This is a genomic window from Limnobaculum xujianqingii, assembly GCF_013394855.1.
GTDB lineage: Bacteria > Pseudomonadota > Gammaproteobacteria > Enterobacterales > Enterobacteriaceae > Limnobaculum > Limnobaculum xujianqingii.
The window spans coordinates 1,614,040-1,671,710 of sequence record NZ_JABMLK010000002.1; the positions used below are offsets into that span (position 1 = coordinate 1,614,040).

The following is a 57,671-nucleotide window of genomic DNA, read 5'->3' on the forward strand; positions in this document are numbered from 1 at the left end:
TACAAGCGGATAAAGGGGGAGCCAAAGGGGCGGCCTCATTGTCCAGTAAAAACGATCTGAATATCACCGCCGATGAGCAAACGAACTCGCTGGTGATTACCGCACAGCCTGATGTGATGCAGTCATTGTCACAAGTGATTGCTAAGCTGGATATTCGCCGGGCGCAGGTACTGGTTGAAGCCATCATTGTTGAAGTTCAGGATGGCGCAGGTCTGAATCTGGGGGTGCAGTGGGCGACATCTCATGGTATTTCGCAATTTACCAATACGGGTATTCCTATTTTCACCGCGAAACGCGGTGAAGAACAATACGATATTGATGGTCGATTTACTGCCACCAATCCATTAACCGGGGTATTGGGAGGCTATAACGGATTAGCAACCGGCTTCTTTAATGGTGATTTCGGCGCTTTGTTAACTGCATTAGCTTCCGATAATAAGAGCGATATCTTATCAACGCCAAGCGTGGTTACGCTGGATAACCGTGAAGCTTCATTTAACGTAGGTCAGGATGTTCCGGTTCTGTCTGGTTCTCAATCTAATACCTCCGGGGATAACGTATTCAGTACGGTCGAACGTAAAACTGTAGGTACCAAACTGAAAGTGACTCCGCTGATCAACGATGACAACTCAGTTCAAATGAAAATTGAACAAGAGGTTTCCAGTGTTGATCCAACATCGGCTCAAAGTACTTTAGGGCCAACTTTTAACACCAGAACTATCAATAACGAAGTTTTGGTTCGCAGCGGCCAAACCGTTGTACTGGGTGGATTGGTTGAAGATTTTACTACCCAAACTGTATCTAAGGTTCCGCTATTGGGTGATATCCCTTTAATCGGCCAACTGTTCCGCAGTACTTCTAATACCAAAGCCAAAAGAAACCTGATGGTCTTTATTCGTCCTACGGTTATTCGTAGCGATGCTGACTATAACTACAGCTCAAAAGTGAAATACAACAAGAGCCGTGAAGATCAGCAGTATCGGATTGAAGAGAACAAGATAGGTATCATTCCGCCGATCGATCCGAAAGTCCTGCCTGAATATCCGGACCACTTGTCTCCAGGAACGTTAGGCGGCACGGGAACTGACGAAACAACTCAACCGATGGTGCCAGCAGCGACAACGCCAGCACCACGTGGACGTAATCCATTTCGCGACTAAATAGTAGAAGGCGGATGATATGGAAACTTCGAGCAAAGACTTCAGTTCCTATAGCTATGCCAAAGAGAATGGAATTCTGTTGGATCAAGGCGAAGTTTACCTGCGTGAAGATACGCCTTTACAGGCGTTACTGGAGATGCGGCGTATACAGGAACAGGCATTTACCCCCATTACGCTAACGGTTGAAGCGTTTGATGAACGTTTGTCGCGAGTCTGGCAGCAGGGGAGCGGCATGTCTCAGCAGATGGTCGATGATATGGATGGTGATATCGACTTAATGGCACTGACGGAAGAGATCCCGGATAGTGAAGATTTGCTGGATAGTGACGAAAATTCACCGGTTATTCGTCTGATCAACGCCATATTAAGTGAAGCGGTTAAAGAAGGTGCTTCGGATATTCATATCGAAACCTTTGAGCGTACTTTAAGTATTCGTTTTCGGGTGGATGGTTTGTTACATCCGGTTTTACAGCCAGCCAGAAAGTTAGCTCCGCTGTTGGTTTCCCGTATTAAAGTTATGGCCAAGCTGGATATTGCTGAAAAACGGCTGCCGCAGGATGGTCGTATCTCTCTGCGTATTGGTCGTAAAGCCATTGATGTTCGGGTATCGACCATTCCTTCACAATATGGTGAGCGTGTGGTTATGCGTTTATTGGATAAAAACAATATGCGTATGGACCTGGGACAACTGGGGCTGGCGGATGACGATCGGGAACACCTGGAAGGATTGATCGCTAAACCTCATGGTATTTTGTTAGTTACCGGGCCGACAGGTTCAGGCAAGAGTACCTCTCTGTATGCGGTGCTCTCTTCTCTCAACAGTTTTGAGCGCAATATCCTCACCGTAGAAGATCCTATCGAATATGAACTGGAAGGCGTTGGACAAACTCAGGTGAACCCCCGGGTTGAGATGACGTTTGCCCGTGGCCTGCGCGCTATTCTGCGTCAGGACCCTGATGTTGTCATGATCGGGGAAATTCGTGATAGCGAAACGGCGCAAATTGCGGTGCAGGCATCGTTAACCGGTCACCTGGTTATGTCCACACTTCACACCAACAGTGCATGCGGTGCCGTTACGCGTTTACGGGACATGGGACTGGAATCGTTTCTGATCGGATCTTCATTATTAGGGGTTATTGCACAACGTCTGGTGCGTCGGCTTTGTAAACATTGCCGCACTACTTCTGAACTCTCCGCAAGAGAAAAAGCGATGTATAGCTTTTTAGCTCAACCGCCGGAGGTGATTTACCGTGCCGTTGGCTGTGAGCATTGTCGTGACAGTGGCTATCAGGGGCGTGCCGGTATCCATGAGTTTCTGGTGATGAATACCGAATTACGTCGCGCCATTAACGATAATCTGGATGAAATGACACTGGACGATATATTACGCAAACATACCCGAAGCCTGCGGCAGAACGGATTATTAAAAGTTATCAGCGGTGAAACTTCAATTGAAGAAGTAATACGCGTCACTGCTGAACAAAACGAATCCGGAGAAGCATAATGGCACATTACGCATGGCGGGCAACATTGCCAAACGGCAAAACCCAAAAAGGCACTTTGCAGGCAGATACGCCAAAGCAGGCTCGCCAGCAACTGCGTGAGCAGGGAATGACGCCAATCAGCATCGAAGAGACTAAAGCTGAGTCGGGCGGTAAAAAGTCGTTTTTTTCGCGCAAGATTTCCAGTAATTCACTGGCGCTATTCACCCGTCAGTTATCAACGTTGACCAACGCTGCATTGCCATTAGAAAGCGCACTGAAAGTTATCGCTCGTCAGACAGAAGATGAGGTGATGGCAAGAGCCATTGACGATATTCATGACAAAGTGGTGGAGGGCTACTCCCTTTCTGATGCTTTAGGCAATTACCCTCAGGCATTCGACAATTTGTATCGCACGTTGGTGACAGCTGGGGAAAAAACCGGTCATCTGGGGGAAGTGCTCGACAAACTGGCTGATTACAACGATCAGCGCCAACAGATGAAAAGTAAACTGACTCAGGCGATGGTGTATCCCATCACGCTAACAGTGGTGGCGACGACGGTTATTTGTATTCTGCTGGTGGCGGTTGTACCGCAGGTTATTGAACAGTTTACCCATATGAAGCAGGAGCTACCGGTGACGACGCGGACGCTGATTGCCGTGAGTGACTTCTTACAGAACTACGGACTTTATATTTTAATCGCCATTATTGGCGCAGTGTTTGGATTCCGTACCTGGGTATCCAAAGGAAAAAACCGCCTGCGTTACCATAAATGGCTGGTGCGATCGGCGCCAATCAGCAAGCTGGTAAGGGCGATTAACAGCGCCCGCTATATTCGTACCCTCAGTATTTTACAAGCCAGTAGCGTTCCATTATTAGAAGCCATGAATATCTCGGTGGACGGGATAGAGAATCTTTATGCCAGAGAGGTACTCTCCGAAGCGGCCGACAAGGTTCGTCAGGGGGCAACGCTGAACTCTTCTCTGGAGCAAACGCAACTATTTCCTCCGATGATGCTGTATATGGTGGCATCGGGAGAACAGAGTGGTGAGCTGGGGCCGCTGATGGAGCGCGCTGCAGATACTCAGGATAAGGCCCTTCAGCATCGCATTACATTAACGTTAGCCGTTTTTGAACCCGCGTTGGTGATTACCATGGCGACTATTGTGCTGTTTATCGTCATGTCGATTTTACAACCGATTCTGCAACTTAATAACATGGTGAGTTGAACATATCATGAAAAATCAAATTGTTAATCAAGAGAGCGCACGGAGCCAGTCGGGTTTTACTCTGATGGAAATCATGGTGGTTATCGTTATTTTGGGCGTTTTAGCCAGTTTAGTCATCCCTAACCTGATGGGAAACAAAGAGCGTGCGGACCGACAAAAAGCGGTGAGTGATATCGTCGCGTTGGAAAATACCCTTGATATGTACAAGCTGGATAACGGACGTTATCCAACCTCTGAACAGGGCCTTAAAGCGCTGGTCACCAAGCCTGAGCTGCAGCCGGTGCCTAAAAATTATCGTTCAGATGGCTATATTCGTCGTCTGCCGACCGACCCGTGGAACAATGACTATTTAATTGTGAGCCCGGGAGAACATGGTCCAATTGATGTGTTCTCTGTTGGTCCGGATGGTGAGGCAAATACCGCCGATGATGTCACCAACTGGGATATGGATAAGAAAACTGAAGCTGAACCGGGACAAAAATAATGTCCAGCCATCGCTCCCGCGGTTTTACGCTACTTGAAGTCATGCTAACGCTGGTGATTTTTGCCATCAGCGCCACCATTGTGGTGATGACATTACCTTCAAAAAGCGGGCCGGGAGTGTTTGGCGAACAGTTTAAGACACTGGTGGATTACGGTTCAAGTAAGGCTGTTATGGAGGGAAGCATCGTGGGCCTGACGCTAACCTATCAGGAATATCAGTTGATGATTCTGAAAGGAAACGGCGAGGGGGCACAGGATAGCCTGCAATGGCAGCCCCTGGTGGCGGGGCGTATCACCACCAAAGGTGAGTTTCCGGAGGGTCTGCGCGTCACTATCGAGCCGCAGAAAATGGCACTGAGTTTAAACGATCCTCCACAAATTATTTTTTTACCGGACGGTGAGATTAGTTTATTCAGACTGACATTCGAGGGAGAGGACAGAAAAGATGTCTATTCTGTGGTCTCTCAAGGGGCATCGCCGGTTGAGGTGGTGAACGGCTACGGTAACGAAGCTAAAGAGGCAAAAGATGAGAAAGAAGCGCAATGAGCTAGGCATGACTCTGCTGGAAGTCATGGTGGCCATGGCTATTTTCTCTTGTGCAGCGTTAGCTCTGATGAATACCGTCACCGTCAGCAGTCACTACACACTACAGTTGGGCGAAACGTTACGCGCCAGTTGGGTGGCGGAAAACCAGATGGCGGAGGCGCGACTAACCCGCCGTACCTTTACCGATCAACCCAGCGGTAATGAAGAGATTGGGGGGCAAACCTGGTACTGGCAGGCGCGATTAGCGCAGATGCCGTCCGGTGTAAAAGTGAATGAAGTGATCGTCTTCCGTGAAGGTGAAGAAGAACATCCGCTGGTTACACTGCGTGATGCTTCACTGGCCGGAGATATAAAATGAACGCTTTAAAGCGCGTGCGCCAGCAAGGATTCACCATGATGGAGGTGATTATTGCGCTGGTGATCTTTGCCATGATCAGCATGATGGCCTGGCAAATATTAAACGGTTCCATGAGTAATTCAGCCGTATCGGACGCGCAATCGGCCCGGTTTAACCAGTTACAAATGACTTATAGCCGATTGGAACGTGATTTTTCGCAGGCGATGCCTCGCGCCCCGGTTGGCAGTAGTGCGGCGTTTCAATTACGAGACGGCATCTTGGTTCTGACCACTCAGGACAGCGTAGCCAGTCTGGGAAATCCGCAAAGTGCGGATCTGATACGGGTTTCATGGTGGCTGAAAGATAATCAGGTTTATCGTGGCATTGCCTCGGTACTGGATGGTGCCAGCCCTGCTGACTGGACCAGGATCCCAATGATCGATCGGGTAAAAAAGATGGATTGGCGCTTTTTTAATACCGACTGGCAACCCCAGTGGGAAGAAGCGGAAATGATACCCAAAGGTATCGAGCTGACGTTAACACTGGAAGACGATACGAAATGGCGTTGGGTGTTTATGACTCCTGGCAACTGGCCTAAGGGCGGCACTTCAAGCATTCAGGGGACTGATGAAAACGCTCCTAATGCGGGTGAGCAAAAACCGGATGCGGATAAGCCAGGAGAAACAGCAACGCCAGTGCAAGGCGACAGTTCACCGAATGCAGGAAGTGCTAAATGAATAGCGCATCCAAACGGCGTCAGCGAGGTGTTGCTCTGCTAGTGGTACTGATTCTGTTGGTATTAATGTCGGTGCTGGCTGCCCGTATTAGCCAACAGTTTACGAGAAACCTGCAGAAGATTCAGTTTCAACTGGGCCAGCAAACTTTACGTTGGAATTCTGATGCTGCAGTACAGCTGGCGATTAGCCGGTTGGGCGATGACTTAGCCGATGGAAAAAAGCCCAGCTCACTGGATCAGTCCTGGGCTCAGCCAATAAACGTAAAAACGGAAGATTACCAGTTAGACAGTCAGGTGTTTGATGCGCAAACCTGTTTTAACGTCAATAGCCTGCTGGCACCGGATAACAGTACGGTTTCCCCTCTGCCAGGAGAAAAGGCGATGACGCAAAAAGTGGTGGAATATCTGATGACCAGCGCGGGGATTAACCCGGCAACGGCTGAAACGCTATTTAACGAACTGACGGTGTATTTAGGCATCGATAGCGGCAGTGATAACAGTAAAGCCAGTTCGGCGGCGGAAGCTTTCAAAGCTCTGCAACCGCCAAGAGTACCGGCTAAGCAGATGATGTACTCCATCAGTGAACTGAAGCTATTGCCAGGGTTTCCGGTGGAGTCCTATACCAGATTGAGCAAATTGCTTTGTGCATTACCCAATACCAAAACCAAAGTGAATATTAATTCACTAACGGAGCAGCAGGCCCCACTGCTTTCAGGATTATTTTTAGGCGAGCTGACGGTTGATGATGCCAGCCAATTGATTAGCAAGCGACCTGATAGCGGATGGGAAACTATTGAAGCATTCAGAGATCAGTTGGAGAAGCAGTTCCCGGTGGAAGGTAAAGAAGCCTCTGCTGATAGTTATATGACGGTGAACAGTAATTTTTTCATCGTTTATACCACCGGGCGTACGGACAATCTGACTCTGCGATTTGTTGATAATTTGTACCTAGATGAAGAGACCAGAGAGGCCAGCCGCTGGTTACATCGATATCGAACTATTGAGTAGTAGGGATATTCATAATGAAACAGGCACTTTTTATCAGATTAGGTTCAACGCCGGATTCGCCCGTTTGGTGGTGCGCTCTGCAGGCTGGAGTGGCATCCACGCCCGAGCGTTTGGACGGCTGGGATCAATTATCTCAACTGCGGTCGCACCCGTTATCACATTATGTTTGCCTGTTACTTCCTACCAGCGATTTGATTTTCCGTCGTTTTAAGTTACCTAAAAAATGGGCTTTGCATCAAACCCCGCAGTTTACCTGGATAGCTGAAGACTCACTGATGGGTGAAATTGATGATTTGCACTGGACCGTTATGCGCCGTGCAGGGGGAGAACTGGATACCGTCGCGGTACGCAGCGTTAAATTACAGCAATGGTTAGATGCATGTAGCAATGCCGGGCTTAAAGTGATTCAGGCCCTACCTGATGCACTGCTGTTACCCGAAAATCCACAGGGGCATACTCTGGTTTCTCTGGAAGATCAGTGGTGGGTGCGTTATGACACCGGTGCCAGTGTGGTGGAAACCCCGTTGTTACCTGAATTGCTGGTTCGTTTACCTCAGGGAACAAGGCGCAGCTACGGTGATTTACCGGAAGGTATTACGACAGATGAAGCCAATCCGTGGCAGCATCCGTTACTGTTAATTCAGGAGCGCTGGCGGGCGGAACGGCTAAATGTACTACATGGCGTGTTTAGTCAGACTGATAACCGAGCTGAGATTTTAAAACGCTGGAAAAAACCTCTGATCTTTTCTGTAATTCTGGCTTTTTGCCTGAGTCTGTTTCCTCAGTTTGCCGTGTTGTGGAACGTTAAAGGTCGACAGAATGCTCTGGCTGAGGAAACCCGGCAGGTGTATCAACGTTATCTTCCCGGAGAGGTGCCGCCCAGCAACCTCAAATATCACTTTGAAAAGGGCATTAACAAAGCAAAAAGCGGATTTTTTACTCAATTAGAACAGCTGGATATGATGAAGCAAGCTTATCCGGATATTGAGGTTCGCTCAGTAAAATATGATGTCAAGACCGGGGCATTGACGCTGGATGTCAGCTCAATGGAAAAAGACCGGATCTCCGCGTTTGTTACACAAACTCAGCCGATTTTTGGCTTCACTTTACAGCCGGGCTCGACAAATCCGCCATACACCGGCGTTCTGATTGGGGGGAGATGTTGCAAAATGAAAGAGAAGCTAATCGCCTATTTTAACGCCAGAGCGCCGCGGGAACGGGTGTTAATGGTTTTGGGGCTGATAACCCTGCTGTGGGGACTGTTGTTTTACGGTTTGTGGATCCCTTTACAGAATGCAGTTCAGGATGGCTGGCAGGCAATTTCCCGCTCTCAGGACACCATTACCTGGATGCAGGAACAGGCAGAAGATCGGGATTTGCCTACCTATCAACTGATTGCTACCGATCCTAAACAGGCAATAGAGCAGAGTGCGGCTCAGGCAAAAGTCACGTTGCCACAGATGCAAATGGCAGCTAACAGTGCCGATATTATCATTGATAGTTTGCCTTTTTCGTCGCTAAAAAGCTGGCTGACAACGTTAAACAATACATCAGGGATTCGAATTGAAAACATCACTATGGCTCCGGCAGGCAATGCGGGAGAGGTGAAAGTTCAGTTGAAACTGGCCTGGGGACCAGGAGGATGAGTTCAACAGAACAGCTATTTTTTCTGCTGCGAGAGGAGCATTTATGGCTGTTTTGTCTGCTAAGTGCGGTGTTGGGCGCCATTGTTGGTAGCTTTTTAGGCGTGGTGATAGAGCGTTTACCCTTGATGATTAATCACCGACAAGGGGAACCGGAACTGAGTCTGGCGTTTCCTCGCTCTCACTGTTCACAATGCCAGCACGTATTGTACTGGTGGGAGAATGTTCCCATCGTTAGCTGGCTGGTATTACGTGGGCGTTGTAGTCAGTGCCAGACTGCTATACCTGTCCGATTATTATGGATAGAGGTGACAACAGCATTGCTGTTTTGCCTGATGGCAATATTAATGCCATCACCGGAGAGGCTACTATCAGCATGGATACTGATCGGTTTTTTACTGGCGCTTAGTCTGATTGACTGGTGGCATATGTTACTGCCGGATGCATTAACACAACCGCTGCTTTGGTTGGGATTGTTAATTAATGCCTGTAGTGGTGTGATTAAATTATCTGATGCCGTTTATGGTGCCGTTGCAGGTTATCTGTGCTTATGGTTGCTCTATTGGTTGTTTCGGGGGCTGACGGGAAAAGAGGGGCTGGGCTATGGTGATTTTAAGCTACTGGCTGCATTAGGGGCATGGTTAGGATGGCAAGTGCTACCTTCTTTATGCCTTATTGCCGGATTGTCAGGCATCGTCATCGGTGGCTGGCAAGCCTGGCGCGCAGGTAAGCAAACGCCATTACCTTTTGGCCCGTATTTAAGTATTTCCGGAGCAATAATATTTATATTTTATAATTCACATATATATCTTTAGTTTAATGAAAGTGATGATTTTATTTTTTTATTTTCAGGAATAATTAATTATTCGTTGCTATGGTTTTAAGACTGGTAAAATTATTTCATTATTAATGAATAAGTATTAGGAAAGTATTATTTTAAATAATTAATAGAGTTATATCTGATAGTTGAGTTTCACTATTCTTGCATGAGGATCTGTGCTTATGTCTAATTAGGTGCTTTGCTAGAATATGGCATTGTTTTTTCTTCAGATTATTTCTGAGATGAATTTGTGTTTTTCATGTAGCTGAAAGATAAATGTTTTAATAGTTCTCGCATCTCATAAAGATAATGAGGGGAATATATCTGACTATTTATTATGAGAAAATCAATGTTGAATTAATTTTAGAGGAGTTAAATCAGGTTTTCTTAATTAATTAAAATGGCTTTTAAATGAGTTTCTTCGAGATTTAATGAGTGCTTTTGTGTTTTTATTTCAGCATAAGGCAAGGTATTTATCTTATTGATAAAGGTATTCATAAATGAAATTAATGAAGCCCAATATTCTGGCATTGATTATTGCCACCCTGGCGGTTCCTGCGTGGGCTGCTGTTCCGGGTAAACCGTCATTAGGTAGCGGTAATGACAAGTTTGCTATTGTTGAAGTCGATCAGAGTGCTGTTGCTTATAAGGATTTAGTGAAGGTCCATGATGGTGCTACCGTTACTGTAGAGTGGAATATCTGGAGTGGTGATACCGGAAAAACAGCCAAAGTGTTGTTTGATGGTAAACAAGTCTGGAGTGGCTCTGCCGGGAGTAGTACAGGGAAAGCCACTTTTACCGTGAAAAAAGGTGGGCGTTATCAGGAACAGGTTGAGGTCTGTAATGATAGCGGTTGTACCAAAAGTGACAGTAAGCTTGTGATTGTTGCCGATACTGACGGTAGCCACCTACTTCCATTAACGCCAACGCTGAAAGAGAATAATAAATCTTTCAGTAAACATACGGATAAAGTTGTTGGTACCTACTTTGTAGAGTGGGGTGTTTATGACCGCAACTTCCCGGTTGATAGAATACCGGCAGCCAATATAAACCATATTCTGTATGGCTTTATTCCGATTTGTGGTGGTAATGGCATCAACGATAGTCTGAAAACCATCGAAGGTGGTAACAGCTTTGCCGCATTAGAGCGTGCCTGTGCAGGTACACCGGACTATCAAGTTGCCGTTCATGATGCCTGGGCTGCGGTTCAGAAGCCACAAACGGGTGTTACCGCCTGGGATGACCCCTACAAAGGTAACTTCGGTCAACTGATGGCGCTGAAAAAAGCCTATCCGGACCTGAAAGTACTTCCTTCGATTGGTGGATGGACACTGTCCGATCCATTCTATCAACTGAATGATAAAACCAAACGTGACCGCTTTGTCGCATCAGTAAAAGATCTCCTGAAAACCTGGAAATTCTTTGATGGTGTGGATATCGACTGGGAATTCCCGGGCGGTGGCGGTGAAAATCCAAACCTAGGCAACCCGGAAGTTGATAAAGTCACCTATACCGCGCTAATGCGCGAGTTACGTGAAATGATGAATAGCTTAAGTGCTGAAACCGGCCGCACCTATGAGTTAACCTCAGCGATTGGTGTGGGTAGAGACAAAATTCAAGACGTAGATTATGCCTCTGCTCAGCAGTACATGGACCACATCTTTATGATGAGCTATGACTTCTATGGTGCATTTAGCTTAACTACGTTGGGGCACCAGACTGCACTGTATGCACCAGCATTCAGACCGGATACTGACTATACCGCCGATAACGGATTAAAAGCCTTGTTAGCTCAAGGGGCCGATCCGAAGAAACTGGTATTGGGTGTGGCAATGTACGGTCGTGGCTGGAGTGGGGTACATGGATATACCGCAGGAAATCCATTTAGTGGTACCGCAACAGGCGCAATAACCGGTACATGGGAAAGTGGTAATGTGGACTATCGTCAAATTGCCAGTAAGTACAAAAATGGTTCCGGCTGGACCTACTCATACGATACTGTGGCGGAAGCTCCTTACGTATTCAACTCTTCAACCGGTGAGTTAATCACTTATGATGATGCTCGCTCCGTAGCAGCAAAAGGTCAGTACGTTTTGGATAAAGGTCTGGGCGGTATGTTTGCCTGGGAGATTGATGCTGATAACGGCGATCTTCTGAATGCCATGAACGAAAGCCTATTGGGCACCAGCTCTGGCGGTGGCGGCGGTGGTGAAGTTACACCTCCGGCTCCGGTTAACCAGCCTCCGGTAGCAACGGCTGCTGATCAGAACGTAACGGGTCCGGTACAAGTTACCCTTGATGGTTCAGCCTCTATGGATCCTGAAGGTGGCAAGTTAACTTATCAATGGACTCGTGTTTCCGGGCCAACCGTAACATTAACCAATGCTGCAACTTCAAAAGCGAAGTTCAGTGCACCGGCGGTTACCACCGATCAAACCTATGTATTCCAGTTGAAAGTGACTGATGACAAAGGCCTGAGTAATGCGGTTGAAGTGAAAGTCGTTAACAAAGCGCCTAAGCCAAATCAGGCTCCAATAGTGAATCTGCTTGATAGCATCACCGTCGCGTCTGGTGAATCGGTCACGTTACATGCGCAAGCGGGTGACCCAGATGGTGATACCCTGACCTATCAGTGGACAGCTCCGGGAGAGTTATCAGCAGGGGCGACTAATACTGGTGATTTAACTATCACCGGGCCGGTTGTTACTTCAGAAACCAGCTATAACGTATCGGTAATGGTCAGCGATGGTAAAACCAGTACTCAAGCCAGTACTCGCGTTACCGTAACGCCTCCTCCTGTACCGGAACCAACGCCTGAACCAGAGCCAGAACCAACGCCAACACCGAACCCGGATGATGGTACCAGTGGTGGTGGCAGTGGCGGCGGAAGTGATGGTGGAGCAACCGGTAGCTGTAGTAACCCAGTTGACCCGGCCGCTGCCAGTAAACCAGCATGGTCAGCCTCTAAGGTTTACAACGGCGGTGAGATAGTTAGCTATAACAACCTGCAATGGAAAGCGAAGTACTGGACGCAAAACAACCAACCTGGCTTTGGTGCCGATCAGTGGGAGCTGGTCAGTAAAGTCAAATTGTCCTGGCGTGCAGATATTGTTTATAACGGTGGTGAAACCACTTCCTTTAATGGCTCCGAGTGGAAAGCCAAATGGTGGACCAAGGGCGACGAGCCTGGCAAAGGTGATGTTTGGGTTAAACAAGGCGCTTCTGATTGTAAATAATCGTTGAGTCATCAGGTGTGCGGTACCAAAAGTACTGCACACCATTTCCCGACAGGTCATTTTGCCAGTGGCTAAAGAATCATTCTTAATCGGAGCTTTTATTATGAAGATGAAGTTACTATCGAAAGCGTTCATGGTGCTGGGCTTTTGTAGCATGGCCTCATCGGCCATGGCGCTGGAAGCCTGGAGTGGACAAGAGGGAAGCGATACTTTCCAGGTAATATATTCTGGTAATGTTTACTCTAATGCCTGGTGGGTTGGGGCTGCTGATTGTCCTGCCAGCTCAATTCAAAATCCAGACAGTAATGCATGGCGTTTAGTGCGAACGGCTACTGCTCAGGAAATGACCCAGTACGGTAATCCAACGACTTGTGATGTTTCTAATGGTGCAGCGGCTACGGTATCCCCTGAGTTTGATGCAACGCAAGCTTATACTAAAGGTACCGTAGTCGGTATTGGCGGAGCTAACTACAAGGCAACGGCAGATATTGCTGCGAATACTTTTACGCCATCAAAACCAAATCCCTGGAAAGCTTATGCTGCTGCCCCTGGATGGGAAGCGGGTAAAATTTATGATACCGGCGAAATAGTTATTGTTAATGGTCAAGGTTATGAGGCCTGGTTCTATACCGTAGGGGATGACCCGGCCAACACCGCTAACCAAAGTCCTGATGGCGATAATGGTCGTCCGTGGAAGCCACTTGGTTCGCTCAAAAATTATACTGAGCAGGAGTTGTCTAAAGCTCCTGTGTTGAATCTACAAACTCTGTATCCGGCAGGGACATTAGTTAAATATCAAAATATTCCTTATGTTTCTCAGGCTCAGGTTCATTTGGTGAAACCGGATGATAAAACCCTGTGGGAAATTTTTATTGACTGGACCGGTACTAAAGAGCGTGTTGGTAAGCCAAATGCCACATGGCCAAAACATGTGTATGCCCCTTATGTTGACTTTACGTTGAACAGTATTCCGGATTTGGCTTCATTGTCAAAGAGCCAGAATATCACCCACTATACGTTGGCTTTTATTGTGGCTAAAGATAACAACACCTGTCTGCCAACCTGGGGTACAGCCTATAACATTAACGACTATACCCAATACAGAAAGATTAAAGAGTTACGTGAAGCAGGTGGTGATGTAATGGTATCTATCGGTGGAGCAAACAACACTCCGCTGGCAGCCGCTTGTAAGAACGTAGATGATTTGCAGAAGCAATACTACGATATCGTTGATAACCTGAATCTTAACGTTCTGGATTTTGATATCGAAGGTAACTGGGTTGCTGATAATGAGTCGATTCAACGACGTAATGAAGCAGTGAAAAAAGTACAGGATCGTTGGCGTCAGGAAGGTCGTAAAGTGGGTATCTGGTATACCTTACCAATTCTGCCAACCGGATTAACTCAGGAAGGGATCTATGTACTGAATGATGCTAAAGCTAAGGGCGTGGATCTGGCGGGTATTAACGTTATGACCATGGACTACGGTAACAGCATTTGCCAGTCAGCTGGTACTGAAGGACAAAATATCCACGGTAAATGTGCGACATCAGCAATTGATAACTTGTTTACTCAGGTAAAAGCTATTTGGCCTGAGAAAGATGATGCTACCGTGAATGGAATGTTAGGTACTACACCAATGATCGGCTATAACGACGTTCAGGGTGAAGTATTCTTTATGTCTGATGCCAGAATGGTTTTCCAACAGGCGAAAGATCGTAATATCGGCATGATCGGTATTTGGTCAATGTTCCGCGATCAACCGGGTACTGCTGGATATGTAGGGCCAGAGAATAGCGGGATGACCGAGCAGCAGGCACCAATATATGCCTACAGTAAAGTCTTTGCACCATTCACTACCACCAGTGGTGGGCAGCCGGTTCCTCCGGTTACCGGAAATGTACCTCCGGTTGCTAATGCGGGAGTTAGCCAGACCGTTGATGGAGCACAAGCCATCACTTTGGACGGTACGGGTTCTACCGATCAGGATGGTGATGCATTGACCTATCAATGGGAGCAAACCAGCGGCCCGGCAGTTACGTTAAATGGTGCCGATATGGCAACAGCCACCTTTAATGTTGAACAACCGGTACAGCATGCGACCTATAAGTTCCGTTTAACGGTTAAAGATCAGGAGCACAGCGCTTATGCGGAGACGACTGTTTCTGTTATTAATGCGGCACAGCCAATTGCACCAACGTTAGTCTTGTCACCAAGCTGGCAGGTACAAAGCGGCAGTCAGGTAGTCATTACTGCAACGGCTTCCGACCCTGATAGTACCAGTGCGCAGCTAAACTGGAACTGGACTATTCCAGGCGAACTGACTCAGGTTACCGGACAAGGTACCAATACGTTGACTATCACTGCACCATCAGTGACTGCGGCTAAGGGGTATCAACTGGCGGTACGGGTTGTGGATCAAAATAATCTGAGCGCAACGGCAAATACCACGTTACAGATTAATCCAAAAGCTGAACCTACACCTACACCTACACCATCGGGGGATTATCAATATGCCTATCCGAAAGATATCAGCAAATATAAAGCTGGAACCCGTGTATTAGGGAAAGATGGCGGCATTTATGAGTGTAAGCCATATCCTTACTCTGGCTGGTGTAGTCAGGCAGCATGGGCTTATGAACCGGGTAAAGGCGTTAACTGGAAAGACGCCTGGGATAAACGTTAACGATTGACTAAGACCAGTTATCGCCAGGGTTGGCGATAACTGGCAAATAGTAAGCCCTGTACCGGAGAGCCCATAATGAAAATCGCAGCTTTCTTTGCATTCATGGCAATCAGCACTACAAGCTATGCAACCTGCTGGGATGAAGCCGCGGGTTACTTCAATATCGATCCCCGGTTGTTAAATGCCATTGCACAAGTTGAGTCGGGTATGAAGGCCGATGCCTATAATTCCAATAACAATGGAAGTTATGATGTTGGCTTGATGCAAATTAACAGTTCTCATTTTTCGCGTCTGAAGAAACTGGGTGTTGATGAGCATGTGCTGGTGAACGATCCCTGTATTTCTGTATTGGTCGGTGCTTCCATTTTGTCAGAAATGATTGGTCAGTATGGTTACACCTGGGAAGCGGTAGGCGCTTACAATGCCGGAATGGGTGAAAAACGTCACGATCTAAGAATGAAATATGCTTATCGGGTGTGGCAACGTTACCAGAAGCTAAAAGAAAGGTAATGGATAAGTCCGATAGTGTTTAAAAACGTTCTGGCAGCTTGCCTACGTACTGTAATTTCCCATTTTCAATTTTGATATATCCGCCTTGTTTTAGGGCAGACAAGATATTCATAATACGGCTGCGGGAAAAGTTGGTGCGTTCCTGAATGTAGGTGTAGGCACTGGTATTTTGACGTATCTCTTCAGACTCTTGCATTAGTTTTAGCAGGTGCAGGCATATTGATTCGTAAATAGTTATTCCCGATAGATGAGCCTCTCTCTCCCCCAAACTTTGAATAAAGAAAGCCTGTAAATAAATTAAATGTATCAGTAAGTCCTGTTGTTGAATAATTTCCAGTGCCAGCGTTATGGGTATTAATCCTAATTTAGCGTCTGTTTCTGTACGTAAAAAAAACTCACTTTGACTAATGCCCAAAGAGCCGAGACCTATTATTGCCGGAGCGTAAGTATTGGTTACTACCAGGCCATCCTTATTCCGACATACTGTAGCGCTACCTTCCGTTAACAACATACACAGTGGTTCACTCTGATTAATCAGTTGGATATTTCGATACTGTTTATAGGATTTAAAGGTAGCGAGTGGCATTAAAACTTCCATTAACTTATTAATATGTTCAGTCGGTTTACCTTCAAATGTTTGAAGATCGGCCATTCTGCTATTATCCGAACTCATTTTATGCCCTGTTTGCTTATGCTTATGATTAATTTAAGCATAAGCAACAAATAGCAAATTTCACAGGAAACCGACCTGAAAAGTCACCATTTTTAGCCAGCATAGGAATTCTTTATTGTTGTGCGGAGTGATGATTGTTAAGTTTCAGCTTTTTATCAGTGAGTTAACGGCGGTGTATCATTGAAAAAAGCATCATAACGGATATTGATGTCCGTTATGATGCTTTTATAAGTATTGAATTAAATGATGCCAATACCAGGTTGGGAATTATTTAACGTATTGAAATACAGTAATAACCTGTTTTACGCCGCTGACTTCGCTGGCAACTTTCGCCGCTTCTTTACCCTGGGCTTCAGTCACCAGGCCTAACAGGAAGACCTCACCATTTTCAGTAACCACTTTCACATTGCTGGATTTTACTTTATCACTGGTCAGAAGCTGTGAGCGGATTTTAGTGGTGATCCAGCTATCGCTTGAAGCGGTACCAATTTCAACCGGTTTACCTTCACGAACTGCGTTATGAACTTCCTGGGCCCCGTCCACACCTACAGCAATATTTTTTGCGCGTTCAGCCAGCTCTGCTTTTGGGGTCTGGCCGGTTAACAAAACGCTACCGTGGTAGGCGGTAGTGACAATACGGGCTTCTTGTTTAATTTCTTGATCTTTCGCAATAGCGTTACTGACACGGGCTTCTAGTGTTACATCATCTACCTGTGTGCCGACTGTACGTGGATCGGTAGCGGTTTTAGTGGCTACTGCTGCGCTACCGGCAACCACAGCCACACAGCCGCTTAGCATGGTAGTACTCAGTAACATAGCCAACACAGTAAGGTTACGGATTTTCATTCAAAAAGCTCCTTCAGTCATCCTGGTGAGGGAATAGGGTGTAATCAATAAGATCGCAAAGACAATTGATAATTAGCATATGCATTTCTTGTATTCGGGCTGCCCGATGAGAGGGAATACGTATTTCAACATCCTGCAGGCCCAGTAAACCAGCCAGTTCACCGCCGTCAGAGCCCGTCAGAGCGATAATAGTCATATCCCGGGTTACTGCGGCTTCAACTGCTTTGATGATATCCCGGCTGTTACCACGGCTTGAAATCGCCACTAAAATATCACCGGCTTGTCCCAGCGCTCGTACCTGTTTAGCATAACCTTCATCTTTCATGCCACCATTATTAATAGCGGTAAGGGTGATGGTGTCTGCGCTCAGGGCCAAAGCAGGTAAGCTGGGACGTTCAGCCTCAAAACGATGGATTAGTGTGGCAGCAAAATGTTGAGCATTAGCGGCGGAAGCACCATTGCCACAGGTCAGCACTTTGTTTCCATTTAGTAACGACTGAACGATACTCATCGCCGCGCGGGATATGGAGTCTGGCAGGGCTTCTGCCGCTGCTATTTGTGTTTGGATGCTTTCGGTAAAACAGCCTTTAATTCTTTCTAACATAGTATGAGTTCTGCTTTTGTTTTGCTTGTTAGGCCGAAGAGGTCGCTAAGTGTCACCATCGGCATTGAACGCGTTCGGCAACCATTGTAACTGATTACCGGTAATGGCTAAAACATCGAACCGACAGTTTGTTGTTTCCAGACATAATTGATGTTGTGCTAACCAGCGGGAAGCAGCATAAAGCAAACGTTGCCGTTTATGCCAGGTAATAGAGTCGGTGGCGTGACCAAAGTGTGAATTCTGCCGATAACGTACTTCTACAAATACCAGAATATCACCGTCCTGCATAATCAAGTCCAGCTCACCACCGCGAAACTTAACGTTAGCAGTGACAAAGTGCAAACCTGAACGCTCAAGATGGCGACGCGCTATGGCTTCATAGCGCGTACCAACCTGATAGTGGGTTATTTTACCGGGACCAGCTGTCCCTGACGGTATTGTATCCATGGTAATTGACGGTGAACCACGCAGTTATTGTCTGCACTGAGTATGCCTGTGGAACCCGAAAGTTTGAAGTCAGGTAACTGACTAATTTCTGAGAAGTGGTTCGCAAGTTCCCAAGCATCTGCTCCCATACCGTAAAGGCGAGCCAGGGTATAGTCGCTACTATATTTACTTGCACCTTGGGAAATTGCCGGAGAAAGCCCAACCAGCATTGGAATTTCACTGAACTGAAGACCTTCCATCTCAAAGCGGAAATCCGGGCCGGCACTTGCCTGATAGCTACGAGAGCTGGCGTATAAACCGGCGGATTTAGAGGCTTTAGACATATCCAGCATTGGTTTAATCAACGCCAGTTCTGGTTGTGTTGCCACGATATAGATAGCATCCACCGGGCCACTGATCGTGCCGGTTACACCTGATGAAAGGGTAATTGGCTGACCTTCAGCACTCATACCGCGACCACCACTCAGAGCGTCTCTCAGACCTGTCTGGTTAGAGAAATATTGAACGCGAGCAGAATTACCACCAAACTGACTCCACTGATCGGCAAAGGCACGGGCTACGCGATCGCCGAGATTTCCACGTGGTGCGATAATCAATGGAGAAGTTTTACCCTGAGCATTGATATGGCGAGCGGCATCAGCGGCTTCATCTTCTGGTGACAGAGCGAAATAGCAAATATTTGGACGATCTGACAGCTTCTCTGGTTGATTCAGCGCCAGCATATTTAGCGTTGACGGTGACTGAGCCAGCTTTTCTACCTCAGTTTTGATTAATGGCCCAACGATAACTGATGCGCCGTCTTGTTCGGCTTGAGCCAGAAGCTCTTCTACAGGTTTACTGCCGGTATCGTAAACTTTGACCTGTGTACCAGCACCTGTAGTACTCAGTGATTTCGCCGTGTTAAAACCTTCCTGAATTGCCGGGCTGAACTTGCTGCCTGAGCCGGTCAGCGGTAGCAATAGCGCGATATTAGTAGCTGAAGTGTCAGCTTTTTGGAAACCTAATGCGCGAGCCAGTGGCGCAGGTAACATTTTAGATGCCGGGTGGCGACTGTAACGACTCTGCCAATCCTTAACCGCAGACTGAAGCATGCTGTTGTCTGCTTTATTGTTCTGGTAGGTTTGCAGCAATTCAAGCCACTCGCTGAGCGTATTTTCATTCGCATCAACATTCAGCGCGGTGAGCATTGGCATGGTAAACCGATTTAACAGGTTCCAGGTTTGATCGATAACCTTTTGTTTTTCACCTTCGGTGACCAGAGGCTCCAGATTAATATAGGCGCGTAATTGAGCTACCGGGTCACGGCCCTGATTTGCCTGTATTTCTACCCGATAGTAACGGGCTTTCTGTACGTCAGATAAGCCGTTGAGGTTAATGTTTTTTAGCCACTGGAACATACCTTTGCTATCCTGTTGCTTCGCAGCCAGCTCGGCACGTAACAGGAGTCGCTCTTGATCCTGAGCAACAGTCAGCATCTCGGGGAGTTCTTGTAGTATATTCAGCGCCTGTTTGGTGTCATTTTCCATAATCAGCGCGCGAATGGCTAACAGCTTCCAGTTTATCTGAGCATCGCCGTTGCTTTCGGCGGCGAGTTGCAAGTAGTGCGCTGATGGTTGAGTCAGTTCACCCTGAATACTGTTCTGTGAGTTATTTAAACTTTGGCATCCTACCAAAAACAGCGTAGCCAGTACTACTGGCAGAGCCTGGCTTGCCTTAGTACGAAGGTATGTAGTTAAACGCATGCTGTATCCAATTTATTTATAATCTTGAGATCGTTAATATTAAACGGCCACCCGGATGAAACCATGAGTCAACACAATCAAGTCGCTATTCTATCCTCGACCCTTTATGTGGTGCCCACTCCCATCGGTAACCTTGGCGATATTACTCAAAGAGCGCTGGACGTACTGGGTAGTGTCTCCCTTATTGCGGCAGAGGATACCCGACACACTGGTCTGCTATTACAGCATTTTGCCATTAATGCACAACTTTTTGCACTGCACGATCACAATGAGCAATCTAAGGCAGACATTTTAATCACAAAATTGAAAGATGGACACAGTATAGCGCTTGTTTCTGATGCTGGTACGCCATTAATTAACGATCCGGGCTACCATTTAGTACGTCGTTGTAGGGAAGAAAATATCCGGGTTATCCCGCTGCCCGGGGCTTGCGCGGCGATTACAGCCATGTCGGCGGCGGGCCTTCCTTCCGATCGTTTTTGTTATGAAGGTTTTTTACCGGCTAAAACTAAAGCGCGTTGTGATGTGTTGCGTGATTTGGAAAATGAACCCAGAACACTGATCTTCTACGAGTCGACACATCGCTTGCTGGATAGCCTGCAGGACATGATCACCGTTTGGGGGCCACAGCGCTATGTGGTATTAGCTCGGGAATTAACCAAAACCTGGGAAAATATTTATGGCGCACCGGTGGGTGAATTGCTGGCTTGGGTGAAAGAAGATGAAGTGCGCCGTAAAGGTGAGATGGTATTAATTGTTGAAGGTTATAAAGCAGAAAACGAAAGTGAGCTTTCTGCTGAATCACTGCGTACGCTGGCACTGTTGCAGAAAGAATTACCGTTGAAAAAGGCCGCGGCTTTGGCGGCTGAAATTCATGGTGTAAAGAAAAATGCGTTATATCGCTACGCGCTGGATCAACAGCAGGGCAAAGAGGAAGACGAGTAGTTTTTGCTAGTTACCAGCAGGAATTGATCAAACCGTGTTGGTTTGCGTTCTGGCTTATTGTGGCTATCACGGGTATACTCCGCGCCGGAGTCGGCCAGACAGTCGCCGTTTCACCGTAGTCCCTTTGGGGAGACGGGTGGAAGGGAGGAAAGTCCGGGCTCCATAGGGCAGGGTGCCAGGTAACGCCTGGGAGGCGCAAGCCTACGACCAGTGCAACAGAGAGCAAACCGCCGATGGCCCACGCAAGTGGGATCAGGTAAGGGTGAAAGGGTGCGGTAAGAGCGCACCGCGCGGCTGGCAACAGACCGTGGCACGGTAAACTCCACCCGGAGCAAGGCCAAATAGGGGTTCACATGGTACGGCCCGTACTGAACCCGGGTAGGCTGCTTGAGCCAGTGAGCGATTGCTGGCCTAGATGAATGACTGTCCACGACAGAACCCGGCTTAACGGCCGACTCCAATATCTTATATAAAGGCGCTTTATTTTAAATAAAGCGCCTTTTTCTTTTGCTTAATTAGGGATTATTCGAAATTACCAAAATCGATACCAGGGTTTTTGGTGAGGTTTCTTGAGAGGTAAAACACGATGTATCTCGTTGCTTTGAGCATCTGCCACAATGATATTGAGTGCAAGTGCCGTTTCAATGATAAAGGGGAGCACTTCCTCAACGCGTGAGAACGAAATAGCCAGCATCCCCATTTCATGACCGAAATTATTGATCATTGGCCCATCAGCCCACGGGCAATCATCGACTTCATCATCGCTACAGTCACATAAGCAGGAATAGCGAGCGGTTAATTTTTTATGCAGTTCCAGAAGAGCAGAGGATTTTTCTCTTTCATCATCATAATATTCCTCTCTGAGCTGGAAGATTTTCACCCAAGCCTGTTTGTCAGAATCGGGTAGCGGAACGCAGATCAGTTCGACGGTATAACTCATTTAAATAACCTCCATTGTCTTGAGTCGATAGCATGGCTCAGAATTAGTGAGTTGCTCCGATAAGTACATATCCAACATCTTCTATTAGCTTTTGCCCTTGTGAGCTGAGGAACCAGTCCATTAGTTTTTGAGTATTTGCCGTGGGTTGACGGGCAGTAACCATATAAACGCTAACGCTAAACGGATAACTGCCATTGCGAATATTTTCCGCCGTTGGCGCAATACCGTTAACCGATAATAGTTGTAGCCGATCGTTATGATTCATCTGGCTGGCGTAATAACGAAATGAATAACCGAGAGCATTGGTCGTGTTTTGATAATTCGCTACCCGACGAATAATGCCGCCCATCCCTTGTGCCATCTCCGACTCCAGCGGTTTGCGCATGACGGTATCTTGCATCACTTTGGCCAGCATGGTGGTTTGACTACCGGAACCCTCCGGTCGTTGGTAAGGGATAATATTGATATTTTGACCACCGACCGCCTGCCAGTTAGTTATCTGACCAGAATAGATAGCGCGTATTTGCTCAACGGATAAATTCTTCACGGGGTTATCTTTATGAGCGATAAATACGAAAGCCTCCCGCGCAAAAGGAATCATAGTTAGCGTCAGGCCATTTTCTGCGGCCAGTTTCTTTTGCTGTTCTGATGGCTGGGCAACAAAAATTAAGTCAGTTTCACCGGCAATCAGAGCTTTGTATGCTTCCGGAGTACGACGGCTGCTGATATAAGGGGCCACTGAACTCTCATCCAATCCTTTATACAGCGCCTGAACTGCTGATGCGTAAACCGGATAGGCGGCAGTAGCACCATCAATTCGCGGCCAGTCTTTGTCGATAGCTATTGTGGCTGGTAAAGAAAGAGGTGTAAGCCGATTATCTTTGGTTTTAAACGGTGCATAGTCCCACAGGCTAATGGTTTCGTTAATGGTAATTTCACGGTTTTCTGTGACTAAATGGGTTTCACGCTGATAGCCCTGAAAGGCGATAATAACCAGCAATACACCACATAAACTCAAAACAGGTAATCGGCCCCGGACGATTGTCGTCACTCTGCCCGATTTTTTTGCGCCAATGGCAAGACCTGAAGCAAAGCTGATATAGCAAACTACAGGCGTCAGAAACAGTATCCACAGGCTTCCGCTGAAAAAAGCAATAATGTTTGTTGCCATAAAGGGGATGAATAGAATCATCAAATCGCCAAATAGCAGATGAGTAAAATCGCCTTTGCTGATAGCCATGACAATAGCCCAGGTTAATAGACAGTATATTAACGGAGCTAATACGGGCAGATAACGAGGCAGAAAGCTGGTTGGTAAATTCTTTTTCCGCGCCCACCAAAATCCTGGCAGAAAAATAACCAGTGACGCGAGAGCAATAACAATCAGAAAATTCGGAATCAACATGCTGATTGCAATGCTCGCTGCCTGAATCAGAACTGGTAGCCCAATCAGGGTAAGTAATAAGGTTTCTATGATATAGCGTTTATTACTGACAGGTTTTTCCTGGTTGCTCATGAGGGACTTCCGTGTGGTGGTTTTGGGGATATTAACATTTAACCATATTGAATCACCTGGCGATGAAGTGCAAATTCCTCCCCATTCTCAAACTTCTGCGAACCATCCCCATAATCCAACATATTGAGCAGTAAGCATGTTGACCGGTTTGCGGTACAACTATACCGTGTGTTTGTTAACCGCTTTTTATGGGTTGGCTTAAAAAGCGAAACCCCGCAGTGCTAGGAACACATACGGGGTCTCTGACCACAACGTTATACAAGGTAACTATCATGGCTATTAAGAAGCATACCCAAACTCACTCTGAATTTATACCTCACCCTCGATCCAGTTTCAGATCCGGATCGGAAAAACGATCCTCTGTTTCAGTAGATTATGCAGAAGCAGGAGGGCGCTATCATGCTTAATCTGATCGATTCTGCCCCCAACGATCCTCTGGAACTGGCGGAACAGTGTCTGGCGCTTGCCAGCGCGGTGCTCAAGGTTAATGAAGCATCAGTAAAGGAATCTTTGCAGTTTATTTTGCATGAAAAGATGGAGGCATTATTCCGAATGCTTTATAGCGCGGAAGGGGAGATAAATCAGCAGATTGAACCCTGAGTAATCACGTTATGCAAATGGCCAGAGGTTATCTGGCCATCATTGATTATCAATCTATAGATTGATATTTTCTGTATCACATCTTTTTGTTTTATATTATGTTTCTCTTTATGGGAAATGATTTCAGGGAAGGGACAGGATTTCATGTTAGCCAGACAAATAGCGACAGGCATGATTAAATTTTACCAACAGCGAATTTCACCCCATAAGGGCTTCTGTTGTGCCTATCGTTATATGACCGGCAAAGATTCTTGTTCAGGCTATGCACTAAAAGTGGTGCAACGTTGTGGCGTATTGGCTTTATTCAGTGCCATGCCGCGCCAGTTTATGCGCTGTCGTCAGGCTAACCTGCAATACATTTCAGGCATGGGAAATTGCACCGAAGAGCAAAATAAGCCAAATAAACCGAAGAAGCAGAGTCAATGCGGCCAGGGCTGTGGTGGGGTTAGTGAATGCATGGAGTCAGTGGGAAACATTGGCAAGTGTGATTGTGGTGGAGATGTAAGTTTGAGAAGGATTTTAGCCGCATTATTCAGGCGTTAGTTAGCGATATATCATCTCAGAGAGTGGATATATCGCTCTGCGTTGAGATAAAAAAACACCGGGATTTCCCCGGTGTTTTTGCATACAAATTGAGTAAATCTGTATCCGACTATGCCCCCATCGGCACATCATGCGCGGTGTTTTTAAGAACCGGCCCGGTATATTTCTCAATTTCCAGTTGAGCCATTTGGCCGCAGTTACCCTGAGCCAGACTGGATGAGCCAATATCAAAGGTCAGGCAGTTAACGTTACCGTTTTTACATAAAGATTTATCTTCACCAGGATCGGCTGGATCGAACCAGGCACCTTCACTGATGCGTACTACGCCGATACGAATATCGTCGCTGACAATCGCACCCACCAGAATTTGCCCACGATCGTTAAATGCCCGAACCAGATCGCCATTTTTAATGCCGCGTTTCTCCGCATCCTGCGGGTTAATCAGAATAGCTTCCCGGTCGGCTACCGCATGCTTCTCACGCAGTGGGGTGTTATCCAACTGGGAATGCAGCCGGTTGGTGGCGTGAGCAGTATTGAGGGATAGCGGATACTTTTCTGCTATCTCGGCTTTATACCACTCGTGCGGAGGCATCCAGCTTGGGTGGCCTTTACAGTCGGCATAATTCATTTTGGCGATAGTATCGGAGAAGATCTCGATCTTACCGGATGGTGTACCCAGAGGATTCAACAGTGGGTTTTCCCGGAAATCGGCAAAACGCACCCATTGGGTATTGGCTTCCGGCACCGGGAAACGTACATAGTTATTGGATGCCCAAAACATATCAAACGGCGGCAAAGCCACTTTGGCATTACGGGCTTGCAGTTTCATGTCGTCATACATACCTTTCAGCCATTGGGTTTCGTCTTTCCCTTCGGTAAAGGCATCGTGTACTCCCAGACGATCGGCTAAACCGGCAAAAATATCGAAGTCATTACGTGATTCGAACTGTGGCGGTACGCATTGGTGCATTGGGAACACGTACAGTTGAGAGTAATCGCCTCCCATCTCCAGATCGTTACGCTCATAGCTGGTGGTTACCGGAAATACGATATCTGCATGTTTTGCGGTAGCCGTCCAGTAAGGTTCATTTACTACGACGGTTTCTGCATGGCTGTATGCCTTGCGCAGATTATTGGTGTCCTGATGCTGATGGAATGGGTTACCGCCGGAAACGTAGATCATTTTTACGTCCGGGTAGGTCACTTTATTACCATTAAAATCAACGGTTTTACCAGGACTGGTTAAGCACTCGGCAATACGCGCCACCGGAATAGGTGTTGGTGCGTTTTTCGGTGCATTACCCGCAGAGATACCCGCAACAATACCGCCTTTAGCCGTTGGGCTACCGCCGGAAGAGTAGTGATAACTAAAGCCAAAGCCGCCGCCCGGTAGGCCAATTTGCCCCAGCATGGAGGCTACGGTAACCAGCATCCAGTGTGGTTGTTCCCCATGATGCTGGCGCTGTATGCCCCAACCACCCATAATCATGGTGCGATTTTTAGCCATATCACGGGCCAGCTGACGTAAGGTATCCGCTTTAATACCGCAAATAGCTTCAGCCCATTCAGCCGTTTTTTCCTCACCATCGGTTTTGCCCATCAAGTACTGTTCAAACTTATCGAAGCCAACAGTATAAGTTTTAATAAAGTCCGGATTGTGTAATTTCTCTGTCAGGAGCGTATGGGCGATACCTAATAGCATGGCGCTGTCGGTATAAGGGTGAGGCGCAATCCACTCGGCGTTAACAAATTTAGCGCTGTCGTTATGCACTGGATCGATGCTGATAATGCGGGTGCCTTTCTTTTTCAGCGCTTCAAATCCGGTTTGACCGTAGTGATCCGGCACGTTCCAGCTGTTTTTCAGAGTCACCATTGGATTACAACCCCACATCACAACCAGCTGGGTGTTTTCAATGACATTTGGCCATGCGGTTTGCTGTTCATACACTTCCATTGAACCAACCACGTGGGTCATGATCACCTGTGCTGCGCCGGTTGAGTAGTCACCGGCATAGCCAAGAAAACCGCCGCTCAGGTTCATCAGGCGCTGTAGTAAGGTGCGGGAGTTGTGGAGCATGCCGACGCTTTTCCAGCCGTAAGAACCGGCATAGATTGACTGTGGACCGAACTCTTTTTGCAGGCGAGCGATTTGTCCACTGACTAAATCCAGCGCTTTGTCCCAGCTAACCCGTACCCATTCATCATTGCCACGCAGTTCAGGATGACTCCCCGGACCATGTTCCAGCCAGCTTTTACGCACCATTGGATATTTGATGCGGTTTTTGGCATGAACCTGATAAGGCGCCATAGTAACCAGTTCATTAGGATAAGGATCATCACTCACCGGTTGAACACCTACCATTTTGCCGTTTTCTACAATGGCTTCAAATGCGCCCCAATGGGCTGCGGTGAGAATACCTTTTTGTGCCTGACGCAGAGCCACAAACTGCGGTAATGCCTGACTGATGGCTTCTGCCAGCGCTGATTTCGGCCACAGGCCGCTCAGCAACGGTACTGCCGCCATAGCACTGGTACCCAGTAAAAAACGGCGGCGGCTTAGTTTCAGCGGCTGTTGTTCAAACACGGACAGCTCATCAATGCTGCGATCTTCAGAATCATATTTTTTCATTTCTGTTATTCCTTAAGATTTAGCAGGTTGAGCGCTTTGCATATCGCTGGCGTGTTTCTGAACGTATTGAGTCAACAGGCGTAGCTGCTCCTCGGTCAGAGAAGTTCTCGGTGCCATGCCTTTGACCACCCCAATCCACTGGTTAGCATTAAAGCGATCGAGAGCGGTTAAACCGTGGCAGCCGGTACAGTTAGTGGACATCATGGTAGAAGCGTACTGCCAGATTTTTTCCTGATCGTCGATCAGCTGGTTTTTCGCCACCCATACCTGAATGCCTGCCTGATGCCATACCAGACCGGTCTCCGGATCGGTTACAGTGCTTTGTGTTTTTAGTGTGGTGCGGGCTTCATCACCCAACAGTACGCTAAGGATGCGTTTACCCTCTGCGGCATACAGCACTTCGTTCACCCCGTCTTGCTGCCAGCCGGTGACGTTAACCAGCACGCGATCCCCATCGCGTTTGACCACAGTCACTTCGGTGGAAGGCATCAGGTTACCGGCATTATGCTGTTCACCCGGTTGTAAGTAGAAAGGTTGGGTACCAATGGTATAAAGCTTAGTGGCGCTTTCCGGTGTTTTAGCGGCAGCGTCAGACAGTTCGGATGCACCCGCGGCAGCAAGAGAACTCATATCCGGCAGGATATGGGCAACCCCTTTATGGCAACTGATACAGGTTTGTCCTTCTTTAATAGCGACCGGGTGCTGCATGCGGGCTTCCGGCGTTTGGGCAATGATATCCATGGCCTCAAAACTATGGCAGGAGCGGCAGGTGGCTGAGTTATTAGCTTCAAACTCTTTCCAGACCTTTTGGGCCATCTCCAGTTTATGGGCATTATATTTTTCTGGCGTATCGATCTTTCCGGTCATTTCACCGTAAACATCTTTTAAGGCTGCGACTTTGGTCAGAAGGTAATCGACCGGTTGATGAGGAACGTGACAGTCAGAACATTCAGCCCGAATACCTTTGGTATTCTGAAAGTGTACGCTGCCCTGATATTCTGCCAGTGGCTGCTGCATGGTATGACAGGATACGCAAAATGCGGTATCGCTGGTTTTATGCATCACGTACGCTGAGCCGCCCAATAAAACCGCACCCAGAATAATGCCTATGATTAATATCCATAGCACACTCCATTTGCGGCGCTTAGCCGATGGATCGTTTGTATTTTTCATTGCTCGCCTGCTTTTTTGATTATGTCTTAATAAAAGAGAAATTATCCGGGTCTCACCACCTCAGAAATTACGGAAAGGGAAACGAAATAGCTCTCCGATAAGCTAAAGTGTAGACCATAATTTTCGAAGGGAATTGGCGTGACAGCCCCATTGTGTGGGGGATGGAGAGAAAACAGGCAATTTCAATATTAAGCGGATAAAAAAACAGCAAAAACTTGAAAAAAACAGCGAGAATCGATGAGAAAATAAATAGCCGCCATGCCATTACGTATGGCGGCTATAAACGAGGAGTCAGGATTGCTTAACCACTTTATTAATACTGCCTTTGTAACCGGTCTTATCAACAGATTTCAGCAATTCATCAGTATTAAATCCTTCCGGTACAAGCACTTCAGCCTGCTGAGTTTTCAGTGAGGCTTTAGCCTTAATCACCCCATCAGTTTTACGCAGCGCCTGATTAACTGAAGAGACGCAAAGCGGGCAGGTCATGCCTTTTACATCAATGGTCACCTGAATATTTTCGGCCCAAATCAAAGGGGAAAACAAAAACAGGGCCAGAAACATTAAGCGTTTCATTCCAATACCTCCAGTAACCACGGTAAAACAAAGGGATAAAGCTGAAAGGCCAGTACGATGGGTACGGCAATCCAGTACATACATAACATCTGAAAACGGCTAATAGAGCCACTACAAAACGGCTTGCGGGAAAAATAGAGCCGCCAGAACCCCATAACGATTAGCACGGTTGAAACCGCAATCATCGGGAACTGTAACCAGCCCAACTTTTCAATACCCGATAGTCCGGCAGCGGAAACGCCAAACACCAGATAAATTAATGGCCCAATACAACACAGGCTTGAGGCCACCGCGGCAGCAATCGCCGCCGCCAGCGTGGCCAGAAAACCCTTAGCGTTGCTCTTTTGACTGGTAGTCATAAGCAAAGACTTTTGGCTCATAGTAGTTTAACGGGTCACCATCGACTTCCGCATACGGATAGCCAAAGTTATTAATCGGAGCTTGTTCTGCTTCCGGAGATAAATCGAAGTCGCGGCCATAGTTAAAGCCAACCCAGTTCATTTCCCAGTTGCCAAACAGGTAATCATTGACGGCCTGAACAGCAGGATCACTATGTTCTTTTTTCTCTGTCAGGCGCATTTTGGTAACGTCTGCCGGGTCGGCCGGTAACCAACCATAGCCCGCCAGATAGAACATTGCCCGGCAGTGCTGACCACCGCTGATTTTAGCTACGCCGCTTTCGTCAGCGCTGCCGAATGCCGTTTTGGAATATTTATCCAGTTTGATGGATTTGCCTAAACGAATACCAAACATTTCACGGGCAGGAATGCCTGCAGCACGAGCCAGAGCAACAAATACGGAGTTGATATCGGTACATTTACCACCTAACTTACCGCTTTCCAGAATAGTTGCCACATCACCAGTACCACAACCAATAACGCTGTTATCGCGGAACATATTGGCGCTAACCCACAGATAGATCAGATGGGCCTTTTTCAGTGGATCGGTTTCAGAACCGACAATTTTATCGGAAGTTTGCTTAACAATGCCGGTAGTTGGCATGTGTTTGGTAGATTTCAGATAGTGCCCGACATCCACCGGATAACGGATCTCTTTTGGTGCACGATAGGTTTTCAGATCGCCAGTTTTCATCGGTTCCCAGTCAAGGGTTTCGATATCCATCTCGACGGTCATTTCCATTTTACTTTTGGCATCAGGCCAGGTCGCAAACAGGGTTTTAGCTCCGTAGCTGTTGTCCGCAGTGATCCAGGCGTCTTTGTAGTTGCCTTTAAAGGTTATTTTACGCAACTGTTGAAAGTGGGTATCTTCCGGCACCGGGATCCAGACTTTTACTACGCCTTCAGACCCTTCCGGAGCAATCACGTTATAGGTCTGAGTCATAGTAAAACGACGGCGACCTTCACTGGCGCACTGTTCTGTTGAGGGCGTTGCGGTGGTAGTAGAGGCCATAACCGGAGTAATCAGTCCCGCAGTGGATAAGATAGCTGCACTTTTAAGAAAATTGCGTCTTTCCATTATTCGATAACCTTATATGTATGTGATGTAGTGCCTGAAAGAGAACATGTCGTCAGACCTGACGCGGTGTTGCATTATGAATTGTAGCAAATCAGTCTACAAGGTTTGTTCTGTAGCAAATTATGAGAAGGTCTGGTTAATATTTCATCGTCTATTGGTAAAGACAATGATTCATTTCCCCATTTTGTTGTCATAATTAACAAAGACGTTTTAGTCATCTATCTGTCGGGAGCCTGTCTATGAACTGGAAAATGGTCTTCACCCTGTTGTTGGTTGGCGTGCTTTCCGGCTGCGCCCATACGGAATATGTTCAGGTCAGTGCAATTAAGGCGAAAGATGTGACAACCCAGTACAAGAAATTTGCCATTGTCTCTGACCACTATCAGTCAGTTAATGACGATCTGAATTTTGCAGAATATGCCCGTCAGGTAGCGGTGGTACTCAATCAGCAAGGTTATATACAGGTGAAAAACCAGCAGGATGCTGAAGCGCTGATTTCCCTGAGCTATCGGGTTAGTGAACCACAGGTTCATACTGAGATTGTGAATACTCCTGTGTATCCACGAGTCGGACCGTTTTATGGTTCCCGTTTTGGTTATTACCCTTATCCAATGCTGGGATATCCGGCTTATGAACCCATGGTTTATCAATCCATTGTGTACAGAAAGCTAATCCGTTTACAGTCCATTGATGCGGGCATTTATCGTAAAGATAAAACGGTAAAACCACTGTGGGACGTATTAATTGTCAGTAATAACGATAACGGTGATTTACGCTATATGTTCCCGTATATGCTGGTGGCAGCGGAACCCTATATTGGTCAGGATTCCCAACATAGCGTAACCGTATCAGTGGATGAACAGGATCCGGCAGTGCTTAATTTGAAGGCGATTAAGTAGATTAAATATCATATGGAGAGTCCCCAAAACGCTGAATAGCCTATTTGGGGAACTCTTCGCACCGACTGGTATTACGGTTTTTTGTGCGAGCGGTGTCTCATGTGGGTAATAAAGCGTCGCAGGTGACCATCTCTTAGCGCACCCACCAGCCAGCCCAACGTGGCATAACTGGCACCCAGCACTAATAGCATCACTACGTCTCCCCCCACTTCGGTAATGGAAAGTCCCATCTGATTCACACTGGCTATGGCATTGGTTGCCCAGGTCGATGGCAGAAGATGGGTAATAAACCATACCCATTTGGGCATCAACTGCAATGGCCAGATAGTGCCGGAAATATAGAATACCGGCGTAGTGACCATGGCTAACGTCAGGTAAATCAGCTCAACGCTACGTAAGCATTCGGTAATCAGCTTGGCAAAACCTAAAGTCGCCAGAATAAACGGGAAGGTAAGCAACAGGATCTCGGGTATGCTGGCGGTCTGTCGATACCCCAACAGCATTGGCCAGACCACAAACAGAATCACCGATAAAAATAGCCAGATAGGGATTAACGCCGACAGGCAGCCCAAATAGACCGGCAGCGGTGGTTTTCCCTGCGGCAGGGTATGCAACACAATACTGGTGCGTGTACCGGCAATCAACAGCGTGTGCTGTAACAGCATCACCATCAGGCCGGGGAAGGTAATAGCCGCAAAACTGATACCGGGGTTAAATAAATCGATACTCTGGGCGTTGATCGGCGAGAGAATGCGCTGAATCTGAACCGGGGTAAACCCATTGTTCATCAGGATCTCACTGTTATAAGAGAGGGTCATGGCGCGATAGGCGCTGATGACATCCTGCTCTATCTGGCCGTTAGCCAGCCGGTTGGTGGCATCGCCATAAGCAGGAATAGTAACGTTCTCTCCATGCAGGATGCGTTTTTCCATATTGTGCGGCAGCACCACCACGGCAAATAGCTTACGGGCGGCTAAATCTTGTTGTGCCTCTTCTGTGTTGCTGTAACTTCGCACTGCAATTTTAGAGCTGGCATCCAGACTGCGGGTAACCATGCGGCTGGCGGAACTGTGGTCCAGATCGACCACCGCTACCGGTAGATCCCAAACCGAATGGTTAACATAGACCAGGCTCATAACGCACAGTGAAAACAGCAACAGCATCCACATAGGTTTTTCCAGCATGCGGTTCATGATCATCATAAAGCCGCGGAAATAGGCTTTTATCATTATCGAATGTCCCCGCCCTGTAGGCGCTTAGGTAAGCGTTTTCTTACCAAAAAAGCAGTAATAAGTGGATAAACCAGTAACAGTACACAAACATACACCAGTGATGATGCCGGAACTCCACGTAAGAATACGTCAAACAGGGCATACAGAGCATGGGTCAGTGGTTCAATATTGGCAATGATTTGGGCTATGAGCGGCATCGACAGTTCAGGTACTGCGGTACCTGAGTAGGTCATGGCGATACCCACCAGTAAACCAATTAACGTATAGGCAGTAATAATATCTTTGGTGAAGGTAAACAGCAGCAGGCCAATACTTTGCGCCGCCATAATATAGAAAAATCCAATAGCCAGCATAAACAGCGGATTACCATTAATTTGGGCACCGGAATAGGTGACCAGAGCGGCAAGCTCAACCATCAGTAACAGGGTGTAGATAATGGTGTAAGGGGCCAGCTTGCCTATTAACGCCAGACTGAAAGGACGGGCATTTAGCAGGACTTTACGTCGACTTAAAACATAGATAGTACAGGTGACCACAAACAGCTGGAGAATATGAATAGTTGCTGCAAATAGCTGATAGTAAATAAAATTACCGCTGGCGTTAAACAGGCTTTCATAAGAAAGGCTGACCTGTGCCAGCGGTGGTAACGGGCGGCCAATTCCTGCCGCAATAATTTGTGAATAGGTTTGATTCAGCTCCGCTGTCAGGCCGGGAAAGTCCTGAGTAGAGTAAAGACCCGCACCATAATACAGGCCATTATAGTAAAGCGCCGGAGTTGGTTGACGGGCGGCTAATACGTCCGCTTCAAAATTATGGGGAATGTACAACAAAGCGTAAATCTTAGCTGAACGCAGAGCCACCAGCGCTTGTTGCAGGTCGTTATACTGGGTTATTTGGGCATGGGAACCTGCATCCAGATCGCGAATGATTCGTCTGGACAGAGTACTGTGGTCGTTATCTACCGCAGCAACCGGTAACTCCAGCATGGTTCCGGCGGAGAAGTTGGCGCTGATAACCGTAAACAGTAGCAGAGGAAAGATCCACGTTAACCAGTGGAGCACAATGCTACGGGAACCGGCTTTGGCTTCTACGTTAAATGAGCGGTTAAAGCAGCGCCAGCCAGCCTTTAATCTTCCCATTTCCATAATGCGCTCATCCCCGGACGCAGCCCTTCAATCGGTTTAACCGGATAGAGCCGCACTTCGAAAGTTTTTAAATCAAAATCGCCGGTCGCGCGGGTGGCCCGTTTGGTCGCGAAATCGCCCATTGGTGAAATAAAACGTACTTCTGCTTCAATCTGTTGATTTTTTAACGCAGGTACCTGCAACATGATTTTGTCGCCCTTACGCACGTGAGCCAAAATATCTTCGCGCAGGTTATAGACGAAATAAGCATCCGGCAGGCGAATGATGGTTAACAGAGGGCTGGCAGCGTTGAGTAATTCCCCTTGTTCTGCGGGAATAGTACCAATTTCGCCGTCTACCGGTGCTTTAACCTGCAGGTCATCCTGTTGAACTTTTATCTGCGTCAGGTTCTCTTCTGCCTGATGAAGCGCAGCCACAAAGGCATCTTTCTGTTCGCTGCGATCGCCATGTTGCGCTTCATCTAACAGCGCACGGGCTGCATTGACTTGATGAAACGCGGTATCTCTGGCTTTGAGTGAAGCGTCCAGCATGGTGGCAGAGACATAGCCCTTAGGTGCCATGCTCTGATTACGGCGATAATCTTTTTCTGCATTTTGATAAACAGCTTCGGCCTGCGCTAACGATGCTTTCAGGTTACGGATACTCTCTTCCCGGGTACCGTGCATTGACTCTTCCAGACGAGCTTTCGCCTGATCTCTGGCGGCCTCCAGCGATTTAACCTGAGCATCCAGTTCCGGACTATCCAGTTTCATTAATAATTGGCCGGCTTTAACGTCGTCGCCGCGTTCAAAATAACGCTCGATCACACGGCCTTTAGCTTTAGAGGTGACTAATACCTCCGGAGCATCTACTTCGCCCTGCAGTAAAATATATTGGTTATGTGCGCGGAATAATATTGCCAACGCAATAACAACAATTATAAACATCAGGGTAATAATCGATTGTTTCTTCATATCAAATATATCGTTGTAATCATCATTTATTTAAAAAACAGATTAACGCCGGGCATCACAAAAAATAGTCTGAAAAATCAGGCTAGTAAAAATGTCATCGGGTCATTGTGCTGCAAAGTGATGCATGAGGCATCGGTTTGATTCTGGCGCCTGTTCTCGGATGGAGTTGGCATTGATATCGTCTCTGCGCGGACTATAAATTCTACCTTAATATGGGCTTCAGACATAATAATCCCTTAGCATAAAGTGCTAAACAGCCCGGTCAGATTGCCGCATACAACAGCTTTATTACCGGGAATATTGAATGATCTTAACCATAACGATCGGCATTATTTATTTTCTGATATTGAGTTATTAACAATAAAAATAGCAGAGCTGATGTTTATTGATAGCCGTTAGTATCGAATAATTTATTCTCTTTATATTGATGTGAGGTATGGCATAAAAAACAGGCAGTAACATTGATTGCTACTGGACGATTATCGATTCGCGGGTTAGTCTGGCACACAATATTGTTAACAACAATCCGGCCAATCATTCAGCGATTATTATGAATAAAGACAGGGCACTAACACTCGAAGCATTAAGGGTTATGGATGCAATTGAACGCCGTCGTAGCTTTGCTGCTGCTGCAGAAGAGCTTGGTCGGGTTCCTTCAGCATTAAGCTATACCATGCAAAAACTGGAGGAAGAGTTGGATGTGGTGCTGTTTGACCGTTCCGGTCATCGCACTAAATTCACTCCGGTTGGTCGTCTGTTGCTGGAACGGGGGCGTATTCTGTTGGAGGCAGCTGATAAACTGACCTCTGATGCTGAGGCATTGTCCCGCGGTTGGGAAACCAATATTAACATTGTTACGGAAGTGCTGGTTCCGGCCTGGAGCCTGTTTCCACTGGTTAACCGCCTGGCTGAAAAATCAGATACCCAAATCGCTATTACTACCGAGGTACTGGCTGGTGCCTGGGAACGTCTGGAACAGGGAAAAGCCGATATTGTGATCGGACCTTCTGATTATCTGCGTCAGTCTTCTGAAATTAACTCGGTTCGCCTGTATAGCGTTACCAGTTTGTATGTGGCTGCGCCGGAGCATCCTATTCATCAGGAACAGAACCCTCTGGATGAAAGCACGCGTCTGAAATATCGCGGTATTGCTATTGCCGATACTGCAAAAGAACGCCCAATTTTGACGGTAAAAGTGTTGGAGAAACAGCATCGTTTAACCGTCAGTTCGCTGGAAGATAAACATAAAGCCCTGCTGGCGGGTTTAGGTATCGCTACTATGCCCGTTGATATGATTCAGGACGATCTGAAAAATGGCAAATTGAAAGTCATTGGTGACGATCCGGGCAGTGAAGTAGAGATCATTATGGCGTGGCGACGGGATCAAATCGGTAAAGCGAAAGCCTGGTTACTGCGTGAAATACCTAAACTGTTTTCAGCCTGACTTTAGTCAATACCAATCTATTCTCTATTCGGTGGCATCATGACCCGTGGTAGTGCTCTGTGGCAAATGCATGCCGCTGCCGTTTTGTTTGGCATTTCCGGTATTTTCGGCAAGTTAATTATCAGCGGTGTTGCCGTATTGGTATTTGGCCGGGCAGTTTTTGCTGTTCTTTCTCTCTCGGTATTACTGATTAAATCTCGCCGCTTGCCCTGGCAGGGGATGACTGCCCAGCGTATTTTTAACCTGTTGGCTATGGGTTTATTGCTGGTTGCTCACTGGGTGACCTTCTTTATCGGTATCAAAGTGGGTGGAGTTGCCGTTGCCACACTGGGCTTTGCCTGTTTCCCTGCGTTCGTGGCATTGCTGGAAAGCGTGCTGTATCGGGAGCAGCTCACTAAAACCGAATATACCCTGATTGGGTTGGTGTCTTTAGGGCTGGTATTGGTTACCCCTGGCTTTGACTTTGCTAATAATGCCACTGAAGGGCTTATTTGGGGAATCTTATCCGGATTTACCTATGCATTACTAACCATTGGTAACCGTAGCGTGGCGGCTAAAATGTCAGGGGTACAGGTTAACTGGTGGGAGAATCTGTCAGTGATGCTGTGCTTACTGCCTTTTGCTGTTGCGGATATTCCACAGGTACCCTGGTTGGATTGGGTATGGATTGCCTGCCTTGGTCTGCTGTGTACCGGGCTTTCTTATAGTTTTTTTATTAATGCTCTGAAGGTGATTAACGCCCGAACCGCCGCCATGATTATTGCACTGGAGCCGGTGTATGCCATTCTGGTGGCCTGGGTTCTGTTTCATGAACAACCAGGACTGAGAATGGTGGCTGGTGGGGCATTGATTATTTTTGCCGTGGCCTGGTCTACCCGACAAAAGTAAGGTGAGTTAAAAGGGTGAAAGCTTGTCACTCGCTTTCACCCTAAAAGCCTTGATGTAGTATGACTAAGCGGTAAATTTTCCGCTGTTATAGTCATTTATCGCCTGTTTAATTTCATCAACGGTATTCATCACAAAAGGACCGTACTGTACCACCGGTTCATTCAGCGGTTTACCCGCCAACAGCATGGCTCGTCCCCCCCAGAATATCCGCTTTTAAGTGCAGCATATCGCCATCGGTCAGAATAGCCGTCTGGTCAAATTGCAGCGCTTCATTTCCTACCTGAATTTCACCTTCAAACAGATAGAGCAGGGCGTTGAGTCCGGCTGGAACCGGAATGTGGACTTCACCATTAGGTTGCAGATGTATATCAGCAATCAACGGTTGGGTAGCATGGGCCTGTACCGGGCTGGTGTAGGTATCTCCATCCAGCGTGAGTGAACCAGCAATCAGAATGATTTGCCCTTCTTCCAACAGCGATATATTGGGCAGTTGCTCCGCATCGAAGTTTTGATAGCTGGGATCTTTCATTTTGTCGACCGCAGGCAGATTGAGCCAAATCTGGAAGCCTCGCATCTCACCATCTACCTGCTGTGGCATTTCAGAGTGAATGATCCCCCGTCCTGCGGTCATCCACTGGATACCGCCGGTTTTCAGTTCACCACGATGGCCTACATGGTCTTTGTGCAGCATATTGCCTTCCAGCATATAGGTAATGGTTTCAAAACCGCGGTGTGGATGGTCAGGGAAACCGGCAATATAGTCTTGCGGATCGTCAGAAAAGAACACATCCATCATTAGATAGGGGTCCATTCTCTGGCTGTCACTTTGGCCTAAGGCGCGTTTGAGGCTAACCCCAGCACCGTCCTGAGTTGCCATCGCCGGAAATACCTGGCGAATAGCTCGATATTGTTGATTACTCATTATGTTCTCCTTACTTATTCACCAAAACGCCGATCGCGATGGTGTGGAGCATTGAGATCCTGTTTTGGCCCGATAGAAATAACTCCAGTCGGGTTAATGGTTTTATGGCTACGATAGTAGTGATTACGAATATGCGAGAAATTAACCGTCTCATGAATGCCAGGCATCTGATAGATATCCCGTAAAAAGCCATATAAATTCGGATAATCACTGATCCTCTGATAGTCGCACTTAAAGTGGGTGACATACACCGGATCGAAGCGAACTAAGGTAGTCCACAGGCGCAGGTCGGCTTCGGTTAACTGGTTACCTGTCAGATAGCGTTGCGCGCTAAGGATCTCTTCCAACTTATCCAGTGCATTGAAAACATTAGCGACTTCTTCACTGTAAGCATCTTGTTGGGTGGCAAAACCTGCTTTATAAACACCATTGTTAACATTTGGATAGATCCAATCGTTTAACCGATCGATCTCTTCACGCAGTGGCTCCGGATAATAATTTGCCGGAGTGGCTCCCAGACTATCGAATGCGCTGTTAAACATACGAATAATCTCCGAGGATTCATTGCTGACAATGGTGTTCTTTTGCTTATCCCACAATACGGGTACCGTTACCCGACCGGTATAGTCAGGAATAGCTTTCAGATAGAGCTGATAAAGATAATCCAGCCCAAAAAGCGTATCGCCGGTAGCAGCTTCAAAATCAGTGGCAAAGGTCCAACCGTGTTCCAGCATCAGGGGATGTACTACTGAAACTGAAATCATTTGCTCTAATCCTTTTAGCTTACGCATCAATAAAGTGCGATGTGCCCAGGGGCAGGCAAGAGAGACATACAGATGATAACGTCTTGCTTCGGCCTTAAAGCCGCCTTCTCCGGTTGGGCCGGGTTGACCATCGGCAGTGACCCAGTGGCGAAACTGAGGGGCGGTTCGTTTGAAATGACCGTTACTTGATTTAGTGTCGTACCAAACATCCTGCCAGATTCCATTAACTAACTGTCCCATTTTTACCTCCGCAGATAAGTTGGTTATAACAGGTATAGCTCAATTTTGAGCGAAAGGCTTTTCCTATATATTTAACTATATGAAAAGATAAAAAATGAAAAGCTGCGCTCTCAAGGCGCAGCTTTTTAATTATTGATGAATTACCATTTTTTGTTTAACAGTCTATCGATACTGAAAGCACCAGGACCGCTTACTGCTAATAAGATATAACCACCAGCAATAGTCAGGTTTTTCATGAACATTAACTGGTTAACGCCTTCAGCAAAGTTGCTGTGGAATATAAAGGCGGTTAACAGTGTGAACAGCGCAGTGAAAATTGCAGTAGTACGGGTCAGTAAACCAAATAACACTGCCAGACCGCCACCCAGTTCCAGTAAAATTGTTAGTGGTAACAGGAATTCAGGAACGCCCATGGCTTGCATATATTGTTGTGTTCCGGCATAAGCATCACCTAACTTACCGTAACCAGCCACAATAAACAGAATTGGCATTAAAATACGGGCGATTAGTAATGCAACGTTATTTAAATTTTTCATTTCTACTCTAACTCCTGAACACAGTTTGATAATGATCTGTTTGCCCGTGATAGTTACGTACAAACATTGTTTTGTTTCGATGTGCTTATCCTAGTTCAGGTGATGGAAACTTGTTAGCGAGAAGAATTGCATAATTAATTCAAAAAATCTGAATGACTGCATATGATTAATGGTTATGATATATAACGGAATTATATATATCATGAAATACACGTATTAATTACTGAGGCAGAAGCTCAGAATTATTGTTGAATTAATCAGCAGTATGAAACAGGAGGGAGAATCCAAATAGAAAAGGTTACTTCGAGTTTAGACTACTTTTGACGAAATTCACGGTACTCCAGATACCGAGAGCACGACGGCTCCACAGTATAAGCTTACGAGGATGGCGTAAACCATATACTATAGCGATACCAACACCGGTAGCAGTAATAATCGGATATTGAGTCAGTGCCAGCCAGCCTTTGTCAAAAGACTGGGTTTGCTCCAGCCAGGCTTGACGACCTTGAGCTAATTCTGAGCGCTGCCGGGTAATACGTTGCAGCAGCAGGTTTTTTTTAAGTTCCCGTTGCTGCTTATTCACTTGTCATCCTCAAGCAGGATATGGTCCAGCTTCAATTGATTACGGGTTTCTTTCAGGAAGGTAGAGCGCTTCGCCCTGACCATAGCCCAAACTCCAGTAATAACAGCCAACAGAAACAGAATTCCGGTAATCAGGGATAGTGCAAGTACCCGGTAGGCGGGATCGATAGCCAGACAAACTAAAATAAACAGGCCCATCAGGCAGAAGCCGGTAAATACCAGCGTCAGACCAACCAGCATCAATAATTGAAGCAGATTGGCCTTCTCTTCTTCCAGCTCTACGGCAACCAGTTCCAGACGGGTTTGCACCATTCGATGCAGTAAAGTAAAGATTCGCTGGATAGTGGCCAGGGCACCCTTGCCGGGGCCCTGAGCGGAGGTGCTATTTGACATGATTAGCGACGAGTTAACAGTACGCCAAGCACCAGACCAACTGCAGCACCGATACCTACGCCAGCCCATGGTTTTTCATGCACATAGGTGTCAGCTTTATCGGCAATCTCTTTGGTTTGATCAACAATTTTGCCTTTGGTTTCGGTCAGGCGGGTACGAGTATCTTTTAGCAGCCCTTCAGCTTTGGCGCGCATTTTGTCCAGTTCAGCTTTAGGTTTATCGCCAGAGGAGTGTAGGATCTCTTCCAACGTATTTGCCAGTGTTTCGAGCTCTTCACGAAGTTGTTCTGAAGTACTTTCTTTTTGCTGTGCCATTGGATCTACTCCTTAAAATATGAGCGAAATGTAATATTAATCATAGACCATTATTCAATGTTATTAAAGGAGAAATCGTGCTTTTTTGTCAGGAAATGCAAAGGAAATAGTCAGAGAGAAGGGGAAATATTTACCCGCGAATCAATAAAATAAAAGCCGAAATGGTGGAACATTTTGGCTTTTATTTTGGCTATCCGGAAAGGATGTAGTGATTAACGATTCTTATTTGGCGTTATGAGCGCGTTTTTTACGCCAGATAACGATAATTGAACCAATCAGACCAGCAACCAGCAGTATGATTGGTAATAGCACCAGACCTTTCATTAATTCGTTTTCATAGCGATCGAAAATCTTGGTGCTGCCCAGCGCATAGCCCAGGCTGGTCAGAATAGCCACCCACAGGAAGCCGCTCATCCAGCTGAAGAACTGAAAGCGCTTGCTGTCCAGACCAGAGACGCCTGCCAGAGTAGGTAGCAGAGTACGAACAAAAGCCAGAAAACGACCGATAAATAGTGCAGCTAAGCCGTGGCGATGGAACAGATTATGGGCACGTTGATGATAATGAGGAGGAATATGAGAAAGCCAGTTTTGCACCAATGACGTATTACCTAACCATCGCCCTTGCAAAAAGCCAATCCAACTGCCGATACTGGCACCTGCGGTAAGGATCACAATTGCCAGCGGATAATTAATTGCGCCTTTAGCGACTAAAACACCCACTAACAGCAACAGGCTATCACCCGGTAAAAATGCAGCGGGAAGAACGCCGTTCTCCAGTAACAGAATCGTGAACAGTATGCCGTATAGCGTCCAGGTAAGGGACGGATTAGACAGCATTGCTATATCGTGGTGCCAGAGCGCTTGCCAGAGCGTGTGTATTACATCCATTTCGTATTCCTAAACATCGGTGTAACCGGAATATATCCCCGGGGATTAAATGGTTTGCTAGAGATCTCTGTTGCTAAAGTAAGGCTGGTATCTGGCGTGTGCCCTGAACATCTACAGACTTCTTTTGACGCTAAGTAATCTACAGCTAAATTGGTGAAGCCTTTGGAATGTTCGGGCTTCTGATATCAGTTTAGTCAACATGTGTTGGTATATTTGCTGCCTGCGCTGATTTTTCTCTGTTATCCATAAACAGGGAGAAAACAATGTTGTCACTCTAACAAAGTTCACTATGTCGAAACAGCAAAAAATCAGGATTTCCGCCATTTCTGAGGATTCTTTTAACATCTTTACAGAAAAACAGAGCGGAGATTATCACGCTCTGAAAGCACGATTATTGACGAAGACCAAAAAGCGGCTAATTCACTGCGCCTTTATCAATAATTGATAACCAATAGCGACAGCGAACAGGCATAACAACACATTGGCAATAATATTTAGCGCGGCTTTTAGCCACTCTCCCTGAGTGAAGAGCACCAAAGTATCAAATGAAAAGGTAGAGAAGGTAGTTAACGCACCTAAAAAACCGACACCAATCAAAGGGCGCCAGTGGGGGGAAATTAATGTACCGTGGGTCAGGGCTGACATGAGTGCACCCATGATGAAGGAACCGCCTACGTTTACAGCAAGAGTGGCGTAAGGGAAGCTATTACCAAACCATTGAATAAACCAGTTAGTAATTTGAAAGCGACTAACTGCCCCAACGGCCCCACCGAATGCAACAATAAATAACGTTATGCCATAGCTCATTTTTTTCTCCTGCTATGCATGCCAATGGCTGCACAGGTTTAAGTTTAATTAGATTTAAATGGCTCTCGGAGGTACTGAGTGGGTAACAAAAACGCCTGACACACAGACCTCCATAATGGAGTCATATTTGTCAGGTGTCATCAGCCTTTAATATCAGGCGGTTTATAACCAGAAGGTTAATGGTGGAACGCCATCACCGGTTATTAGTATAGCGTGAAATGGAATGATATGTGAGTGCGACCGGGCACATTGATGATATGGGTATTGGGCTTTTACGGCCGCAATATCCACTGAAGGAAAAATAAATGGAGTTATTATTAAAGCCCCGGAAATTTTCCGGGGCTTCTGTCATACAGATTTACTTCAACAACTCACGGGCATTCGCCACCACGTTATCAACCGTAAAACCAAACTCGGCAAACAGTTGTTCTGCCGGAGCGGATTCGCCGAAGCTGCGCATGCCAACAATACGACCGTTCAGACCAGTGTACTTGAACCAGAAGTCTGCAATACCCGCTTCCACAGCCACACGTGCACTTACGCCTGATGGCAGCACCGATTCACGGTAACCCGCATCCTGACGGTCAAACACTTCAGTACATGGCATGGAAACGACACGAACTTTACGGCCTTCTGCCGACAGTTTGTCTGCCGCATCCACCGCCAGACTCACTTCCGAACCGGTGGCAATCAGAATTAACTCAGGTGTACCGGCACAGTCTTTCAGTACATAACCACCACGGGCTACGTTAGCCAGTTGCTCTGCGCTACGTGGCTGTTGGGTCAGGTTCTGACGGGAAAAAATCAGGGCGCTTGGGCCATCCAGACGCTCAATGGCTGCTTTCCACGCAATCGCTGATTCAACCTGGTCACACGGACGCCAGGTGCTCATATTTGGCGTCAGGCGCAGGCTGGCCATCTGCTCTACCGGCTGGTGAGTCGGGCCATCTTCACCCAGACCAATCGAGTCATGGGTATACACAAATACGCTGCGGATTTTCATCAGCGCTGCCATACGTACCGCGTTACGGGCATATTCCATAAACATCAGGAAGGTGGCACCGTAAGGCACAAAACCACCGTGCAGGGCGATACCGTTCATCATCGCCGACATACCAAACTCGCGTACGCCGTAATGAATGTAGTTGCCCGCCAGGTCATCCACAATCGACTTCGAACCGGACCACATGGTCAGGTTGCTTGGTGCCAGGTCAGCTGAGCCGCCCAGGAACTCAGGCAGCACTTTACCAAAGGCTTCCAGCGCATTTTGTGACGCCTTACGGCTGGCGATATTGGCCGGATTAGCCTGTAAATTCTCGATAAACTTCTGTGATTCTGCCTGCCACTGAGCCGGTAACTGACCGCTCACCGACGGGTGAACTCGGCAGCCAGTTCAGGATGAGCTGCCCGATAGGCGGCAAACTGCTTGTCCCACGCTGCTTCCGCCGTCTGACCGGCAGATTTGGCATCCCAGGCGCTGTAAATTTCCTGAGGAATAACAAATGGCTCGTATTTCCAGCCCAGCGCTTCACGGGTGGCGGCCACTTCGGCATCACCTAATGGTGCGCCATGGCTGTCGTGAGTTCCGGCTTTATTGGGTGAACCAAAACCGATGATGGTTTTGCACATCAGCAATGAAGGCTTACCGGTCTCTTTCTGAGCCTGCTCTACCGCTTTACGAATGGCCTCTGCATCATGACCATCGATGCCACGAATTACATGCCAGCCATAAGCTTCAAAACGCATGGCCGTATCATCAGTGAACCAGCCTTCAACGTGGCCGTCAATGGAGATACCGTTGTCATCATAGAAGGCAATCAGTTTACCCAGTTTCAGGGTACCGGCCAGTGAACAGGCTTCGTGAGAAACCCCTTCCATCATGCAGCCGTCACCCATAAAGGTATAAGTGTGGTGGTCAACAATGTCGTGACCCGGGCGGTTAAACTGGGCAGCCAGCGTGCGCTCGGCAATCGCCATACCCACCGCATTACAGATACCCTGACCCAGCGGGCCGGTAGTGGTTTCCACGCCCGGCGCATAGCCATATTCCGGGTGACCCGGGGTACGGGAATGTAACTGACGGAACTGTTTTAAATCATCGATAGTCAGATCATAACCGCTCAGGTGCAGCAGGCTATAAATCAGCATGGAGCCATGACCGTTAGACAGCACAAAGCGATCGCGGTTAGCCCACTGAGGATTGGTTGGATTGTGTTTTAGGAAACCGCGCCACAGAACTTCCGCGATATCGGCCATGCCCATCGGGGCTCCGGGATGGCCAGATTTGGCCTTTTGTACGGCGTCCATACTGAGGGCGCGAATAGCGTTAGCGAGTTCTTTATTAGAGGGCATTACTTAGCTCCATTGGGTGAAAGATATCCAGAACAAAATAATTCTGCTTCTGTATCCAGATTGATAGTTATAACAGATTAATCTGAGCGCTGAAAAGTGAAAAATTTATCATATTAGTTGAGAATCGTTGGTTAAAAATTGGCTCATTAATGAGAATGAACTTCATCTTCACAGCATAAGGATGATCGGGGTATCAACATAGTGTCAGGCATGCTGCATTTAAGGTGCTTAATCGCTGAAATAGCGGGTTTCTAAAGGAAAGTTTTTTGATCGGTTTCTTCGCTTGCCTTCCCCCGGCTTTAGCCGATAATACACCGGCCTTGATCCTATGATTGCTGAACTGTTTATCGCTGACTTATCGTCTATATCCACAGGGCAATGATAACAAAGTGAATCAAGGGTCTTTTTTCCGGTTTTGTCATTACTGAACCTATGTTGTGATCTATCTCTGTGGTGTAGCCATCTTGAAACTCAATCTTTCTGCCGTTATCGCTTTAATCTGTATTACTTGTATCTGGAGCTACAGTTGGATAGTGATGAAAACCCTGCTGGTTTATATCGGCCCGTTTGATTTCGCCGCAATACGCTGCACATTGGGTGCGGCACTGCTATTACTGGTGCTGAAACTACGTAATCGGGGAATGAAGCCTCCACCGCTGGGGACCACATTTATTATTGGTGTATTGCAGACGGTTGGCATGGTTGGCTTTTCTCAATGGGCTCTGATCACTGGCGGGGCAGGAAAAGTCGCTATTCTGGCGTATACCATGCCATTCTGGGTAATTTTACTGGCAGCGCTATTTTTAAATGAACGTTTAGTTAAATTACAATATTGGGCTACGGCAATCGCCGTCTGCGGCATGATTCTGATTTTGCAGCCGTGGAATAATAATGGTTCGATGCTGGCTTCTGTACTGGCGCTGTTATCTGGTTTCTGTTGGGGAGCCAGCGTGATTATTGCCAAGCGTTTGTATCTTCGCACACCAACAGACCTGTTATCGTTAACCACCTGGCAGATGGTAATGGGCGCGATTGTGTTAGTGGTTATCGCTCTGTTTGTCCCTTCAAAACCGATTGTCTGGCATCCTTATCTTTGGGGTGGCTTGTTATATAACGCGGTTTTAGCAACGGCGGTTGCCTGGGTACTTTGGATGTTTATTCTGAAACATTTGCCTGCTTCTGTTGCAGGATTAGGCACATTGGCCGTCCCGGTTTGCAGTGCACTTTTATCATGGTGGTTGCTGGGAGAACGTCCTAATGGCCCTGAAGCTGCAGGTATTATTTGTGTGATAATGGCGCTGGTGTTAGTCAGTTTACCTAAGCGTAGAGCACAGAAAACCCTCTGAACCTTTAAGTACTAACAAAAAACTGACGATGATTCTTCATCGTCAGTGAAAGATCCTGTCTTATACTTTAAATGATAATGGTAATCATTTATTATTGAAGTGTTGATTGAAGTAGTCATTCCCAATCTTAAGGATCTACCCTATGTCCTCCTCTTGCCCACCCAAACGCGCTGAAGGTCAGCGGCAATTGCATGTTATAGAGTCTTATATGCTGACGGAAAATATCCGTCGGGTGATTCTGGGGGGCGAAGAACTGGCCGGTTTAGAAATCGATACCAGCCTGATTGGCCCTCATTTAAAGCTTTTTATTCCACCTGCTAATGCAGTCTGTTTACTTTGGCCTGAATATGATGCCTCGAAAGGGCGTCTGGTGTGGCCGGAGGAGGGGGAACGTCCGATTCTAAGAACCTATAGTCTGCGCGATTATGATGCTCAATTACATCAATTGACTATCGATCTGGTTTGTCATGATGGTGGTGTAGCTTCTGATTGGGCGAAGCAGGCTAAAGCCGGTGATAAAATAGGTATTTGGGGACCGGGTGCTCGCCTGTCCTACCGCGATCAATGGTTAGTGTTAGCAGGTGATATATCGGCACTACCTGCGATTAGCTATACCCTGGAACAGGTTTTACCCGCCGATGCCAAAGGCAAAGCCATTATTGAAGTGCCTTCAGAAGCCGATCTGATTCCTTTACATGCACCAAAGGGAATGGAAATCACCTGGTTAGTCAGGCATTCGGGGCAGGAGAGTGGATTGATTGATGCCGTTTCTTCGGTTCAAATTCCGGCAGGTGTTTCACCTCTTATTTGGGGTGGAATGGAGTGTGATTTAGCGAAAGGATTGCGTAGGGCGATTAAAGATAAAATGGGTCTACAACGTGATGAATACTATCTGGTGAATTACTGGCGTGAAGGGGTGCCTGAAGGTGGTTTTAACCATTCTTCCGATGAGTAGTCGCTTGATTTAGTGTTAAAACCGAAGAAAAATGGCGATGTAAGGTAACAATTTGTTGTTCCACAGTAGACGATAAAGCGTATTCCTGTGAAACTGGCTTCACCCTCTATTCAGGATGAATCGATAATGGATGAGTTGATATTCCTTGGTTTTATCATTCTTATCGCTGTACTGGCATCGCCAATAATGGCGCTGGTGGCTATGAGTCGCAGTCGCCATGCCAGAGACGAAGTAAGCCAGCTAAAAAAGCAGGTTGAGTCGTTACAAAAGCAGCTTAACCAGTTGGCAGATATTCCGGTCAGGCGATCTGGTGCTCAGGAAACCAAGGCTGAACCTGCCGTATCACAAAAATTACCAGAGCTGGTTATACCTCCGGTAACGGATAAACCTGTTCCAGCCGCGCCACCGGCGGTGGCCGCGAAAAGCGACCTTGAACCAGTCGCTCTTCCACCAAAAACAATCGAACCTGCTCCGGTGACTTCGGTTCCTGCGGTGGAGCCTGTGGCTGCTCCAACATCATCGGTGAATGTTGCGGTGTCAAAACCCTCCGCAACACCAAAACCGGTATTGCCTCAAACTCCGCCTGTATCTTCCGCCCAAAGTGAAAGTTCAGATATCTTCTCTGGCATTATTTCCTGGCTGGTAAAAGGCAACCCGGTAGCAAAATTGGGTATTCTGCTGTTGTTTTTTGGTATTGCCTACCTGCTGAAATATACCATTGAGCGGGATATGTTCCCGATTGAGCTGCGCCTGGCCAGCTCTGCGCTGATCAGTGTGGTGTTACTAGCATTAGGCTGGCGTTTACGCCATAAGCAGTCTCTTTATGCTCTTATCTTACAGGGCGGTGCCGTGGGCGCGCTATACCTGACGGTATTTGCTGCCTTCCGGATTTATGAGCTGTTACCGCATACTTTTGCCTTTGTATTGATGCTGGTGATTTGTGCTGCCAGCGTGGCGCTGGCTGTGTTACAACGGGCATTGAGTCTTGCCATGCTCGCCAGTATCGGCGGTTATCTGTCGCCAATACTGCTCTCCACCGGTAGTGCCAACCATATTGGCCTGTTCTCTTACTATTTACTTATTTCCAGCGGCATTCTGTTTATTAGCATCTGGCAGTCGTGGCGGGTGCTTAATCTGCTGGGCTTTGTCTTCACTTTTGGCGTAGCCATCATATGGGGCGTTGAGCATTATCAGCCGGAGGATTACCTCTCCTGCCAGCTATTCCTGATTGCCAATCTGGTTCTGTTTAGCCTGTTGGCTGAGTTGTTTGCGGTGAAAAACCGACTTCAACAGCATATGGCAATAGATGGAACCTTGCTGTTTGGCCCTCCGCTGATTGGTTTCGCTTTACAGTATGCGATGACTGAACAGTGGCAATTTGGGCCAGCGTTCTCTGCGCTGGGCTTTGGTCTGATTTATCTGGTGATAACCTGGGGTACGCTGCGTCGTTTCCCACAGGAAGGCAAACGAATTGCTTTGGGGTATCTGGCTCTGGGGGGAAGTTTCGTTACGTTGGCTATCCCACTGGCGCTTTCTGCTCAATGGACCGCACTGGCCTGGGCGCTGGAAGGTCTGGGTATTCTGTGGTTTGGCCTGCTGCAACATCAGCGTCGCCTGAGCTGGAGCGGTAGTGCATTACTGGTACTGGCGTTAGGTGCTCAGTTAGTAGCCTATCAGGATTACCGTTGGGATATCTCTTTACTGTTTGTTTTACCGGTTCTGTTCCTGAGCTTTATTGCCGGTGGTGTATTATGGCGTCACTTTAAACCAGCGTCTGATGCCTGGAAGGGTATTAGTATGGCAATGCTGGTGGTCGGCATACTGCTTTGGTGCTGGTGGTTGATTGAGCTGCCGTTCGCTTTCAATACCAGAACCTATAGCCTGGAGCCGATGTTGCTTGCTCTGTCAGGGCTGAGCATATCCGTCTGGATCTGGCGCATTGCCGGAAATCGTTTAGCCTGGCCTGAGTTAAAGCAATCGGTTTGGTTATTGTGGCCAGCGGCGGCAATGGCGCTGTTTCTACAGCTTAGCGATGATCCACTGCCAACGGCGTTAGGATTATGGAATCTGGTCTGGCTGCTGGTGGTTGCTACCGCACTCTTCCTGCTACATCGTGATGCTCCTCAACTGTTGAAAGGTAATGCAGAGAAACTGGCACATCTGGTTCTTTTCTGGCTGGTATTGGCCTGGGTTGGAAGCGAAGTCTACTGGCGCACAGCTCAAATGGCATGGGGAATGAACGAATGGCGCTTCTATCTGCAAATGTGCAGCTTATCATTAGTTATTCTCTTGCTGTGGATTGCCGATCGTCGACAGTACTGGCCGATTAGGGCTCATGCCAATGTTTATTGGCTGGGTACCATTCCGTTGATGGCTGCGGCAGGCGCGATGCTGCTAACCGGCAATATGATGGATGGTCAGATGGTGAACTGGCGTTATATTCCATTGGTTAACCCACTGGAAGAGGCGGCGATGTTTGGCATTTTAATGCTGGTCGTCTGGCTCCGCCGTATTAGCGTTATTCTGAAACCACATGCTATTCAGTTGGACTCTATCATCCCGTTAGTCGGTTGGGGACTGGCATTCTGGTGGTTCAATGGCATTCTGCTGCGGGCACTGGCTTACTATGCGGATATTGCCTGGTGGTTTGACGCGCTGTGGGCATCACGTCTGGTTCATACTACGTTTGCTATTGTCTGGACGCTTATTGCTCTGATTTGTATGGTATTCTCTGCTCGTACCGGACGTCGGATTGTCTGGTTCATTGGTGCAGCCTTACTGGGCGTAGTGATCTTTAAATTATTCCTGGTGGATAGCGCTAAAGGCGGCGGCTTAGCCCGTGCCATCGCATTCCTGGGTGTTGCCGTGTTGCTGTTAGTCGTGGGATACTTTTCCCCATTACCTCCCCGTCAGCCGCTTAAGCAGGAGCCAAAGGCATGATGTCGTTAATAAAAATAAAAAAATCCACTGTTACTTTACGTGCAGCGTTATGTGGCCTGTGCATATCGGTATTACCGCTGGCTCAGGCTGATGAAACTGAGCTAACGCCGAAGGATTTTTATAAGGGAGCAGAACTGGAAGTTTCTGCACCATCCCCTTTTTATCGTTTAACGCTGCCGGAAGATGTCTATCTTGAGACGGTTTATCCTGATTTGCGGGATGTTCGGGTGTTTAACAGTTCGGGGCAGACGGTTACTTTCGCTTTATCACCGGTGGATAGCGATACTACCGAACAGCAAAATATCCCATTACGTATTTTCCCTATGCAAATGTCAGTGAATAAACCTGACGAGAATCGGCGGGAGGATAAAGAAACATTTACCTTTAAATCGGCCGGTGGCGTTGAGGTAAAACTCTATCAGGATGGTGAACGCAAACCGCAAGCGACTTACCTGTTAGAGTTGAATCAGGATAAAGATAAATCTGATGACGTTGGTCTTAATCAAATCATGCTGGACTGGGCCCAAAGTAATGCCAACTGGCAGGCGAAAGTTACCCTATATAGCAGCAGAGATTTAAAGGACTGGCGCAAACAGGCGGACAATGCGCCACTGATGGATTTAACTTCCGGTACCGATCGCCTGTTGTTGAACAATATCGATCTTGATGATAACTACAACAGCCGACGCGCTCAGTATTGGCTATTAGTGGTGAATAGTGATGAAAATGTAGCGATTCCCGCTATATCTAAGGCTCAGGGGGTAGTGATCACCCGACGTACAGCGGTTGAAACCATTGAACTGGCATTTAAATCTGAAACGGTATCCAAAACCGAAGCGATATATCAGTTGCAGCGCCCTCAGCCATTGTCATCCCTTTCCATTGTGCCTGAGCAGAGTAATACAGTATTACCGGTAAATATCGAGTATCGCAGTACTGAGCAAGATAAATGGCGACCATTGTCGACGGCAGTGGTATATCAAATTCATGGCGACACCGGATACCGTACCTCGGAACCTTTAGCGATGAACCATCTGCTAGTTCAGGGGATTCGGGTGAAAGCGGTAAACGGCAACTGGGGTGATACCGTGCCTAAAGTCGTTGCTCAGCGTGAACGTGTTGATGTGCTGTTTAACGGACAGGGCAATCCTCCGTATTTGCTGGCATGGGGGGCAAATCAGGCTGCTAAAGCGACCATCGGCGTGAATCAGCTAATCCCTGCCTCAGAAATGCAACCAAATGGATTGCAGGGACTACCACAGGCTTACGTCGGAAATACTATGGTGCTGGGTGGAGAAGAGCGCCTGACAGCAACCTCACCAGTAGAGCGAGCACAACAGTGGCAAACCTGGTTATTGTGGGGACTGCTGATTGTTGGCGTTGTTGGATTGGCGCTGGTGGTGCTGAGACTGGCTCGGGAGTTGATGGAGCCTAAAAGTAAATAACGGAAAAATATTCGTTTAGTTTCATACTGCAAAATAGGTCGGGCAAAGCCCGGCCTATTTTGCAGCTGAGTACAGATGTCTTCTGGTCGGGCACAATGATGATGTGCACATATTGTCATTCCGGCCGGAATATTCCTGAATGTTAATTTATTTATTCTCTGGCAAGATTTCATCATCCTGAGACGTGTTTTCCTTCTCGGGAGTCTGAGGTTGGTTGCTCTCAGTGATATCTTTGGTTTGTTCTTCTACGATTTTTTCTGTCACCGGAGCTTGAATTGGAACAAGAGCCGCAAGTGCTTTAGATTCCCGATTGAGAAAAAATGACAGTAAAGTGCGGATGACCACCATGGAAACCAGCACAATTAGCTCATTGTAGCCAGGGCTCATGATTGCTCGCAGTATATTAACGGCAATCAGAATTTCCAGACCAAGCAGCAAACGGGAGCCGAAAGGAACGCGTATAGCGAGCAGACCGTTGGATGACTGATGTTCACGTTTGATTTCGCTGCGAATAAAACCAACAACCGCCATAATCACAGCATAAACGATGATTAATATACTGATAGCACTCAATATATCGTTAATAAGATAAAGTATGTCTACCATATCAAGATCCCTTTAGTGGTGAAAACATTAATGCTTCCCTCTCTTTTCCTTCGAGGGGCTGTTAGTTAGCATCCCATGAAATCGCGCTACAAAATAGCTGTCAATATTCCCTGTTATATAGATGACCACCATTCACACTAAAACGTTCCGGCAAAAAGTGAATATATTTCAAACAATCATGGTCAGGAGAAATAGCTTTCCTTTCAGCACCTCTTCGGGAGCGGTGACGATTTTGATGTCCATTAGTTTAAGCATATAGCCGGGGGTAACGCTGAGATAGGGGGAGTTTTTATTGTTATAGCGCATTTTGAATAGCTCATGCATATCGTCTTTGCGTATTACGATGAGCATCTTATCATTCGGAACTTTGCCATATTGCAAGAATACGTCTTCCTTTTTTCGCTGGATACCTTCAATAAGATGTTCAAGTAGCGGCATAGTTATTCTCGCAGCGAAAGGTTATGGATAAAAAATATCACTAATTCTGTTTCTGATAAACAGGGATTTCTTGTTGAAGTATAGGAGAATTTTTGCCAGTGAAACCGTTATCAATTGTTTTTATTACTTCTCTGTGATTCAGGAGCATTTGGCTATTAGTTTATTTTTTACTGGCATCCTGTTTGCCACTCTTATGTAAGAGTTTATGAGAAATAGTGTTATTGAGTTTTCTGCTAATGCTGCTTTCTATTTATTCAGTACCTCAGACGCGAGTATTTTCTATTTTATGACCAATTTTATTCTGCCTGCCATTACAGATATTAATTTCGTCTATTCGGTATAAGTTGAATGATTTATTCGTGTTCAATATTAAGTGTATTAATTAATTTTAATTTAACTGACTGAATCAATATCCATAATGAGACAGGTTAATCAATTTGGGGGATGCTATTGACGTAGATCAGTAAAGACCTTTCTCAAGTAATCGTATTATCACACCTCATAATAATAAACGTCCTAATATTTTTTCTTGTTACCATGAGGGTAATGTCGATGCAGAGCAAAAAAACAGTACACCTTGGCGGGGTGTCGCGACGGGAGTTTATTAAAACTTCCGTGGCTGCCACAAGTGCAGCCGCAGTGGCGGGGTCACTAACCTTGCCATTTACGACCACCGCAGTTGCAGCACCAGAAGCTGCTTCAACGGAAACCATTAAATACAGTGCCTGTCTGGTTAACTGCGGTAGCCGTTGCCCACTGAAAGTGCATGTTAAAGATGGCGTTATTACCAAAATCTCCAGCGAAACCGATTTTAATGATTCCACCTATGGTGAGCACCAAATTCGTCCTTGCCTGCGGGGCCGCTCGGTACGTTGGAAAACCTATAACCCCGATCGGGTTAAGTATCCGATGCTACGCACCGGAGCCAGAGGTGAAGGTAAATTTAAACGCATTAGCTGGGATGAAGCGACAACCATTTTAGCCGACAAGCTAAAGTATACCGTTGAAAAATATGGTAATGAGGCAATTTACTATCAATATGGTTCCGGTTCAACGGGAGCTAACCTGCAAGGCCGTAACGCCTGCAAGCGTATGCTCAATTTATACGGTGGCTTCCTCGATCAGCACGGAACTTACTCTACGGCACAGATCAATACCGTCATGCCATATGTGTATGGTGGTTTGGCAGAAACCCTGTTACTGGAAATTAAAAATTCCGACCTGGTGGTGATGTTCGGGCACAATCTGGCGGAAACCCGCATGTCTGGTGGCGGTCAGTTTTATGAAACGCTGAACGCGCTGAAACAAAGTCATGCGCGAGTGATCATTATTGATCCACGTATGACCGACAGCGTTACCACCTTAGATGCAGAATGGATTCCTATCTATCCGGGAACCGATAGCGCTCTGGTTGCGGCTATTGGTTATACCCTGATTAAAGAAAATCTTACTAATGAAGAGTTCCTGAAAACCTACTGTGTTGGTTGGGATGAAAGTACTCTGCCTGAGTCGGCACCGAAAAATGGTTCTTACAAAGATTATCTGTTAGGTAACGGTCCGGATAATATTGCCAAGACTCCTGAATGGGCGAGCGAAATTACCGGTATTTCACCAACCCGCATTATTCAGCTGGCTCGTGAAATTGGCTCAGCTAAAGCAGCCTGGATCTCTCAAGGTTGGGGGTTGCAACGCACTGCCAATGGTGAACAGGCTTCCCGTTCTATCATGATGATTCCACTCATGACTGGGCATATTGGTCGTGCTGGTACTAACAGTGGCTCATGGGGCGGAAATGTGGCCTATTCAGTACCAGGATTTGCTATTCCTAATCCGGTAAAAACCGCCATTCCTTGCTTTATGTGGACCGATGCCATTACCCGCGGAACAGAAATGACCGCGAAAAATGCCCACGTCAAAAATAAAGATAAGCTGACAACCAACGTTAAATTTATGTGGAATTATGCCAGTAACGTCATGATGAACCAGCATTCTGACGTGAATAAAACCCATGAAATCCTTAAGGATGAATCGCTGTGTGAATTTATTCTGGTGTGGGAAACCCACATGACGGCCAGCGCTAAATATGCCGACCTGTTGTTGCCGGATGTCACCTCAGTTGAGTCAAACGATCTGATCAATAACTCCTATGCCAGCGGTGCTTATAACTACTGTATTCGTTTGCAGAATACTATTGAGCCGCTTTGGGAATGTCGCCAGTCTTATGATGTTTTGGCAGAAGTGGCGCAAAAGTTGGGTATTCGCAAGCAGTTTACTGAAGGGCGCACCCATGAGCAGTGGATTGAATATTGCTATAACAAAATGCGCGAGAAAGATACAACCTTACCTGAGTTTGCACAAACCAATGATAAGGGCATTGTCGCTCGCGTTCTGGCAGACAGTTCTAAATCCATCGCGTTAAAAGATTATCGTGACGATCCTCATGCCAATCCGCTGAAGACCCCATCAGGCAAAATTGAAATTTACTCAGAAGCTTTAGCGACTATCGCTTCCACCTGGGAGTTAACTGAAGGGGATCGTATCCCGGCCGTACCAGAATATTGCCCAACCTTTGAAGGGGTTAGTGATAAGACAACTCAAGAGCTGTATCCACTTCAGATGACCGGCTTCCATGATAAAGGCCGTGTGCACTCTTCGTACTATTCGGTGGCTATGCTGCGTGAAGCAGTACCCCATATGATGTGGATGAATCCTATTGATGCACGGGCTCGTAAGTTGAATCACGGCGATATGGCTGAGGTATTTAACGATCGTGGCCGTATTCGTATTGCTGTCAAAGTGACCGAGCGTATTTTACCGGGAGTTATCGGGGTACCGCAGGGCGCATGGCGTAATACCAACGAGCAAGGGGTAGATGTGGGCGGATGTATTAATACGCTGACCACCCAACGGCCTTCTCCACTGGCTAAGGGTAACCCACAACACACCAACCTCGTTGAAGTAAAACGTGCATAAGGAGATAGTGATGAAACAATATGGTTTTTACGTAGATAGCTCCAAGTGCACAGGCTGTAAAACTTGCCAGATTAGCTGCAAAGACGAAAAGGATTTGCAACTGGGGCCAAAACTGCGTCGGGTTTATGAGTTTGGCGGCGGTACCTGGTCTAAGCAGGAAAATTTGTGGACACAAAACGTGTTCAATTATTACCTGTCTATTGCCTGTAACCATTGCTCCAAGCCAACTTGTGTTGAGGGATGCCCAACCGGGGCGATGCATAAGCGCGCGGAAGATGGTTTGGTGGTGGTTAATCAGGATATCTGTGTTGGCTGTCGCTATTGTGAAATGCGCTGCCCTTACGGTGCCCCGCAGTTTGATGAATCGAAGAAAGTCATGGCTAAGTGTGATGGCTGTTATGAGCGAGTGGGCCAGGGGTTGAAACCTGTTTGTGTCGAATCTTGCCCTCAACGGGCACTGGACTTTGATGAAATCGGTGTATTACATGAAAAGTACGGCTATCAGAATGGGGTTGCTCCATTGCCGGATCCATCGCTGACCTCACCGAATCTGGTGATTAAAGCCCATCGGGATGCCAAACCTTGTGGTGATACATCCGGTCATATTCAGAATCCGGCGGAGGTGTAAGATGCATGAATTACCACTGGTATTTTTTACCGTACTTGGACAAAGCGCTGTAGGGCTGTTTTTGTTAGCCTTTATCAGCTATCAGTTGAAATTAAGTGACTGGGAACAACTCAGACGGGCTAACCTGTTGGCTCTGGTGTTAATGGCGATTGGTTTGATCTGCAGTATTTTCCACCTGGGTCAGATTTTCCGCATGTTTAACGTGATGGCCGGAGTGGGCCGCTCGCCAATGAGTAATGAGATCGCGTTATGTGGCGCTTTCTTCGCTCTGGCTTGTGGTACCTTTTTCTTTAGCTACATCAAGAAAAACGTAGGGATTGCCAGCGTACTGAACGTGGTGACCATTCTGCTTGGGTTGGCTTTTGTCTGGTCAATCACCAAAGTGTATCAACTGCAAACCGTTGGTAGTTGGAACACCGGCTACACTGCACAGCAAATGTGGCTTACCGTATTGGTTGGTGGCGGAGCCTGTGCTGTTTTAGCCGGAGTACGTCAGGTTGGTGCTATTGCGCTGCTGATTGGTGCGATTGTTAGTCTGGTGGCTAAACCGGGCTACCTGAGTTTTGTAAATCAGGTTGAGCCAGCGCTTTCTTCTCAACAGACGCTGTTCTGGGGAATTCAGACTTTCTGTCTGGCTCTGGCAGTGCTGATTGCGGTAGTGGTGTTGATTAAACATAAGGGCTTGGGTTCTGTTCTGGCTCTTGGTTCTGCTGGTGTGGTGATTGGAGAACTGGCTTCCCGCGTTGCATTTTACAATCTGTGGTCAATAGCCATGTAATCATTTCAGGCTGACCGGAAAACCGGTCAGCCTGTTGTGAAATATCAGAAAAAGGCCCTGTTGTTATGCTAATGAATACCACTATTCCCCGAATTATCGGAGCCTGCTTTTATTATCCGCCTCAGACTGCGTTAATTGCAGTATTGCCTGAATTGGTGACGTTATTTCCCTGACCGCAGCCAGAGTTGCTTCGTCAACAAACCGAGAGCCTGATTGCGTTTGATGCAGAAACCTTGATGCAGGATTATTCCATGCTATTTGAAGGAATAGGCATGATGCCCGCACCTCCCTGGGGTTCTGTCTATTTGGATCAGGAAAATTTGTTAATGGGTGAGTCGACTCTGGATTATCGTCAGTTTCTTGCTCAGCAGGGAATGGCGACCAATACCGATAATCCTGAACCGGAAGATCAGTTTGGCCTGATGCTAATGGCTTTTGCTTATTTGCTGGAGTCAGACCGGCCGGCGGCAGCGCAACAATTGCTGGGTGAGCATCTACTGCCTTGGGCGGAACGCTATCTGTCACTGGTGCAGTCGAGTGACACTGAACATGCCTTTTATCCACAACTGGCAGAAATAACCCGGATGTACCTGCAAACCCTCCAACAACAGCTTAA

The 57,671-nt window shown here is 47.0% G+C and carries 52 protein-coding genes, 1 other RNA gene, 2 pseudogenes and 1 riboswitch (2 of these 56 only partly in view); of the genes and pseudogenes, 28 read left to right on the plus strand and 27 right to left on the minus strand.

The window, feature by feature from the left end:
* The 13 genes from gspD to iagB form a co-directional block, all read left to right on the plus strand.
* A protein-coding gene (gene gspD / locus GOL65_RS21420) for a type II secretion system secretin GspD (RefSeq protein WP_140920117.1) crosses the window boundary here: on the plus strand, nucleotides 1-1,160 show its 3' portion. 865 nt of this gene lie to the left of the window's left edge; 1,160 of the gene's 2,025 nt are visible here — the last part of the coding sequence; its start codon lies beyond the left edge, outside the window; the stop codon is at nucleotides 1,158-1,160.
* Between the two features lie 19 nt (nucleotides 1,161-1,179).
* Nucleotides 1,180-2,664 (plus strand): type II secretion system ATPase GspE, encoded by a 1,485-nt coding sequence (gene gspE / locus GOL65_RS21425; RefSeq protein ID WP_140920116.1) that lies wholly within the window; start codon nucleotides 1,180-1,182, stop codon nucleotides 2,662-2,664.
* On the plus strand, nucleotides 2,664-3,872 hold the full coding sequence (gene gspF / locus GOL65_RS21430; protein ID WP_140920115.1) for a type II secretion system inner membrane protein GspF: 1,209 nt from the start codon (nucleotides 2,664-2,666) through the stop codon (nucleotides 3,870-3,872). Before gspE ends, gspF begins: the two co-directional genes overlap by 1 nt.
* Before the next feature lie 7 nt (nucleotides 3,873-3,879).
* Nucleotides 3,880-4,356: a type II secretion system major pseudopilin GspG gene (gene gspG, locus GOL65_RS21435; RefSeq protein ID WP_130592700.1), complete on the plus strand. Its 477-nt coding sequence runs from the start codon at nucleotides 3,880-3,882 to the stop codon at nucleotides 4,354-4,356.
* Nucleotides 4,356-4,901, plus strand: a complete 546-nt coding sequence (gspH, locus tag GOL65_RS21440; RefSeq protein ID WP_140920114.1) for a type II secretion system minor pseudopilin GspH — start codon at nucleotides 4,356-4,358, stop codon at nucleotides 4,899-4,901. The genes gspG and gspH overlap by 1 nt, the downstream gene beginning before the upstream one ends.
* The gene (gene gspI / locus GOL65_RS21445) at nucleotides 4,882-5,259 is read left to right on the plus strand and encodes a type II secretion system minor pseudopilin GspI (RefSeq protein WP_140920113.1); all 378 of its coding nucleotides are present in this window, start codon (nucleotides 4,882-4,884) and stop codon (nucleotides 5,257-5,259) included. Before gspH ends, gspI begins: the two co-directional genes overlap by 20 nt.
* Nucleotides 5,256-5,975 carry a type II secretion system minor pseudopilin GspJ gene (gene gspJ, locus GOL65_RS21450; protein WP_140920112.1) on the plus strand — a complete coding sequence of 240 codons (720 nt, stop codon included), beginning with the start codon at nucleotides 5,256-5,258 and terminating at the stop codon, nucleotides 5,973-5,975. Before gspI ends, gspJ begins: the two co-directional genes overlap by 4 nt.
* Nucleotides 5,972-6,982: a type II secretion system minor pseudopilin GspK gene (gene gspK, locus GOL65_RS21455; protein WP_140920111.1), complete on the plus strand. Its 1,011-nt coding sequence runs from the start codon at nucleotides 5,972-5,974 to the stop codon at nucleotides 6,980-6,982. Before gspJ ends, gspK begins: the two co-directional genes overlap by 4 nt.
* Before the next feature lie 14 nt (nucleotides 6,983-6,996).
* Nucleotides 6,997-8,628, plus strand: a complete 1,632-nt coding sequence (gspL, locus tag GOL65_RS21460) for a type II secretion system protein GspL (RefSeq protein WP_140920110.1) — start codon at nucleotides 6,997-6,999, stop codon at nucleotides 8,626-8,628.
* Complete coding sequence (locus GOL65_RS21465; protein ID WP_179038525.1) at nucleotides 8,625-9,440, plus strand: prepilin peptidase; 816 nt, start codon at nucleotides 8,625-8,627, stop codon at nucleotides 9,438-9,440. Before gspL ends, GOL65_RS21465 begins: the two co-directional genes overlap by 4 nt.
* A 505-nt stretch (nucleotides 9,441-9,945) precedes the next feature.
* A complete protein-coding gene (locus GOL65_RS21470; RefSeq protein WP_140920109.1) occupies nucleotides 9,946-12,681 on the plus strand; it encodes a glycosyl hydrolase family 18 protein in 2,736 nt (911 codons plus the stop codon).
* Nucleotides 12,682-12,784: 103 nt separating this feature from the next.
* Entirely contained in the window at nucleotides 12,785-15,367 is a 2,583-nt protein-coding gene (locus tag GOL65_RS21475; protein WP_140920108.1) for a PKD domain-containing protein, read from the plus strand.
* 75 nt (nucleotides 15,368-15,442) lie between these two features.
* Complete coding sequence (gene iagB / locus GOL65_RS21480) at nucleotides 15,443-15,877, plus strand: type III secretion system invasion protein IagB (RefSeq protein WP_140920107.1); 435 nt, start codon at nucleotides 15,443-15,445, stop codon at nucleotides 15,875-15,877.
* A gap of 19 nt (nucleotides 15,878-15,896) precedes the next feature.
* Here iagB and GOL65_RS21485 read toward each other — a convergent pair whose 3' ends face one another.
* The 5 genes from GOL65_RS21485 to GOL65_RS21505 form a co-directional block, all read right to left on the minus strand.
* A complete protein-coding gene (locus GOL65_RS21485) occupies nucleotides 15,897-16,550 on the minus strand; it encodes a winged helix-turn-helix transcriptional regulator (RefSeq protein WP_140920106.1) in 654 nt (217 codons plus the stop codon).
* Between the two features lie 267 nt (nucleotides 16,551-16,817).
* Nucleotides 16,818-17,396, minus strand: coding sequence for a division/outer membrane stress-associated lipid-binding lipoprotein (dolP, locus tag GOL65_RS21490; RefSeq protein WP_179038526.1), 579 nt, complete (start codon nucleotides 17,394-17,396; stop codon nucleotides 16,818-16,820).
* 13 nt (nucleotides 17,397-17,409) lie between these two features.
* The gene (gene diaA / locus GOL65_RS21495; protein WP_140920104.1) at nucleotides 17,410-18,000 is read right to left on the minus strand and encodes a DnaA initiator-associating protein DiaA; all 591 of its coding nucleotides are present in this window, start codon (nucleotides 17,998-18,000) and stop codon (nucleotides 17,410-17,412) included.
* Nucleotides 18,001-18,045: 45 nt separating this feature from the next.
* The gene (locus GOL65_RS21500) at nucleotides 18,046-18,447 is read right to left on the minus strand and encodes a YraN family protein (protein ID WP_140920103.1); all 402 of its coding nucleotides are present in this window, start codon (nucleotides 18,445-18,447) and stop codon (nucleotides 18,046-18,048) included.
* Entirely contained in the window at nucleotides 18,405-20,189 is a 1,785-nt protein-coding gene (locus GOL65_RS21505) for a penicillin-binding protein activator (protein ID WP_140920102.1), read from the minus strand. The genes GOL65_RS21500 and GOL65_RS21505 overlap by 43 nt, the downstream gene beginning before the upstream one ends.
* Before the next feature lie 63 nt (nucleotides 20,190-20,252).
* Between GOL65_RS21505 and rsmI the strand changes: the two genes are divergently transcribed.
* Nucleotides 20,253-21,134, plus strand: a complete 882-nt coding sequence (gene rsmI / locus GOL65_RS21510; RefSeq protein WP_140920101.1) for a 16S rRNA (cytidine(1402)-2'-O)-methyltransferase — start codon at nucleotides 20,253-20,255, stop codon at nucleotides 21,132-21,134.
* A gap of 86 nt (nucleotides 21,135-21,220) precedes the next feature.
* Nucleotides 21,221-21,597, plus strand: an RNA gene (gene rnpB, locus GOL65_RS21515) — RNase P RNA component class A.
* Between the two features lie 69 nt (nucleotides 21,598-21,666).
* On the opposite strand, the gene GOL65_RS21520 is transcribed toward rnpB, so the two are convergent.
* The gene (locus GOL65_RS21520; RefSeq protein ID WP_140920100.1) at nucleotides 21,667-22,074 is read right to left on the minus strand and encodes a hypothetical protein; all 408 of its coding nucleotides are present in this window, start codon (nucleotides 22,072-22,074) and stop codon (nucleotides 21,667-21,669) included.
* A gap of 43 nt (nucleotides 22,075-22,117) precedes the next feature.
* Nucleotides 22,118-23,590, minus strand: coding sequence for a PstS family phosphate ABC transporter substrate-binding protein (locus tag GOL65_RS21525; RefSeq protein ID WP_179038527.1), 1,473 nt, complete (start codon nucleotides 23,588-23,590; stop codon nucleotides 22,118-22,120).
* Between the two features lie 399 nt (nucleotides 23,591-23,989).
* On the opposite strand from GOL65_RS21525, the gene GOL65_RS21530 reads away from it, so the two are divergent.
* Nucleotides 23,990-24,190 carry a hypothetical protein gene (locus tag GOL65_RS21530; protein WP_140920098.1) on the plus strand — a complete coding sequence of 67 codons (201 nt, stop codon included), beginning with the start codon at nucleotides 23,990-23,992 and terminating at the stop codon, nucleotides 24,188-24,190.
* Nucleotides 24,191-24,334: 144 nt separating this feature from the next.
* Complete coding sequence (yidD, locus tag GOL65_RS21535; protein ID WP_179038528.1) at nucleotides 24,335-24,733, plus strand: membrane protein insertion efficiency factor YidD; 399 nt, start codon at nucleotides 24,335-24,337, stop codon at nucleotides 24,731-24,733.
* 109 nt (nucleotides 24,734-24,842) lie between these two features.
* Here yidD and torA read toward each other — a convergent pair whose 3' ends face one another.
* From torA to GOL65_RS21560, 5 genes are all read right to left on the minus strand, one after another.
* Nucleotides 24,843-27,323: a trimethylamine-N-oxide reductase TorA gene (torA, locus tag GOL65_RS21540; RefSeq protein ID WP_140920263.1), complete on the minus strand. Its 2,481-nt coding sequence runs from the start codon at nucleotides 27,321-27,323 to the stop codon at nucleotides 24,843-24,845.
* A gap of 51 nt (nucleotides 27,324-27,374) precedes the next feature.
* On the minus strand, nucleotides 27,375-28,535 hold the full coding sequence (locus GOL65_RS21545; RefSeq protein WP_140920096.1) for a NapC/NirT family cytochrome c: 1,161 nt from the start codon (nucleotides 28,533-28,535) through the stop codon (nucleotides 27,375-27,377).
* A 291-nt stretch (nucleotides 28,536-28,826) separates the two neighbouring features.
* Nucleotides 28,827-29,111, minus strand: a complete 285-nt coding sequence (locus tag GOL65_RS21550) for a heavy-metal-associated domain-containing protein (RefSeq protein ID WP_140920095.1) — start codon at nucleotides 29,109-29,111, stop codon at nucleotides 28,827-28,829.
* Complete coding sequence (locus tag GOL65_RS21555) at nucleotides 29,108-29,470, minus strand: mercuric transporter MerT family protein (protein ID WP_218652065.1); 363 nt, start codon at nucleotides 29,468-29,470, stop codon at nucleotides 29,108-29,110. The genes GOL65_RS21550 and GOL65_RS21555 overlap by 4 nt, the downstream gene beginning before the upstream one ends.
* Complete coding sequence (locus GOL65_RS21560; RefSeq protein ID WP_140920094.1) at nucleotides 29,442-30,587, minus strand: transglutaminase-like domain-containing protein; 1,146 nt, start codon at nucleotides 30,585-30,587, stop codon at nucleotides 29,442-29,444. Before GOL65_RS21560 ends, GOL65_RS21555 begins: the two co-directional genes overlap by 29 nt.
* Before the next feature lie 239 nt (nucleotides 30,588-30,826).
* On the opposite strand from GOL65_RS21560, the gene GOL65_RS21565 reads away from it, so the two are divergent.
* The gene (locus GOL65_RS21565; protein WP_140920093.1) at nucleotides 30,827-31,486 is read left to right on the plus strand and encodes a DUF4136 domain-containing protein; all 660 of its coding nucleotides are present in this window, start codon (nucleotides 30,827-30,829) and stop codon (nucleotides 31,484-31,486) included.
* Between the two features lie 71 nt (nucleotides 31,487-31,557).
* On the opposite strand, the gene GOL65_RS21570 is transcribed toward GOL65_RS21565, so the two are convergent.
* Genes GOL65_RS21570 through GOL65_RS21580 form a run of 3 tightly spaced genes read right to left on the minus strand, consistent with a single transcriptional unit; the run spans nucleotide 31,558 to nucleotide 34,816 of the window.
* Entirely contained in the window at nucleotides 31,558-32,712 is a 1,155-nt protein-coding gene (locus GOL65_RS21570) for an ABC transporter permease (RefSeq protein ID WP_179038557.1), read from the minus strand.
* A 2-nt stretch (nucleotides 32,713-32,714) separates the two neighbouring features.
* The gene (locus tag GOL65_RS21575; protein ID WP_140920091.1) at nucleotides 32,715-33,863 is read right to left on the minus strand and encodes an ABC transporter permease; all 1,149 of its coding nucleotides are present in this window, start codon (nucleotides 33,861-33,863) and stop codon (nucleotides 32,715-32,717) included.
* Nucleotides 33,845-34,816 (minus strand): HlyD family secretion protein, encoded by a 972-nt coding sequence (locus GOL65_RS21580; RefSeq protein WP_140920090.1) that lies wholly within the window; start codon nucleotides 34,814-34,816, stop codon nucleotides 33,845-33,847. The genes GOL65_RS21575 and GOL65_RS21580 overlap by 19 nt, the downstream gene beginning before the upstream one ends.
* Nucleotides 34,817-35,366: 550 nt before the next feature.
* Here GOL65_RS21580 and GOL65_RS21585 point away from each other — a divergent pair.
* The gene (locus tag GOL65_RS21585) at nucleotides 35,367-36,260 is read left to right on the plus strand and encodes a LysR family transcriptional regulator (RefSeq protein ID WP_140920089.1); all 894 of its coding nucleotides are present in this window, start codon (nucleotides 35,367-35,369) and stop codon (nucleotides 36,258-36,260) included.
* Nucleotides 36,261-36,299: 39 nt separating this feature from the next.
* Nucleotides 36,300-37,148 carry a DMT family transporter gene (locus GOL65_RS21590; protein ID WP_140920088.1) on the plus strand — a complete coding sequence of 283 codons (849 nt, stop codon included), beginning with the start codon at nucleotides 36,300-36,302 and terminating at the stop codon, nucleotides 37,146-37,148.
* A 63-nt stretch (nucleotides 37,149-37,211) separates the two neighbouring features.
* Here the strand turns inward: GOL65_RS21590 and GOL65_RS22435 are convergent, their stop codons facing one another.
* From GOL65_RS22435 to tkt, 10 genes and pseudogenes are all read right to left on the minus strand, one after another.
* The gene (locus GOL65_RS22435; RefSeq protein WP_267313834.1) at nucleotides 37,212-37,334 is read right to left on the minus strand and encodes a pirin-like C-terminal cupin domain-containing protein; all 123 of its coding nucleotides are present in this window, start codon (nucleotides 37,332-37,334) and stop codon (nucleotides 37,212-37,214) included.
* Entirely contained in the window at nucleotides 37,318-38,070 is a 753-nt protein-coding gene (locus GOL65_RS21595; RefSeq protein ID WP_267313835.1) for a pirin family protein, read from the minus strand. Before GOL65_RS21595 ends, GOL65_RS22435 begins: the two co-directional genes overlap by 17 nt.
* A gap of 14 nt (nucleotides 38,071-38,084) precedes the next feature.
* Complete coding sequence (locus GOL65_RS21600) at nucleotides 38,085-39,074, minus strand: glutathione S-transferase family protein (protein WP_140920087.1); 990 nt, start codon at nucleotides 39,072-39,074, stop codon at nucleotides 38,085-38,087.
* A gap of 140 nt (nucleotides 39,075-39,214) precedes the next feature.
* Entirely contained in the window at nucleotides 39,215-39,610 is a 396-nt protein-coding gene (locus GOL65_RS21605; RefSeq protein WP_140920086.1) for a DoxX family protein, read from the minus strand.
* Nucleotides 39,611-39,908: 298 nt separating this feature from the next.
* On the minus strand, nucleotides 39,909-40,193 hold the full coding sequence (locus GOL65_RS21610; RefSeq protein ID WP_140920085.1) for a YqjK-like family protein: 285 nt from the start codon (nucleotides 40,191-40,193) through the stop codon (nucleotides 39,909-39,911).
* Nucleotides 40,190-40,585 carry a phage holin family protein gene (locus GOL65_RS21615; protein ID WP_228723176.1) on the minus strand — a complete coding sequence of 132 codons (396 nt, stop codon included), beginning with the start codon at nucleotides 40,583-40,585 and terminating at the stop codon, nucleotides 40,190-40,192. The genes GOL65_RS21610 and GOL65_RS21615 overlap by 4 nt, the downstream gene beginning before the upstream one ends.
* A 2-nt stretch (nucleotides 40,586-40,587) precedes the next feature.
* Nucleotides 40,588-40,899 (minus strand): DUF883 family protein, encoded by a 312-nt coding sequence (locus GOL65_RS21620; protein ID WP_130592659.1) that lies wholly within the window; start codon nucleotides 40,897-40,899, stop codon nucleotides 40,588-40,590.
* Between the two features lie 222 nt (nucleotides 40,900-41,121).
* The gene (locus GOL65_RS21625) at nucleotides 41,122-41,787 is read right to left on the minus strand and encodes a DedA family protein (RefSeq protein WP_130592658.1); all 666 of its coding nucleotides are present in this window, start codon (nucleotides 41,785-41,787) and stop codon (nucleotides 41,122-41,124) included.
* A 420-nt stretch (nucleotides 41,788-42,207) separates the two neighbouring features.
* Nucleotides 42,208-42,594: a fluoride efflux transporter CrcB gene (gene crcB, locus GOL65_RS21630; protein ID WP_140920083.1), complete on the minus strand. Its 387-nt coding sequence runs from the start codon at nucleotides 42,592-42,594 to the stop codon at nucleotides 42,208-42,210.
* 124 nt (nucleotides 42,595-42,718) lie between these two features.
* Nucleotides 42,719-42,801, minus strand: a riboswitch (Fluoride riboswitch).
* 151 nt (nucleotides 42,802-42,952) lie between these two features.
* Nucleotides 42,953-44,946: pseudogene (gene tkt, locus GOL65_RS21635) on the minus strand (transketolase).
* A 464-nt stretch (nucleotides 44,947-45,410) separates the two neighbouring features.
* Between tkt and GOL65_RS21640 the strand changes: the two are divergent.
* The 4 genes from GOL65_RS21640 to GOL65_RS21655 all read left to right on the plus strand — a co-directional run bounded on the left by GOL65_RS21640 (nucleotide 45,411) and on the right by GOL65_RS21655 (nucleotide 51,632).
* A complete protein-coding gene (locus GOL65_RS21640) occupies nucleotides 45,411-46,292 on the plus strand; it encodes a DMT family transporter (protein ID WP_322091094.1) in 882 nt (293 codons plus the stop codon).
* 142 nt (nucleotides 46,293-46,434) lie between these two features.
* Nucleotides 46,435-47,247, plus strand: a complete 813-nt coding sequence (locus GOL65_RS21645; protein WP_140920414.1) for a siderophore-interacting protein — start codon at nucleotides 46,435-46,437, stop codon at nucleotides 47,245-47,247.
* 87 nt (nucleotides 47,248-47,334) lie between these two features.
* Complete coding sequence (locus GOL65_RS21650) at nucleotides 47,335-50,187, plus strand: DUF2339 domain-containing protein (protein WP_228723178.1); 2,853 nt, start codon at nucleotides 47,335-47,337, stop codon at nucleotides 50,185-50,187.
* Nucleotides 50,184-51,632 carry a DUF3999 domain-containing protein gene (locus GOL65_RS21655; RefSeq protein ID WP_140920412.1) on the plus strand — a complete coding sequence of 483 codons (1,449 nt, stop codon included), beginning with the start codon at nucleotides 50,184-50,186 and terminating at the stop codon, nucleotides 51,630-51,632. The genes GOL65_RS21650 and GOL65_RS21655 overlap by 4 nt, the downstream gene beginning before the upstream one ends.
* Before the next feature lie 147 nt (nucleotides 51,633-51,779).
* On the opposite strand, the gene GOL65_RS21660 is transcribed toward GOL65_RS21655, so the two are convergent.
* Both GOL65_RS21660 and GOL65_RS21665 read right to left on the minus strand, forming a co-directional pair.
* Complete coding sequence (locus GOL65_RS21660) at nucleotides 51,780-52,238, minus strand: DUF1622 domain-containing protein (protein WP_140920411.1); 459 nt, start codon at nucleotides 52,236-52,238, stop codon at nucleotides 51,780-51,782.
* A 168-nt stretch (nucleotides 52,239-52,406) separates the two neighbouring features.
* Nucleotides 52,407-52,676, minus strand: coding sequence for a hypothetical protein (locus tag GOL65_RS21665; protein WP_130592652.1), 270 nt, complete (start codon nucleotides 52,674-52,676; stop codon nucleotides 52,407-52,409).
* A gap of 552 nt (nucleotides 52,677-53,228) precedes the next feature.
* On the opposite strand from GOL65_RS21665, the gene GOL65_RS21670 reads away from it, so the two are divergent.
* The 4 genes and pseudogenes from GOL65_RS21670 to GOL65_RS21685 all read left to right on the plus strand — a co-directional run.
* Nucleotides 53,229-55,649: a DMSO/selenate family reductase complex A subunit gene (locus tag GOL65_RS21670; RefSeq protein ID WP_140920410.1), complete on the plus strand. Its 2,421-nt coding sequence runs from the start codon at nucleotides 53,229-53,231 to the stop codon at nucleotides 55,647-55,649.
* Between the two features lie 10 nt (nucleotides 55,650-55,659).
* On the plus strand, nucleotides 55,660-56,277 hold the full coding sequence (locus GOL65_RS21675) for a DMSO/selenate family reductase complex B subunit (protein ID WP_140920409.1): 618 nt from the start codon (nucleotides 55,660-55,662) through the stop codon (nucleotides 56,275-56,277).
* 1 nt (nucleotide 56,278) lies between these two features.
* Nucleotides 56,279-57,055 carry a dimethyl sulfoxide reductase anchor subunit family protein gene (locus tag GOL65_RS21680; RefSeq protein ID WP_140920408.1) on the plus strand — a complete coding sequence of 259 codons (777 nt, stop codon included), beginning with the start codon at nucleotides 56,279-56,281 and terminating at the stop codon, nucleotides 57,053-57,055.
* A 65-nt stretch (nucleotides 57,056-57,120) separates the two neighbouring features.
* A pseudogene (locus GOL65_RS21685) lies at nucleotides 57,121-57,671 on the plus strand (molecular chaperone TorD family protein) (it continues 34 nt past the right edge of the window).

Bases quoted from the DNA above. Each gene is read 5' to 3' on its own strand.
- GOL65_RS21670 (WP_140920410.1), top strand. From the start codon at position 53,229: ATGCAGAGCAAAAAAACAGTACACCTTGGCGGGGTGTCGCGACGGGAG.
- gspF (WP_140920115.1), top strand. From the start codon at position 2,664: ATGGCACATTACGCATGGCGGGCAACATTGCCAAACGGCAAAACCCAA.
- GOL65_RS21550 (WP_140920095.1), bottom strand. From the start codon at position 29,111: ATGAAACGCTTAATGTTTCTGGCCCTGTTTTTGTTTTCCCCTTTGATT.
- GOL65_RS21615 (WP_228723176.1), bottom strand. From the start codon at position 40,585: ATGTCAAATAGCACCTCCGCTCAGGGCCCCGGCAAGGGTGCCCTGGCC.
- GOL65_RS21575 (WP_140920091.1), bottom strand. From the start codon at position 33,863: ATGGAAATGGGAAGATTAAAGGCTGGCTGGCGCTGCTTTAACCGCTCA.
- rsmI (WP_140920101.1), top strand. From the start codon at position 20,253: ATGAGTCAACACAATCAAGTCGCTATTCTATCCTCGACCCTTTATGTG.
- gspI (WP_140920113.1), top strand. From the start codon at position 4,882: ATGAGAAAGAAGCGCAATGAGCTAGGCATGACTCTGCTGGAAGTCATG.
- GOL65_RS21485 (WP_140920106.1), bottom strand. From the start codon at position 16,550: ATGAGTTCGGATAATAGCAGAATGGCCGATCTTCAAACATTTGAAGGT.
- GOL65_RS21545 (WP_140920096.1), bottom strand. From the start codon at position 28,535: ATGAAAAATACAAACGATCCATCGGCTAAGCGCCGCAAATGGAGTGTG.
- GOL65_RS21625 (WP_130592658.1), bottom strand. From the start codon at position 41,787: ATGGATGTAATACACACGCTCTGGCAAGCGCTCTGGCACCACGATATA.
- GOL65_RS21565 (WP_140920093.1), top strand. From the start codon at position 30,827: ATGAACTGGAAAATGGTCTTCACCCTGTTGTTGGTTGGCGTGCTTTCC.
- gspL (WP_140920110.1), top strand. From the start codon at position 6,997: ATGAAACAGGCACTTTTTATCAGATTAGGTTCAACGCCGGATTCGCCC.
- crcB (WP_140920083.1), bottom strand. From the start codon at position 42,594: ATGAGCTATGGCATAACGTTATTTATTGTTGCATTCGGTGGGGCCGTT.
- GOL65_RS21530 (WP_140920098.1), top strand. From the start codon at position 23,990: ATGCTTAATCTGATCGATTCTGCCCCCAACGATCCTCTGGAACTGGCG.
- GOL65_RS21675 (WP_140920409.1), top strand. From the start codon at position 55,660: ATGAAACAATATGGTTTTTACGTAGATAGCTCCAAGTGCACAGGCTGT.
- GOL65_RS21500 (WP_140920103.1), bottom strand. From the start codon at position 18,447: ATGGATACAATACCGTCAGGGACAGCTGGTCCCGGTAAAATAACCCAC.
- GOL65_RS21585 (WP_140920089.1), top strand. From the start codon at position 35,367: ATGAATAAAGACAGGGCACTAACACTCGAAGCATTAAGGGTTATGGAT.
- GOL65_RS22435 (WP_267313834.1), bottom strand. From the start codon at position 37,334: ATGCTGTTGGCGGGTAAACCGCTGAATGAACCGGTGGTACAGTACGGT.
- GOL65_RS21505 (WP_140920102.1), bottom strand. From the start codon at position 20,189: ATGCGTTTAACTACATACCTTCGTACTAAGGCAAGCCAGGCTCTGCCA.
- gspG (WP_130592700.1), top strand. From the start codon at position 3,880: ATGAAAAATCAAATTGTTAATCAAGAGAGCGCACGGAGCCAGTCGGGT.
- GOL65_RS21525 (WP_179038527.1), bottom strand. From the start codon at position 23,590: ATGAGCAACCAGGAAAAACCTGTCAGTAATAAACGCTATATCATAGAA.
- gspJ (WP_140920112.1), top strand. From the start codon at position 5,256: ATGAACGCTTTAAAGCGCGTGCGCCAGCAAGGATTCACCATGATGGAG.
- GOL65_RS21645 (WP_140920414.1), top strand. From the start codon at position 46,435: ATGTCCTCCTCTTGCCCACCCAAACGCGCTGAAGGTCAGCGGCAATTG.
- yidD (WP_179038528.1), top strand. From the start codon at position 24,335: ATGTTAGCCAGACAAATAGCGACAGGCATGATTAAATTTTACCAACAG.
- GOL65_RS21680 (WP_140920408.1), top strand. From the start codon at position 56,279: ATGCATGAATTACCACTGGTATTTTTTACCGTACTTGGACAAAGCGCT.
- gspE (WP_140920116.1), top strand. From the start codon at position 1,180: ATGGAAACTTCGAGCAAAGACTTCAGTTCCTATAGCTATGCCAAAGAG.
- GOL65_RS21475 (WP_140920108.1), top strand. From the start codon at position 12,785: ATGAAGATGAAGTTACTATCGAAAGCGTTCATGGTGCTGGGCTTTTGT.
- diaA (WP_140920104.1), bottom strand. From the start codon at position 18,000: ATGTTAGAAAGAATTAAAGGCTGTTTTACCGAAAGCATCCAAACACAA.
- GOL65_RS21470 (WP_140920109.1), top strand. From the start codon at position 9,946: ATGAAATTAATGAAGCCCAATATTCTGGCATTGATTATTGCCACCCTG.
- gspH (WP_140920114.1), top strand. From the start codon at position 4,356: ATGTCCAGCCATCGCTCCCGCGGTTTTACGCTACTTGAAGTCATGCTA.
- GOL65_RS21595 (WP_267313835.1), bottom strand. From the start codon at position 38,070: ATGAGTAATCAACAATATCGAGCTATTCGCCAGGTATTTCCGGCGATG.
- GOL65_RS21520 (WP_140920100.1), bottom strand. From the start codon at position 22,074: ATGAGTTATACCGTCGAACTGATCTGCGTTCCGCTACCCGATTCTGAC.
- gspK (WP_140920111.1), top strand. From the start codon at position 5,972: ATGAATAGCGCATCCAAACGGCGTCAGCGAGGTGTTGCTCTGCTAGTG.
- iagB (WP_140920107.1), top strand. From the start codon at position 15,443: ATGAAAATCGCAGCTTTCTTTGCATTCATGGCAATCAGCACTACAAGC.
- GOL65_RS21560 (WP_140920094.1), bottom strand. From the start codon at position 30,587: ATGGAAAGACGCAATTTTCTTAAAAGTGCAGCTATCTTATCCACTGCG.
- GOL65_RS21580 (WP_140920090.1), bottom strand. From the start codon at position 34,816: ATGAAGAAACAATCGATTATTACCCTGATGTTTATAATTGTTGTTATT.
- GOL65_RS21590 (WP_140920088.1), top strand. From the start codon at position 36,300: ATGACCCGTGGTAGTGCTCTGTGGCAAATGCATGCCGCTGCCGTTTTG.
- GOL65_RS21655 (WP_140920412.1), top strand. From the start codon at position 50,184: ATGATGTCGTTAATAAAAATAAAAAAATCCACTGTTACTTTACGTGCA.
- dolP (WP_179038526.1), bottom strand. From the start codon at position 17,396: ATGAAAATCCGTAACCTTACTGTGTTGGCTATGTTACTGAGTACTACC.
- GOL65_RS21660 (WP_140920411.1), bottom strand. From the start codon at position 52,238: ATGGTAGACATACTTTATCTTATTAACGATATATTGAGTGCTATCAGT.
- GOL65_RS21620 (WP_130592659.1), bottom strand. From the start codon at position 40,899: ATGGCACAGCAAAAAGAAAGTACTTCAGAACAACTTCGTGAAGAGCTC.
- GOL65_RS21665 (WP_130592652.1), bottom strand. From the start codon at position 52,676: ATGCCGCTACTTGAACATCTTATTGAAGGTATCCAGCGAAAAAAGGAA.
- GOL65_RS21600 (WP_140920087.1), bottom strand. From the start codon at position 39,074: ATGGGACAGTTAGTTAATGGAATCTGGCAGGATGTTTGGTACGACACT.
- GOL65_RS21465 (WP_179038525.1), top strand. From the start codon at position 8,625: ATGAGTTCAACAGAACAGCTATTTTTTCTGCTGCGAGAGGAGCATTTA.
- GOL65_RS21555 (WP_218652065.1), bottom strand. From the start codon at position 29,470: ATGACTACCAGTCAAAAGAGCAACGCTAAGGGTTTTCTGGCCACGCTG.
- GOL65_RS21605 (WP_140920086.1), bottom strand. From the start codon at position 39,610: ATGAAAAATTTAAATAACGTTGCATTACTAATCGCCCGTATTTTAATG.